The organism is Alicyclobacillus tolerans (assembly GCF_900142255.1).
In the GTDB taxonomy this organism is placed as follows: Bacteria; Bacillota; Bacilli; order Alicyclobacillales; family Alicyclobacillaceae; genus Alicyclobacillus_I; species Alicyclobacillus_I tolerans.
On sequence record NZ_FRAF01000009.1, the window covers coordinates 57,672 to 115,342 of the forward strand.

Genomic DNA, 57,671 nt, shown 5'->3' on the forward strand with positions numbered 1-57,671 from the left:
ACGAAGAACTGACTCTGGATAAAGCGTGGAGGAACCAAAGCCAAATTTAAGAATATCTAAATGAGCGGAGGCGACTTCCATCAAGTCGGTAAATTCCCGCGTGCCCATTCCTTTGTCGATGACCATGGTCAGGCCTTCCGTGCGAGGTTTTTCTTTTCGGTTGGGGATGGGGGATTGAATGATTTGAGCAAATGCTCGCTTCTCTGATAAAATCACGTGGACTGACCTCCTGCGACATGATAATTCAAACTATGCAAAAATCATAAAAAAGGGTCTTGACATTCGCCAAAGGAGGCGTCTATCTTGCTGATGCCGTACATGCGCGGCAGAGAGGATGATGCAGATGCTGTACGGAATTGCCTTGTTAGTTTTTGCCCTCGATCAGCTCATTAAATGGATGGTTCGCTCCCATATGACTCCTGGTCAATTGGTACCCGTTCTACCTCCCTGGGTCGATCTCGATTATATACAAAACCCAGGCGGAGCTTTTAGCATTCTCCCTCATCACACTTGGCTTTTTATTCTTGTTGCGTTTGTCGTCATTGCAGCCGTAATTTATGTTGATATTAGGTACAAGCCTTCCCCTTCCATAAGAATTGCGCTGGGCCTCGTACTTGGCGGGGCGCTTGGCAATATGTCGGATAGGATTTTTATTGGTAAGGTAACCGACTATGTTTATTTGCAGTTCATCCATTTTCCTATTTTTAATTTGGCTGATGTCTGCATTGACGCAGGTGTGATTCTTCTCATTATACGGACTTTTTGGCAAGGGAAAAAGGAGAATCTGTCTAACCACGAGGATGATAAGTAATGGAAGATCGTGTTTTGTATTTTCAGGTTGAGTCAGAGAGTGAAGGTTTGCGTCTCGACAAGTGGCTGGTACAGGTTTTGCAAGATGAAGAAATGGATATTTCTCGTTCACAAATTCAGGAGTGGATCAAACATGACTGCATCAGCGAAACTACTCGCAAAAGTCGTGTAAAAGCGAGCGATCCTGTAGAAACAGGCCATATCTATCAGATCAAATTGCCAGAGCCGGAACCAGTCGAATTGCAACCAGACCCTGTATCCATTCAAATAGTTTATGAAGATGAACATCTGGTTGTTGTGGATAAGCAACGTGGATTGGTGGTCCACCCAGCAGCCGGGCATCCGCGCGGTACCTTGGTCAATGGCTTGCTTTATCTCGGGGTTCGTCTCTCTGCCCTGGGTGGTACAGCACGGCCAGGTGTTGTTCATCGGATCGACAAAGACACCTCAGGTCTTTTGGTTTTAGCTAAATCGGATTTGGCTTATCATAAACTTTCCTTGCAGCTACAGGCACACTCCATGTTGCGCAGTTACGCTGCAATTGCGCACGGTGTCTTGCCACACCAGGAGGGAACGATTGATGCTCCGATTGGTCGTGACCCAAAACAGCGTCAGAGACTGGCAGTAGTGGCTGGGGGTAAACCAGCCATTACGCATTTCTTTGTGAAAGAACGGTTCGAACAGTATACGTTCTTGGATTGTCGTCTGGAAACCGGGCGTACGCATCAAATTCGTGTGCACATGGCTTATATTGGGCATCCCTTAGCGGGAGATCCACTTTATGGTCCGCGTCATACGCTGCCTATTGATGGACAGGCGCTGCATGCCAAGGAGTTAGGCTTTGTACATCCTGCTAGCGGTGAACATATGCGTTTTGAATCCCCATTGCCGTCGGATATGGAACGTTTATTGATGGAATTACGTCTTGGTTTGCAGACATAACAGACAGAAATAAAACTTGCAAACGGTTTGTCTCATCATTTCTGGTCAGAAATTGCAAAAAATTATATTCTAACTTGTTTTTTGTTACTATAAATATTATAGTATATATGCAGATAGGCAAATCCATTCAATTAAAGTTCCGATCAGGAGGTAGAGAAGATTGGCAAAAACAGTTTGGGAATTAGATAAAGCACATAGTTATGTGGGATTCAGTGTCCGTCATATGATGGTATCCAATGTACGTGGTGTATTTAACGATTTTGACGCAACAGTCCATACTGAGGGGGAAGATTTGTCAACCGCAGATATAGTTGTCACCATTAACCCTAACAGCATTGATACGAGAAATTCGCAAAGAGACGAACATTTGCGTTCTGCCGACTTTTTTAAAGTAAACGAATATCCAGAAATAGTATTTCGCGCTCATAACCTGCAACATAAGGGTGGCGAGAAACATGAACTGCAAGGTGAAATTACGATTGTTGGTGTTACAAAGCCGCTGACATTGGATGTTGAAATTTCCGGCCCAGCTAAAAATCCATGGGGAAATGAAGTTATTGGTGTGGTCGGTAGCGGTTCTCTGAATCGTTCAGATTTTGGTCTTACTTACAACGCTGCTTTGGAGACTGGCGGCGTATTAATTGGCGACACAATTAAATTAAACATCGAAGTTGAGTTTGTTAAAAAATCTGAATAAAAACTAAGATCTTTTATTTTCAGTTTTTTCAGTCAGACGGACTTGTAAAGTGAAGCAGAGTTTGGTAAAACCCAATACTTGACGAATCACGTATAGATTGATACGATGGCAGAAATGTTTATAGCCTTTAAGCCAATCCTGTGAGGTTGGGAAGGGTTCGTCAAGAGAGCTTATGGACTGCACAGTTTTGAATGTCGGCTGTGTGGAAAATTTCCGGGCTACCCTCCTCAGGGAGGGTAGCCTTTTATTATGGAAAGGAGAGACAATTTTGGCCCAACAAATTCAACTAATGGACGGTCTACAGGTCAATCGTTCTTTAACTCGTATTGCTCATGAAATCCTTGAACGCAATCGTACGTTGAGTCAACTGGTCTTGGCGGGCATTTTGACGCGCGGCTGGGTGCTGGCCGATCGTTTGGCCGATAAGTTAGCTGAAATTGAAAAAGAACAGCGACCGCATGCCTTTGCTCTGGATGTCCGCCCTTTCCGTGACGATTTAGAGCATTTATCATTTCAGCAAGCAACGCTTCACAGTACGCCAGAGACTGTAATTCAAGATAAAAAAGTTGTACTGGTGGATGATGTGTTGTTTACAGGCCGCACTGTGCGCGCAGCACTTGATGCTTTAATGACAAAAGGGCGGGCGCAACAAGTACAACTTGCTGTTCTGGTCGATCGCGGTCATCGCGAGTTGCCGATTCGGCCTGATTTTGTTGGGAAGAATTTACCAACCTCGTTAGATGAACGAATATCTGTAAAACTTCAAGAAGTCGACGGCGAAGACGGTATATGGTTGGCTAAACCGTAAAAGTTTACCTGGATTTTGGAGAAACGACAGTTCGTTAGGATGGTTTTGGGAAAGAGGGAGAGAGTATGTATCATGCGGTGAGCACGGACGATTTGAATCGCCCGCTGATAGAACGTCTGATTCAGATGGCAGAGACTTTTCGGACAACCCCTCGCCATATCTTACGTGCTAGGCTACAGGGTACGCTCGTTGCAACACTTTTTTATGAACCGAGTACACGTACGCGACTTTCATTTGAGGCAGCGGTTACTCGTCTGGGTGGAAATATTGTGGGAGCAGAAAATGCCCGAGAAAATTCTTCTGCCAAAAAAGGCGAGAGTTTGGCTGATGTTTTTCGAGTTGTCGGGGCGTATGCAGACGCCATTGTCATCCGTCACCAAGATGAAAAAGAAATGGCCTTGGCCCTTCCATACAGTCCAGTGCCGATTATCAATGCGGGCGCGGGAAGCGGCGAACATCCTACGCAAAGTTTGCTCGATATATACACACTTTGGAAAGAATTTGGTGAGGTCGATGGACTCTCCGTATGTATGGTAGGTGATTTGCGTTTTGGCCGAACGGTTCACTCCTTGTTACGAGTGCTCAGCTTTTTTCAGGGAATTCAGGTTACGCTTGTTTCTCCTCCGGAATTGGCGCTCGATGATCCACTTTTAGAGGAAATCAAGGGACGTGGACTATCCGTAGAAACGAAAGAACGGTTGGATGATGTCATTGGCGAAGTCGACGTCATTTATCAAACGCGCATCCAACGGGAAAGGTTGCCGGCGGAAATACATTTATCCTATGCAACGGAAGACTATAGAATCTCTGCTCAAACACTGGAACGCTTGCCTTCTCGTTCCAGAATACTTCACCCTTTGCCACGTGTAAATGAAATAGATCCAGACGTGGACACAGACGAGAGAGCTGCCTATTTTCGTCAGGTGCAAAACGGACTTTTCATTCGCATGGCGCTTCTCGATGAAATACTTGGAGGTGTATTGCGCTGAAAATTAAATTGCAAGGTGGCTGCCTGCTTGATTTATTAGATAATTCACAGGAACAAGCAGACATTTTAATAGAAAGCGAACATGGACGAATTCTTTCGATTGGAAAAGATTTACCTGAAGCGGAACAGACGATAGACGTGGCTGGTTTGACGCTTTTGCCTGCGTTTGTCGATCCCCATGTCCACTTTCGTGAACCAGGATTTGAACATAAAGAGACGATTGCTAGTGGAGCTAAAGCTGCTGTGGCTGGAGGATTTGGTAGCGTTCTTTGCATGCCGAATACCAATCCACCAATAGATACACCTGAGCGTGTGGAATATGTGCTGCAAAAATCAGCAGAAGCAGGAGCATGTCGAGTTTGGCCCATGGGTTGTATTACTCGTGAGCAAAAGGGAGAGCAATTGACCGATTTTGCAGCCCTTCAATCAGCAGGGGTTGCTGGACTTTCGGATGATGGTAAAGGTGTTCAGCATGGAGGGTTGATGCGCCAGGCACTGTTTGCCGCTGCGGCCTCAGGACTGACGGTGGCGATTCATGCAGAGGATGAAACCATTGCCGGTAAGGGCGTTTTGCATCCGGCGGCCGCCAAAAAATTCTCCGTACCAGAACAACCTGGCTCATCAGAAAGCGCCATGATTGCCCGTGACTTGTTGTTGGCTGAAGAAACTGGAGCGCGTTTACATCTGTGCCATGTCTCTTTAGAGTCTGCGGTCAGTTTGCTTGCTTGGGCCAAGTCACGTGGACTTCGAGTGACTGCAGAAGTTACGCCGCATCACCTGCTCCTCTCTGAGGAATCCATTGACGAAGAGAACACGTTTTACAAAGTGAATCCACCTTTACGTTCGGAAGATGACCGTAAAGCTTGTTTACGGGCTTTTCTTGACGGCACAATTGACATGATAGCCACCGATCATGCGCCGCATACTGAAGAGGAAAAAGCAGTTGGATGGCTTTCAGCTCCCTTTGGCATGGTGGGGATTGAGATTGTTTTCCCTCTGCTTTATACGCATCTGGTTAGTCGTGGCTTGATGTCACTGTCTGAACTGGTCAAGCGTATGTCACTCGTTCCCGCTCAAGCGTTCAACTTGCCCGCATCTGGTTTGCGTCCCGGCGCACTTGCTGATTTGACAGCAGTGGATTTACAGACAGAGCGTCGAATTGAGCCCAATCGTTTCTACTCTAAAGGACGAAATACGCCGTTTACAGGCTGGATGGTACGCGGATGGCCAGTAATGACTATGGTTGACGGCAAGATGGTCTTTGATGCAAGGCAAAAGGAGGTACAGTGCTGATGTCCAATCGTTCTGCCCGTCTCGTACTTGAAAACGGTTTGGAATTCACAGGTCAACACTTTGGTGCGACTGGTGAAAGGGTCGGCGAAGTGGTATTTAACACTGGCATGACCGGTTATCAGGAAGTGCTTACGGATCCTTCCTATTGCGGTCAGATTGTGACCATGACTTATCCACTCATTGGTAATTACGGTGTTAATGTAGACAATATCGAGTCTCGTCAGCCGTACGTTCATGGTTTCGTCGTACGTAGATTGGCTGCAGAGCCAAGCCATTTCAAAAGTCTGGGCAATCTGGATGACTATCTGCGTCAACACGGTATCTTAGGCATTAGCGAGATCGACACGCGCCAGTTAACTAAAGCCATTCGCAGCGACGGTACGATGAAAGCAGTACTGACGACTGAGAATACACCCGTCAGTGTTCTGCTTGACAAACTGGCTCAACCCTTGATGACCGACCAAATCTTGCGAGTCACAACACCACAGACGTATCGCTGCCCAGGTGAAGGCAGGCGAGTGGTCGCAATCGACTATGGTATGAAATCAGGAGTAGTTCGCAGTCTGTTGGCGCGACGCTGTGATGTGATTGTTGTTCCAGCGACAGCGAGCACAAAGGAAATTCTTGCCTGGAAGCCAGAAGGTGTCATGCTTTCCAATGGCCCGGGCGATCCGTTAGACGCTCCTTACGCCATTGCAACTGTCAAAGAATTGATTCAATATGGAGTTCCTGTCTTTGGTATTTGTTTAGGGCATCAGTTAATTGGCTTAGCTTCTGGAGCACGTACTGAAAAAATGCGTTTTGGTCATCGGGGCGCGAATCATCCAGTAAAAGATTTGCGCACAGGAAAGGTTTATATCACTTCCCAAAACCATGGTTATATGGTTTCTGAAGATTCTCTGCGTGGAACGGATTTAATTTTGACACATTTGAACGTAAATGATCGCACGGTAGAAGGAATGATGCATCGTCATCGTCCTGTCTTCTGTGTGCAATACCATCCTGAAGCGCGCCCGGGTCCGGATGATTCGGATGAACTGTTTGATGAATTTATGCGCATGATGGACGAGGTTGGAGAAGGAAGGTGGACAGCGCATGCCTAAACGCGCAGACTTGAAAAAAATTCTTGTCATTGGCAGTGGTCCTATTGTAATTGGCCAGGCAGCTGAATTTGACTATGCTGGTACTCAAGCTTGCCAGGCTTTGCGTGAAGAAGGTTACGAAGTAGTCCTTGTCAACTCCAATCCAGCTACCATTATGACGGATCCGGATATGGCTGATAAAGTGTATGTGGAACCGATTACCCTTGAATTTGTCTCGCAAATCATTCGTAAGGAAAAGCCAGATGGATTGCTACCAACGCTTGGAGGCCAAACAGGTCTCAATATGGCAGTACGTCTAGCAGAATCCGGCATTCTTGAAGAAGAAGGGGTCATGCTTCTGGGGACCCAACTTACGGCTATCCAGGAAGCGGAAGATCGTGAGAAATTTCGCTCCCTCATGCGCAGACTCGAGCAACCAGTTCCCGAGAGTGCAATCGTGCACTCTTATGAAGAAGCGGCAGTTTTTGCTGAACAGATAGGTTTTCCCATCATTATTCGTCCAGCTTATACACTTGGCGGCACAGGGGGCGGCATTGCTTCCAACTGGCAGGAATATAGGGAAATTGTCGAACTCGGCCTGACCATGTCGCCCATCTCGCAAGTTCTTGTCGAGCAAAGTATTGCAGGTATGAAAGAAATTGAATATGAAGTAATGCGGGATGCAAATGATACGGCGATTGTCGTTTGTAATATGGAAAACTTTGATCCGGTCGGAGTGCATACGGGCGATTCTATAGTAGCTGCCCCAAGCCAAACACTGTCAGATGAAGATTATCAGATGTTGCGCAGTGCCAGTTTGAAAATTATTCGTGCTCTCGGTATTGAAGGTGGATGCAATGTACAATTTGCCCTCGATCCGCTCAGTTCACAATATTACGTAATTGAAGTTAATCCACGCGTATCGCGATCGAGCGCATTGGCTTCTAAAGCAACTGGCTATCCCATTGCCAAGGTAGCTGCTAAAATTGCAGTCGGTTATCATTTGGACGAAATTCTCAATCCTGTGACGGGTGAGACATACGCTTCTTTTGAACCAGCGCTTGATTATGTAGTCACAAAAATTCCTCGTTGGCCGTTTGACAAATTTCACAGTGCAAATCGCAAACTGGGTACGCAAATGAAAGCGACTGGCGAAGTGATGGCAATTGGCCGAACTTTTGAAGAGTCTTTGATGAAGGCAGTTCGCTCTTTAGAAGTGGGTCTTGATTCTCTTCAACATCCGCAGGCCAGTATGTGGACAGAGAGCGAACTAGAAACGCGGCTCAGAGTACCTGATGATGAACGTTTGTTTGTGATTGCCGAGGCGTATCGGCGCGGCATGTCGCTAGAGAACATTCATCAACGGTCTAATATCGACCGTTGGTTTTTGGAACGCGTAGAGCATTTGGTCAAGATGGAAAGGCGTCTTCAAGAACATGGGCCGCTTGATTTAGCGCAATTAGACGCTACGTCGGCAGAATTGCTTGCGGATGCCAAACGAATGGGATTTCCAGACTCAGCTATTTCCAGGTGCACTGGTGTGGCTCAGGAAGAACTCTTTGCTTATCGTAAATCCATAGGATTGTTGCCTGTCTATAAGATGGTGGATACATGCGCTGGTGAATTTGCTGCTAGTACGCCTTATTATTACAGCAGTTATGATCAAGAAGATGAAGTTGTCGAGAGCAGCAAGAAAAAACTCTTGGTGCTCGGCTCAGGACCTATTCGAATTGGCCAGGGAATTGAGTTTGACTACTGTTCGGTTCATGCTGTTTGGGCGATTCGAAAAGCAGGTTACGAGGCGGTCATTGTCAACAACAATCCTGAAACGGTTTCCACAGATTTTAATACATCCGATCGTCTTTATTTCGAACCGCTTCATTTGGAAGATGTTTTGCATGTGATTGAACGAGAGCAGCCTGAGGGAGTTATCGTTCAATTTGGTGGACAGACGGCCATCAATTTGGCGGATGGGTTGGCGCGAGCGGGTGTGCGGATTGTAGGAACAGCCCTGGCAGATATCGACACCGCTGAAGATCGCGAGCGTTTTGACGCGCTCTTGAATGAATTAGGAATTGATCGTCCGGAGGGACGAACCGTCACTTCGTTGGAAGAGGCTGTGGAGACGGCCAAGACGCTTGGATATCCTGTAGTCGTGCGTCCGTCCTATGTTTTAGGTGGACGGGCTATGCAAATCATTGACAGTGATGCGGATTTACATCTATACATGCGTGAAGCGGTCGATGTATCGCCGCGCCATCCTGTTCTCATTGATCGCTATCTACAAGGTGTGGAAGTGGAAGTCGATGCTATATCGGATGGCGATACGGTAGTAATTCCCGGCATTATGGAACACATTGAGCGAGCTGGCGTGCATTCAGGAGATTCCACGGCTGTTTTTCCGCCTCAGCATTTAACGACTGAAGTTAAGGCGCTGTTGGTAGACTATACAACACGCTTAGCCCGCGGATTGCATGTTAAGGGATTGGTTAATATCCAGTTTGTCATTCAAAATGGACAGGTGTATGTCATTGAAGTCAATCCACGCAGTTCTCGTACAGTGCCGTTTTTGTCCAAAGTTACGGGTGTTCCTATGGTCGAGCTTGCTATGCACGCAGTACTGGGTGCACCCTTGACCCAACTTGGATATGAATCGGGTTTACTTCCTGAGCCCCATCAGGTATCGGTAAAAGTTCCTGTCTTCTCGTTTGCCAAACTGCGTGGTGTAGATATCAGTCTTGGTCCAGAAATGAAATCGACGGGTGAAGTCATGGGACGCGAGGCAACGTATGCTAAGGCGCTTTATAAAGGAATGCTGGCCACAGGTATGCAAATACCTGACCATGGAACGATTTTGGCTACGATCGCTGATAAAGACAAAGAAGAAGCCTATCCTTTGCTGAAACGATTTTCTCTGCTTGGCTTTCATTTGGCAGCTACCGAAGGAACGGCTCGGTATCTGAAAGAAAACGGCTTGTCTGTACGCGTAGTCAACAAGCTCGCTCAAGGAACCCCCAACTTGGCCAATGATATTCAAGAGGGCAAAATACAATTGGTTTTCAACACTTTGACTCGAGGCCTAAAACCAGAGAGAGACGGTTTTCGCATCCGGAGAACGGCTGTTGAACACGGTGTCCCCTGTTTAACCTCATTAGATACGGTACGCGCTTTGCTAGAAGTTTTGGAGACATTGCGCTTTCAATCCAATCCAATAGAGGCATACAAGTTACATCGTTAAATAGGGGAGGTTTCTGTATTTGTATCAGGAAGCTGAAATTCTGCAGGATACAAAGTATGAAAGAGTGCGCGATAAAGTATACGTAGCGCTTGATTTTCCCAACGGATCGGCAGCGGCATCTTTTGTGGAAAGCATGGGACCGGGTGTCACTCATTATAAGGTTGGTCTTGAACTATTGATGGCAGAAGGACCCCAATGGATAGAGCAAATGGGGAAGCTTGGCAAGCAAATCTTTCTCGATGTGAAACTTCATGATATTCCCAATACGGTTGCAGGTGCAATTCGTGCTCTGGCTCATTTGCCAGTTTCCATCATCAATATACACGCATCAGGCGGGCGCCGCATGATGGAAGCAGCCCGTGAGGCTTTGCCCGCTCAAACAAAAATCAAACTCATTGGAGTTACTGCTCTAACCAGTCTTGCAACAGAAGATGTGGAATGGCTTGGGGTCAAGCAAACTGTGTCCGATTGGACCTTGCATTTAGCCAAAACTTGCTATGATTGTGGATTGGATGGGGTTGTAGCTTCTGCGCATGAACTGACGAAAATCTATGAACATTTACCGAAAGATTTTCTGACAGTAATTCCAGGAATCCGGTTGAATCACAATCAGATGGAAGATCAAGTACGTGTGATGACGCCTGTCGCTGCTTACCAAGCAGGTGCCTCATATTTGGTAATAGGCCGCGCGATTCGGAGTGCTCCGCATCCGGCGCGCGCCTTACAGGAAGTTTGGGAATCTTTGCTGACCGTTTCAACATTTCATTGAAAATCGAAAGAGAAAGAAACAAAGGAGAGTTTGCGGTGAGAGAATCTCAGATGATGTTATCGACTGAAGAAGCAAATGAATTGGCGCGAGGTCTCCTGCAGATTGAAGCTGTACAGTTACGTCCCGATCAACCGTTTACTTGGTCATCCGGGTGGAAATCTCCTATCTATTGTGACAACCGAAAAATTCTAGCGTATCCCCTTTTTTGGGATAGCGTTATTTTGGCTATGGAAAAAATGATTCGCACGTTTTTTCCTGCGGTTGATGTAATTGCAGGTACAGCGACTGCGGGAATTCCTCACGCAGCTCGTTTATCAGCCAATTTGCGCCTGCCCATGGCTTATGTTCGCTCGAGTGCGAAAGAGCATGGGATGGGGCGGCAAGTCGAGGGACGTGTACAACCAGGCTTAAAAGCGGTGGTGATTGAAGACACGTTATCTACTGGCCGCTCCGCTTTTTCGGCTGCTAAAGCTTTGCAGGTTGAACAAATGGAGACGATAGGTATTGTCAGTATCTTTTCTTATGATTTTGAGCAAATCACGGAAAAGTCACAGGAAACCCGCATTCCTTATGTGGCGTTGGTTCATTATTCTCAATTGATTTCTGCAGCGGTAGAATTAGGGATTTTATCCAGCCAAGATAAAGACAGATTAGAACATTGGCGTAAAGCTCCTGAACACTATGTTTAAATCTATGTAGAGGAGCATGACAAAAGCCTGCTGTCCGAACGTCGTTTCGGCAGCAGACTTTTATATTAACAAATAGCAGTCAATTTGAGTTTCAAAAAACCAGCCGGATTAAGCCGGATTACATCCAACCACGCCAGCGCATGGCTTCTGCATAGGGACGCATACCAACCATATACGCTGCTAGACGAGTGGATACACGGTATCGTTCAGCTGTCTGGAGGATATTGTGTACAGATTTGACCATCAAATCTTCCATTCGCTGATTAACCTCTTCTTCTGTCCAATACCATCCTTGGTTATTCTGTACCCATTCAAAATAGGAAACTGTCACACCACCCGCATTGGCAAGTACGTCTGGAATCAGTAAAACACCTTTGTGCATGAGAATTTCGTCAGCTTTCGGAGTAGTCGGTCCGTTGGCCGCTTCGACAATAATCGAAGTTTTGATTTGGTCTGCATTACCTGAGTGAATTTGGTTTTCAAGTGCAGCAGGAATTAAAACATCACAAGGTTGAAGTAAAAAATCTTCGTTGCTAAGTACGTTTTGGTAAGCGGGCGTGACCATGCCAAACGAATCTTTTTGGTCAATCAATTCCGCTATGTTCAATCCTTTTTCGTTATAGAGTCCACCGCCTGCGTCACTAATTCCAGTGACTCGGACACCCATTTCATGCAAAATGAGTGCTACATTACTTCCTACATTTCCAAAACCTTGGATATTAACAGAAAGGTCTTGCATATTTTTACCCAACTTGGCGGCAGCTTCACGCATGGCTATGACAACACCAAGGGCGGTGGCTTTTTCTCTTCCTTGTGAACCGCCTAGTACGAGCGGTTTACCGGTAATGAAATTAGGTGAGTCCAACTCGCGAATACGGCTATATTCGTCATACATCCAAGCCATAATTTGTGGATTCGTATATACGTCTGGAGCAGGTATATCTTTAGCAGGGCCAACAATTTGGCTGACTGCACGGACATAGCCCCTTGCCAAACGTTCTTGTTCCACGATGGACATTTCTCTCGGATCGCAAATAATTCCGCCTTTTGCACCACCGTAGGGCAGATTAAAAATGCCACACTTGATACTCATCCATATGGAAAGCGCCTTCACCTCGTCAAGTGTGACGTTTGGGTGGAAGCGAATGCCACCCTTGGTTGGCCCAATCGAATCATTGTGTTGGGCGCGATAACCGGTGAAAACTTGCGTCTCTCCATTGTCCATACGCACTGGAATGCGAACGGTCAAGACGCGAACGGGTTCCTTCAACAGTTCATATACCGTATCGTCATAACCGAGGCGCTGTAGCGCTTCATGAACGGCGTTTTGCGTATTGGTAAGAACGTTGTCTGAAGGTGCAGGCATACTGGCACCTGCTGCAAGTCGTTTACTGACTGGCTCTGTCGACATGCACTGTCGTCTCCTCTCAAGATTCGGACATGACCTGTTTTATCATAAATCAGTTAGGGCAGGATGAAAAGGCATTATTTCTGTGACTTTTGTGTTTTATCTTGAAAAAATAAGGGAAGAATTGACTATGACAACTTGGAAAGCGAGGACGAAGATGCCTATTTTGCGCAATCATTCGATTGAGCGGCCGCATCGGCAGCGTTTATCTGCGATTTCGTCTTCGTTTTTGTTTCATGTTTTCGTTTCTATCATCATCATTTCCTTGGTTTTTCTTCATCCGCCCACGCTGTTTCAAGGGGACACGGATACTGCGCGCAATTATTTAAATACGATAGTCTCGTCGTTGTCTACCATTTTGGCTTTATGCATTTCCATCATCCTGGTGGCTATTCAATTGACGGCATCCAACTACACTCACCGAGTTCTCGATTTTTACGTGCGTATGCCTTATAATGGCTCGCTATTTCTGATTTATTTAGTTACCATCATGCACAGTTTTTTTCTAATGGCGCAAATCCATGAACCTTTGCGCGATCCGCTCTCGCCTCAGTTGCAGAAAGAAATGAGTGCGGATTTAGTGCTGGTGTTGATTTGCTTTCTTTCTATGCTTTTATATATGTATGCGGTTGTCCAACTGTTAAAGCCTGAAAGAATTGTTGCTCTCATTTTACGCGATTATCGCCGGGCAGTGCAGCGTCAACGTTGGCGTTCGGCTCTTGATAACATTGAACAAATTTGTGACATTGCCAAACGGGCCGCTTCCGTCAGCGATTCCGTCACAGGAACGTATTGTCTGCAGCGCATGCTCGAGGCTGCTCAGCAATTACCGCTTGCCACCGAAGAGGAGGCCATTATCAATGTGCATCAAAGTTATCTGGATCAGTGGAGTGAAATCATTGGTGTTGCCGTCAAAGAGCGAGAAACAGGACTCTTGCTAGCTTCTCTAGAAGCCATGTATCAACACGGTTGCGACTCGGTTAACGCGGAGTCTTGGACCATTGCAGAGCGTGTTGTGCGAACTTACAAACAATTGGCGCTGGGTCACCTCTTACCGGAAAGTCAAGCGTTTTATGTAGAACCTGTAGTTCATTATCTTTATGAGTTATCCCGTCAAGCAGCGGGCAGCGGAAAACGTGGCCGTCTCTTTGCGCTGCGCACATGGCGGGTCATCCAGAGTATCTCGCATGTGGTGTTTAGCGAACGGGGAATTGATGCTCCACATTATCTAACGCACAAAGCTATTCAAGAAATATTTTTTTCTCTAGGAAATCATCGCGATCTCGCTGATTTCTTAACCGTTTACTTCAATTTGGTCAAATCGTTTTTTTTGACAGCTACCCTTTCCGATGTTCGATTATGGGCAGACTGGTGGGAAGAAAACATGCTTGAGCATGGAACTGGTGAGCTCGGTGTTGAGCTAGCTAAAAAACTCGCTGAACATATTCAGCGAGGAGATGTGCTTTGCACATTGTCAGCGATTTGGCCGTGTTCGCCCACAATCTTGAAAGAAGAAAAAATGGCAACGGCTCAATGGATGGATTTTCGTCTCCTATTTGACGGTTGGCCGCAACCGACTCTGGATGAATCTTCTGATGTTATGTCTCAACACGGGACAAACCACTCCCTCTATACTTGATTTTTTCTCTTTAATAACGCTTCCATGTCGACTTGCCTCGGCGTGACAAACAAAGTTTGTTGATGATCATAAAGGACATGACCGGGTCTTGCCCCGTTGGGTTTCCATACATGTCGAGCCTCTGTATAGACAACTGCCACGTTCGATGAATCTCTGCTTTTGGAAAAATACGCAGCCAACAGAGCGGCTTCTTCAAGCGTCTTTTGCGGGATTTCTTGGTTGCCTTCGCGGCGAATCAACACATGGCTGCCGGCGCCGTCTTGGACGTGCAGCCAAAGATCGTGCGGTCGAGCACTCTTGATACTTAAACGATCGTTTTGTTGATTGTTGCGGCCAACCCAGATGCTCCATCCGTCATTGGACAAATAGTGATCGGGCTGTGAGGGGCGTTGGCTCTGCTTGGCAGGTTTTTTGCCGCGTATTTCAATTTTTTTGAGGAATCCTTCGTTTTCTAATTCTTTACGAATCTCTGGTAATTCCTGCAAAGAAGCGTCTCGCAGTTGGGCCAAAACACTGTCCAGATAAAGCAAATCTGCTTCTGCCGATCTCTTTTCTTGTTCTAGAATTTCAATACTGCGCTTACGTTTACTGCTTTGGCGAAAATAAGTCTGAGCGTTTTCCATGGCTGTTTTAGCCGGATCGAGAGGAATATGAATCATTTTCTCTTCATCTTCAAAACTTGGCAGTACGGCTTCTTTGGCTCCGCGAGGAAGCGAATAACCGTAGGCGAGCAACAATTCGCCAAACATTCGCAATCGATCATGTTCGTGGCTATCTTCTTGCAAAGCGGAAATTTTAGCAAGCTTTCCACGCAAGCGATCTTGCGCTTTGCGAATGGCATCACTTAATGCTTTGTATTCACCGGTTTCTTGATGAATTGCCACTAGACGATGGAATACTTGTGCTACAGCCTCGCTCATATTCGACACAGCGATGGATTTTGGATAACTGTGTAACGGGAAAGGAGCGTAGGCTGTTGCTTTTTCTTCTTCATCGAGTCCTATGTGTGGTTCTGGGTGTCGCAAGGAGAAGGTGGCTAATCGTCGGATTTCCAACGCCAGTTGGGCTTCCTCTGCCACATCGCTGCAACGATAAAGAGATTCACGGGCGCTCGTTGGACCTAAACCAGCGATCTGTTTGATCAATGACAATTGATTGGCTTTGCCCAGCCAATCTTGCTTGTCGAGAAAGGGTAAATCTTTTGCTGTCATCTCTAACGGATGTATTTTCTTTTGTGTAGGAGGAAATTCGTATGGAATACCTGGAAATATTTGGCGAACTCTGCTTTTGGAACTATCCACAAAGTAAATGGCGTCTATAATTTCATCGGGCTGTCCGTCGGGATGGGCGGTCGTTAGGATAAGATTACTGTGTTTTCCCATAATCTCAAGTGTCAATACAAAATAGTTCAAGTCCCCTAATTCGCTGCGAGCAGAAAAAAAGAACTGTACAACGCGATCGAGCTCCAACTGTCTGACATCAAGCAGGCGACCACCCTCTATATGACGGCGCAACTGCATGCAAAAGCGAGGTGGCTCAGGGGGAGCTACCGGCTTCTGTCCAGTTAAAAAGTGTACACGCGCGTAGGCTTTATGCGCAGAGAGAAGCAGCCAGCGACTGCCTTGCCGATGACGAAGCGACAATAGAATCTCGCTTGCCGTAGGCTGCTGGATTTTATCCACGCGACAACCAACCCACTCTTCTTTCCATCCTCTGACAAGTGTTGCCAGAGTTAATCCATCCATGACGGTTCCTCGCTTTCTCGGTATAAGCCAAACAGTACAAGCATAGACATGCAGGGACATGCAAGTAAAGGGGTGGATCCGGTGGAAAAGGAGTGGCATTCACTCAGCGTTGTTGACTGTATGGCAGAATTACAGTCCTCTCAAGATGGACTTTCGGAAACAGAAGCTGCCATGCGCCGTCAACAATTTGGTGCCAACCAGTTGGCAGAAGGCAATAAAGTCTCCCTGTTAACCGTATTTTTGAATCAGTTTCGCGATTTCATGATTTTAGTGCTATTAGCTGCCACGCTCATCTCAGGATTGCTTGGCGAGTATACCGATGCCATCACCATCATTGCCATTATCATTCTCAACGGAGTACTAGGTTTTGTACAGGAAGTGAGAGCGGAAAAATCCCTTGCAGCGCTCAAGGAACTTACTGCACCTGTTGCTCGGGTACGCCGTGCAGGTCAAGTTCTCTCGCTGCCAGCGCGTGATTTGGTTCCTGGCGATATGGTGCTACTTGCCGATGGCGATCGCGTTCCTGCTGACGCACGCATTGTAACAGCCACTCATTTCGCGGTAGAAGAATCCGCATTGACAGGAGAGTCGTTGCCTGTCAACAAGCAACCCGACCTGACCGTACAAGGAGATGCTCCTCTCGGTGACAGACGCAACATGGTGTATATGGGAACCATGGTGACACGTGGTAAAGCGGAAATTCTTGTGACGGCCACAGGCATGCAAACAGAAATGGGAAAAATAGCTCATCTCATGCAACAATCCGAGGATACTTTGACTCCATTGCAGAAACGTCTTGAAGAGCTGGGAAAGGTGCTCGTTTGGTTGGCTCTTGGTTTGACGGTGGTTGTGGTTTTGACTGGCGTATTGCACGGGCATCCTTGGGTACAGATGTTTCTGGCTGGTGTTTCTCTGGCGGTGGCTGCTATTCCAGAAGGATTGCCAGCCATTGTCACGATTGCTTTGGCACTTGGCGTACAGAGAATGATTAAACGGAATGCGATTGTTCGCAAATTACCATCTGTGGAGACGCTTGGATGTGCTACAGTAATTTGTTCAGATAAAACGGGTACATTGACGCAAAACAGAATGACTGCTTTGCACGTTTATGCTGATGGTGTGACCTACGATATCAGTGGAACGGGTTACGAACCAGCCGGTGAATTTTTACTTGCTGGGCAAAAAGTTCATCCGGATAAACGGGCTGCTCTGAAAAGTCTGATTGAAATTGGTGCAGTATGCAATAATGCGTTGATGGTGCAAAAGAACTCAGAGAATGGCAGTCAATGGCAAGTTCAAGGAGATCCAACAGAAGGCGCATTGCTAGTTATGGCAGCTAAAGCTGGTTTTACTGAACCAGACAGTGTCTATACAAGGCTTGGCGAACGGCCATTTGATTCAGAACGCAAAATGATGTCCGTACTTGTTCAGCATGGCAATGAATACATGGCTTTTGTCAAAGGTGCACCTGACGTGTTGTTGAAAAAATCCACACGCATGTTTTCAGGTGGGCGAGAGGTCGGTCTTTCAGCTGGTTTGCAAAAATCTATTGTCGAGATGAATGATCGTTTTGCCAGCGAAGCGTTGCGCAATCTCGCTTTTGCTTACAAAATGTTCCCTTCCCAAGAAGCTGCAATGGCTGGCGATTGGGAAAGTGATTTGGTCTTTGTAGGATTGTGCGGGATGATGGATCCACCACGTGAAGAAGCCTACGAAGCCATTTTAAAATGCCGAGAGGCAGGTATTCGCACTGTCATGATCACAGGCGATCATCAACAAACGGCTACAGCGATTGCCAAAAAACTGACGATTTTACCGGAAGGCGGTAAAGTTTTAACGGGTGCAGAGTTAGACAAGTTGAGCGATGAAGACTTATTGCGACTTGCTAAACAGACGTTTGTCTATGCCCGAGTTTCCCCAGAACATAAGTTACGTATAGTTCGTGCTTTGCAGGCGAACGGAGAAATAGTTGCCATGACGGGTGATGGTGTGAACGACGCCCCTGCCATCAAACAGGCGGATATTGGGATTTCCATGGGGCAAAGTGGAACCGATGTGGCTAAAGAAGCTTCTTCGCTCGTCCTGGCAGACGACAACTTTGCCACCATTGTAGCAGCCGTAGAGGAAGGACGCGGCATATACGACAATATCAAAAAATTTATTCGCTATTTGCTAGCATCTAACGTTGGAGAAATCGTGACTATGTTTTTAGCCATGTTGATTGGATTGCCGTTGCCGTTGCAACCTATTCAAATTCTTTGGGTCAATCTTGTGACTGACGGGTTACCTGCGATTGCCTTAGGGGTCGATCCAGCGGAAAAAGACATTATGAAACGCCGCCCGCGCAATGTCCATGAAGGCATTTTCGCACGTGGTATGGGTACCAAGATTCTCAGCCGTGGCATTTTAATAGGAATTGTCACGCTGGCTGTGTTCATGTATACGCTGCAGCGCGAACACAATTTGCATTTGGCTCAAACCATGGCCTACGCAACTCTCACCATGGCCCAGCTCATACTCGTCTTTGATTGTCGTTCACTGGAAGGCGGTATCTTGAAACGAAACTTTTTTGGAAATATATGGCTTATTCTGGCGGTTGTTTCTTCGGTGCTCTTGTTTCTCATTACGCTTTATGTTCCTTCCATTGCCAGAGCTTTTGATACCGTTGCGCTTTCACCGACACAGTGGGCCATTGTTTTGGTTCTTGCGGCCATTCCCACGTTTGCTTTATCGATTCGCAGGGCAGGCAGAAATGCGTTGCGCCCCAAAGACAAGAATGATTCTCATCGTTTTGCTGCATGATGCGAGGCAGGTTCAGTACCGGTTATCTGGCAACGCTGATATAGCGTTAGCCAGATTTTTTTGTTGAGATTCTCTGAGCTTCTTGTCCAATGATTCTCCCTAGGGTAGAATGGAAGCACTTTTGATTTGTCGGTATGAGACTGAGCGTTGCGTCAGATTCCATGATTTTCGTTTGGTGGCAGGCTTGGAATTTGGCGTAAGTACGCAAGGGGGAGCCGTGATGAGTATTAAACTCATCAATATCGGATTTGGCAATATCGTTTCAGCCAACCGAATCATCGCCATTGTTGCTCCCGAATCCGCGCCTATTAAACGCATTATTCAGGAAGCGCGCGATCGCGGTATGCTGATTGACGCAACGTACGGCCGAAGAACGCGCGCTGTTATTATTGTCGATAGCGGACACGTAATTCTGTCGGCTGTGCAACCGGAAACAGTTGCCCATCGCATGGCGAGCAAAGAACATATGATTGAGGATGAAGAATGAGCAGTCAGGTGCAAAGGCCCGGTTTGTTGTTTGTGTTAAGCGGCCCTTCTGGAGCAGGCAAAGGGACGGTCTGCAAGGCGTTATTGCAAAGAGAACGAGAGATGAAACTGTCTGTCTCCGTGACCACTCGCGCTCCGCGCGAGGGAGAACGGGAGGGTGTGAATTATTTTTTTCGTTCAGTCGAACAGTTCAAAGCCATGATTGAGGCTGACGAGTTGTTGGAATGGGCTAAGGTTTATGAGAATTATTACGGTACTCCAAAGACATTTGTTGCAGAACAGTTAGCTGCGGGGTATGATGTATTCTTGGAGATCGACATTCAGGGTGCGCTGCAGGTCAAACGACGCTTTCCGGATGGCGTGTTTTTATTTTTGATTCCGCCGTCTGCAGCCGAGCTGCAATCGCGTATTCTTGGACGGGGCACGGAAACAGATGATTCATTTCGTCTGCGCTTTGGTGCGGCCAGAGAAGAATTGCAGATGATGCGCGAGTATAATTACGTCATTGTGAATGATCAGGTGGATCGCGCTGTATCTCGCATTCTTTCCATTATGGAAGCGGAACATTGTCGTGTGAAACGCAATCTCTACCTGTTGAACGAATGGTAATTCGGAGGTGGAATGGTAAATGCTTTACCCTTCTATTGACAAATTGTTAACCAAAGTGGACAGCAAATACGCGCTGGTTGTAGCTACAGCCAAGCGTGCACGCAAGTTACAGGATGCCAATATGAATGTGCCGGGATCATCCACTACCATGAATGTAAGCCGCGCCCTTTGGGAAATTGCTGACGGTGTCATTCGCTATGAGCGGGCACAGACTTCCTGAGTTGCGACGAGCGCCAAAAAGGAGCTTTGACTCTGCCATGGGGGCAGCGCAACCCGCTAGTGGGTTGGCCTGCCCTCTTTCTCGTGCGTATAGTGCATTGGAGGTGAAATGAATTTTATGGAAGATAAGCATATTTTATTAGGCGTTTCAGGTGGCATAGCTGCTTTTAAAGCGGCTTCGCTGGCGAGTCTTTTGGTCAAGGAAAAGTATGCGGTTCAAGTTCTGATGACTGAACATGCGCTTGAATTTGTCACGCCCTTGACTTTTCAAGCTTTGACCAAACGTCCGGTGATTGTCAGTACGTTTGATGAGCCGAGTCCGGACAGCATCGCACATATTCATCTGGCCGATCACGCCAAATTGTACGTGATTGCTCCCGCTACGGCGAATGTCATAGCGAAATTAGCTCACGGACTGGCAGATGATATGGTGACTACGACAGCACTTGCCGTAACCTGTCCATTGATGGTGGTGCCGGCCATGAATGTACACATGATGAATCATCCAGCGGTTATTGATAATTTGGAAATTCTTCGGTCGCGTGGTGTGTTGGTGGTTGATCCTGCAGAAGGACCGCTAGCCTGTGGATATACGGGGCGTGGACGACTTCCCGAACCTGAAGATATTGTCAGCGTAATTCGCGCTGTACTTTCTCGAGAAAAAGATTTGCAGGGATGCCGTATCCTGGTTACTGCTGGTCCGACTGTTGAAGCTATCGATCCGGTGCGCGTCATAACCAATCCTTCGTCTGGCAAAATGGGTTATGCGCTGGCGCGAGCGGCTGTAGAACGTGGTGCAGAGGTGACATTGGTGTCTGGACCGGTATCACTACCACCGGTAGAAGGTATTGAACTGATACGGATAGAGAGTACAAACGATTTGCTGGAGGCGGTTTCCCACCGTTTTTCAGACACCGATGTGTTGATTGCGGCAGCCGCGCCAAGTGATTTTCGACCTGCTGAACGATTGTCGAACAAATGGAAGAAGCAAAACGGGATTCCAGAAATTAAATTTATTCCCAATCCGGATGTTCTTGCCACTATGGGTCAGCAAAAAACGAATCAAATTTTGATCGGATTTGCAGCAGAAACAGAAGGGAATCCTGAGGAAGCGCGGCGCAAATTGGAGCAAAAGCGATTGGACATGCTTGTTCACAATAATATTTTGCTGCCCGGTGTTGGATTTCAAAGCGATACAAATGAAGTCACCTTATATCACGCGCACGGACAGGTAGAAACTTTGCCTAAAGCGAGCAAAAACGAGATCGCCCAGATCATTCTCGACAGAGTAGCAGCGCTTTGGCATGCTCGCAAGGAGGGCTAAACTGTGCGCCGCTGGATAGCCAATGTGGTAGTCAATGTAGCGGCGCGCGTAGTGGACAAGACTTTTTCCTACGCGGTGCCAGATGACTGGGAAATCCATCGTCTGCTTGGCAGTCGAGTTTTAGTGCCTTTTGCCAATCGCAAACTGGTGGGATATGTTCAGTCTTTGACGCCTGTCGATGTCAGCCCCCCTGGCGTATCGACTGTCGAGTTGAAGCCATTGCTTGAGATGCTGGATAGTCTGCCGCTTTTGACACCAGACCTGCTGGCGCTGGCAGAATTTATTTCATACCGTTACGCAGCGACTCGTCTGCAGTCGATTGAGACGATGCTGCCCTCTTTGTTGCGAGGAATGCCCCGTCAGAAAGGTAAGGATAGTGGTGCCAAAGCATACCCTGTCCTGGTGCGCAGCGCTAGTCTGTCTGAACTGCAACAAGCACTCTCCAGTGCACGGGCAAATGCGCACTGGCTGAAGAAAATTCTTGCGGATTTAATGGTGGATGAAGAAATTGCGCTTGCCAAATGGGCCATCACCCCTAGTCATTCGAGTGTTCAGCAACTGCTTGAGCGAGGTTTGGCACAAATGCAATGGCGTGAGAAACCTCGTTTGCAAGCTTTCTATGAAGAATTGGCACTGAGTTCAAAAACGTCCACCAAGTCTTTGCCAGAACTGACATCCGCTCAGCAACGGACGCTCGCTCAACTGAGTCAAGCGCTTGCTGTCAAGGAATCAAAAACTTTTGTATTGCACGGAGTCACTGGGAGTGGCAAAACGGAAGTTTATTTGCGATTCATCGAACAGATTGTGAAAGCTGGCGGTGGTGCGATTGTGCTCGTTCCAGAAATTGCCTTGACACCGCAGATGGTAGAAAAATTTGTAAGCCGATTTGGTTCTAAAGTAGCACTTTTGCATTCTGGTTTATCCGATGGCGAACGCCGAGACGAGTGGATGAGGTTGCGCCGCGGCGAGGCATGCATTGCTGTTGGAGCGAGATCGGCCATCTTTGCTCCGGTCGCCAACTTGCGTTTGGTTGTTATTGACGAGGAGCATGAACCTACTTATAAGCAAGAAGAATCTCCACGCTATGATACACGCCAAGTTGCACTGGAGCGCGCTCGTTTGTGTCAGGCTATCGTCCTGTTAGGAAGTGCCACACCTTCTCTGTATGCTATGAATTTGGCGGAAACCGGCAAAGCACGAATGCTCAGTCTTCCCCAACGAGCGAATGGAAGGCCATTACCAACTGCTCAAATCATCGATATGCGGGAAGAATTGCGCAATGGACATACGAGTATTCTCAGCCGGGCCTTACAGGAAGCTCTAACGGAGACGCTCGCACGGCGTGAACAGACGATTCTTTTTCTGAATCGACGTGGTTATGCGTCTTTCTTGCTTTGTCGGCATTGTGGCGAAGGTGTAGAGTGTCCGCGTTGTAGTATTCATCTAACCTTACATCGGCAGGGACAAACAGGTGGATTTCGTTTGACGTGTCACTATTGCGGATATTCGACGCCCGCACCAGAGCGTTGTCCGGCTTGCGCTGAAGTTGCTATGCGTCCGTATGGGCTGGGAACGCAACAAGTCGAGGATACGTTAAAAGAGCTGTTTCCCACTGCCCGCATATTGCGCATGGATGTCGATAGCACACGGCGCAAAGGAGCGCATAAAGATCTGTTGGATAAGTTTATGCATCAAGAAGCGGACCTTCTGATTGGCACGCAAATGATTGCCAAGGGACTTGATTTCCCCAATGTTACGCTGGTGGGTGTTTTAAATGCTGACTCACTTCTGATGGTACCGGACTATCGATCAGAGGAGAGAACTTTTCAGCTGCTGACTCAGGTAGCAGGGCGCGCTGGACGCGCAGAAAAACCGGGCAGCGTGCTGATTCAAACCTATCGTCCAGAGCACCATACGATAGTAGCTGCGGCGCGCCATGACTACAACGCGTTTTATCAATATGAGCGTTATCAACGATTACAGTATCGATACCCGCCTTTTTGCGAGATAGCAGCTTTTCTCGCTAGTCATCAAGAGGAACGTTATGCCAAAGGTGCTGCCGAGCGCTTTTTTCGCGAATTGATGCGTCATCCTGCTCCTGATGGGGTTGTTGTTTTACCAGCTTCGCCTGCCGGACTTTTGCGTGTAGAAGATAGGTATCGCTATCAGGTTGTGGTAAAGTATCCTGAGTGGAACAATGTGCGAGATTGGATCATCCAGGCGTTTGACACTGTCTATGAACGAATGCGGAAAATACAAGGCGTCTGTATATTAGATGTCTCCGCAGGTCGTATAGGTTAAGGAGTTCGGGAAGAGGAGAGGATGTTTATGGCGTTGCGTGTCATCCGTACGGGCAACGACCCTGTTTTGAGACAAGTCGCTAAACCGGTGCCAGTCGTCAATGAGGCTATTCGCAAGTTGTTAAGTGATATGGCAGAAACTATGTATCATGCCGAAGGAATAGGTTTGGCTGCTAATCAGATTGGAATTGCAAAGCGAATTGTGGTTATGGATATCGGTAAGGAATCAGGCTTGATTGAAATGGTTAATCCGGAAATTATAGAGAAATCCGGGACTCAGCGTTCTGTAGAAGGGTGTCTCTCATTGCCTGGCATCAGCGGTGAGGTAACACGCGCGGCGTATGTGCGCGTACGTGCTTTGAATAGACAGGGAGAGACTTTTGAAATAGAAGCCAAAGATTTGCTCGCTCGTTGCATTCAACATGAGATAGACCATCTCGATGGTATTCTCTTTACTGATTATTTAACTTCTGAACAGATTCGTAGAGATGAATCCTATGCTTCGGAGGCGCAGCAATGAGTGATTACCGCGTATTGTATCTCGGTACACCAGATTTTGCTGTGCCTGCTTTGAGGGCGTTAGCTGAAAGAGGATACCAACTTCGGGTTATCACACAACCGGATCGTCCAACTGGCCGCAAACGTTTGTTGACGCCTCCTTCTGTCAAACAGGAGGCTCTTCGTCTCGGCTTGCCTGTGTTGCAGCCAGAACGTCTCAAGACCCCCGAGGTGAGAGAGTATGTTGCCTCATTTTCTCCAGATGTTATGGTGACAGCTGCTTATGGGAAGATTTTGCCAGAATGGTTTCTCGAAATGGCTAAACAGGGTGGGTTAAACATCCACGCTTCTTTGCTTCCTAGATGGCGCGGCGCAGCGCCTATTCAAAGGGCCATCATGGCAGGGGATACGGTCACGGGCGTAACGCTTATTCAAATGGTACGCGAGTTGGATGCCGGCCCTATTCTGGCTGCGGCTCAAACTGAAATTGCCGCGAATGACAATGTGGAAACTTTGCATCAACGCCTTGCTGAAATGGGTGCTCAATTACTTATACAGTATTTGCCGAATTATTTGGCAGGCTGTTGTAAACTACAACCGCAACCTGCAGAAGGTGTGACGTATGCAGAACGTATCTTGCGTGAGGACGAATGGATTGATTTTTGTCAGCCTGCATGTCAGGTGGATTGCCAAATTCGCGCTTTGACACCTTGGCCTGGTGCGTCAGTGATGGTGGAAAGTGAGCCTATGAAACTATGGAATGCGCGTTTGCTGGAAACTGTGATACCTGCGAAGGCGGTTCCTGGCGAAGTGGTGATGAATGGGAATTTGGTTTCTGTAGCTTGCGGTGATGGTAGATGGATTGAACTTATCGAAGTGCAACCTTCAGGGCGCAGGCGAATGCCTGCGGATGCCTGGATGCGTGGGTTAAACGGACGGCAGGTGATTTTTTCGTGCAAAGACGGCCATCCATAACAGCTCGTTCAGTTGCGCTGGCGGTGCTCACGCGCGTGGAGAGTGGAAACGCCTATGCCAATATTCTGCTGGCCGAGCAATTGGCGAATTCCCCCCTCGACGCGCGCGATCGAGGTTTGTGCACAGAATTGGTTTACGGTACCTTGCAACAAATGCGTCTTCTTGACGCTTGGCTGCAAACCTGTTTGCAACGCTCGCTGCAAAGTCTGGATAGCAACGTGCGATGGATTCTGCGCATGACAGCATACCAATTGCTTCACCTGGATCGTATACCTGATTATGCTGCCATCCACGCGGCGGTTGAAATGTGCAAAATTTCGGCTCCACGCGCTAGTGGTTTTGTCAATGGTGTTTTACGTAATCTGATGAGACGCGGCTCACCTCGTCAGCAGTTGGACAGGCTTTTACAGAATGTGACCGATCCGATAGAACGCCAAGCTCTATCCTTGTCATTGCCCACATGGATATACGCAGGTCTCAGTCAGCGATATGGTGCTGAAGCTGCTACCCGAATGCTGGAGGCGCAAAATCATCCTGTTCCGCTCAGTGTGCGCGTCAATTTGTTGCGAACCAACCGTGAAGAATTGTTGCAGCGTCTCCATCATCAACTGGGTGAGGGTGCGGCAGAGTCTTCGCCACTTTGTGAAGAAGCTGTGCATTTACGTTTATCGCAAGATGTCCGCTCACTCGATGTTTATGGTGACGGTTGGATGACTCTTCAAGATGAAGGAGCCATGCTTGTGGTGGAGGCTGTGGATCCACAGGCAGGTGAGCGTGTTTTGGATATGTGTGCCGCTCCTGGTGGCAAAACTACACATATGGCAGAACGCATGGGCAATCAAGGATGGATTGATGCTCTGGATGTGCATTTGCACAAAGTTCGATCGATCAAAGAAGCGGCTTCAAGATTAGGAATTGATATCATCCATCCGCGCTTGTTGGATGCACGCAAGGCCAGTAATCAACCGCCTTTGCAGGAAGTCTATGATGCTGTGTTGTTGGACGCGCCTTGCAGCGGTTTTGGCGTATTGCGTCATCGTCCCGATATTCGCTGGCGCAGAAGTCCTGCAGATATTGAAAGTTTGAAGGTTTTACAACAGGAATTGCTATGGAATGCGGCGCGTTTCGTTCGTCCTGGAGGTAGGATTGTCTATTCTACTTGTACGCTCTGGGCGGAGGAAAACGAACTGCTAGTTGAACGGTTTTTATTGGAACACAAGGAATTTCAGGTTGTGGCGGTTCCTCGGTTGGAGCGTCTTTTAGCAGGGCGGCATTTGACTCAACTAGGATACTTACTGTCGCCTGAATGGTATGCGACGGATGGATTTTATATGGTTCGACTGGAGAAACAAGTTTAGATGGTCTTGCCAATCGATATGTCAAGTAAGTATAGGAAGCTATGGAAGTCAAATTTAATGATGAAATCAGAAGAGAGGAATTTCTGAAATGGCAGTTCATCTATACAACATGCGCGAACAAGAGCTCTCAAGCTGGTTTGCAGAAACTTTTCAGGAACCTGCTTATCGCGGTCGTCAAGTATTTGAATGGTTATATCAAAAACGCGTCACTGATATCCAACAGATGACCAATCTATCTAAGATATTGCGCGCAAAATTAGCCGAGTTTGCGTTTGTGCAAAATTCTACCGAGATTACCCGGCAAGTTTCGCGTTTTGATGGCACCACCAAGTTTCTGCTCGGTTGGCCTGATGGAGTGAGCGTTGAAACTGTACTGATGCGTCATGAATATGGCAACAGTGTCTGCGTTTCAACGCAAGTAGGGTGCAAGATGGGATGTACGTTCTGTGCCTCAACACTGGGTGGAATGATACGGCAAATGTCGGCAGGCGAAATGGTTGAGCAATTGATGTACAGTCAACGATTGCTCGATGAGCGGGGGCAACGTGTCTCTTCCGTCGTTTTGATGGGTTCTGGTGAACCGATGGATAACTTTGATGAGGCTATGAAATTTATTGATATTATTCACAGCCCTCGTGGTCTGAATATTGGATTGCGGCACATCACCATCTCGACCGTAGGTCTTGTGCCAGGTATTGTACGTCTTGCAGATGATGGACGTCCCATTACATTGGCCGTATCCCTGCATGCTCCAAATGATCAATTGCGTTCTGCCATGATGCCGGTCAATAAGGCCTATCCTATTGCAAAACTTATGGAAGCTTGTCACTATTACTACAGCAAGACTGGACGCAGAATCACGTTTGAGTATGCGCTGGTTGGCGGACAGAATGATAGCTTGGAGCATGCGCGGGAATTGGCGAAACTCTTACAAGATTTGCCCTGTCATGTCAATCTGATTCCTGTCAACTATGTGCCAGAGCGAAATTTGGAGCGTACTTCTGTGCAGGGTGTACAAGCGTTTCTACGACAACTGGAGTCGCTTGGCGTCCATGCAACGGTGCGACGTGAAATGGGCCATGACATTTCTGCTGCTTGCGGTCAACTGCGAGCAGAGCATCTTCGTAAGGCTTGACTTGCATACATTCTTTCTGGATAGACTGTGAGAGAATTGAAAGGTTTTATTCTATTGAATCTTCTGCTGGAGGTGGCAAATTGCTCTTTGCGGCCAAATCCCATATTGGTCTTGTCAGGCCAATGAATCAGGACAATTATGTGGTTCTGCCTCAGCTTTTTCCCAGGCAAGCGTGTGTGGTAGCAGATGGTATGGGTGGGCCGTCTGCGGGAGAAATAGCCTCGCAAATTGCCATTGAAAAAGTGAGTGAGTATTTGCTGGAACATCAGACAGAGGATATGGATGCTGAAGAATTGTTGCGTGAAGCGGTTCATGTGGCCAATCAACACATTTATTTGACTGGGAAAAATAATCCAGCTTATTTTGGCATGGGAACCACGATTGTTTGCGCTCTTCTTCATCCTCAATCCCTTCATATTGCCCATGTTGGGGATAGTCGAGCTTATCTTTACCACGCAGGTATTTTAGAGCAAATCACAGCTGATCATTCTCTGGTTGCAGAATTGGTAAGGCGAGGCCAATTAACTGAAGATGAGGCAAAGCACCATCCACAGCGGCATTTAGTCACACGTTCGCTGGGTGCTGAAGAACACCATTATCCAGATGTAAGAACGCTTTCCTGGGCAACAGGAGATACTCTTTTGCTCTGTACAGATGGACTTTTTAATCTTGTGGAGGAGAATGAACTTCTTCAAGCTATGGAAGAAGCTTCAAAATTGCTTGACAGTAAAGATCTTGACGATATAGCCACACAATTAATTCAAACTGCGCTCTCGAGAGGCGGATCGGACAATATTACGTTAGTTTTGGCAGTGAATCGTAAAGGGGGTGAGAGACCGTGACGGAGCGCATTTTGGGCGGACGTTATCGTTTGCAGGAAACGATTGGCGGCGGCGGTATGGCAGTCGTCTATAAAGCAGTAGATGAACTGCTGGGAAGAACAGTCGCTGTAAAAATGCTCCGTCCCCAATTTGCTGGTGACGAAGAGTTCGTTCAGCGTTTTCGGCAAGAGGCGCAGGCGGCGGCCAAATTATCTCACCCTAATATTGTAAATCTATATGATGTTGGTATGTCAGACGAAGAGTATTTTATTGTCATGGAGTATGTGGATGGTCCTACGCTGAAGGATCTAATTAAGACAGAAGCACCATTGCCAGTAGAGAAAGTAGTCGACATTACTGCGCAAATTTGTGAAGCTCTGGCCCATGCTCATGAACATCGAATTATTCATCGCGACATTAAACCACATAACATTCTATTAACCAAATCTGGTCTGGTAAAGGTTACTGATTTTGGGATTGCTAGAGCTGTTACGGGAACCACCATTAACGATCGACAAGCCACTTCAGTACTCGGTTCCGTCCACTATTTTTCTCCAGAACAGGCTCGCGGCGGCAATGCTGATGTGAAAAGTGATATTTACAGTTTAGGTGTAGTGATGTATGAGATGTTGACCGGAGAGTTACCTTTTTCTGGTGATTCACCGGTCAGTGTGGCGCTTAAGCATCTGCGTTCTGACTTTGTTGAACCTCGACAATTAAACCGAAACATTCCGCAAAGTGTCGAAAATATTGTTCTACGTTGTTTAGCGAAATCACCTGAATGGCGCTATCCCGACATGACGGCCATGTTGGAAGACTTGGATGATGCGCTTGTTCATCCAAATGTGCAGAAACTCAGTCTGCCCAAGGAGGCTTCTGATGAAACGATTGCCGTGCCAGTTGTGCGTGAGGATAGTGCTATAACTGGTAACGATCAGGATAAAAACAAAAAGAAGAAAAAGAAAAATAAAAATAAGCCCAAAAGACCCTGGTGGCAAAAAATTCTCTATTCCATTTTAGTGCTTTTGGTCATCGGGCTTGGTATCTGGGCTGCATTAACCATTTTGACTCGCGTACTAGAAGTACCCAACTTAAATCTTCCCAATGTGGTGGGTGATCAAGAATCAGTCGCTCTTCAAAAATTGGAATCAGCCGGTTTTCAACCCAATCAGATAGTGGAAGACAGAGGAACGAGCGACAAACCCAAAGGGGTTGTTTACGATCAAAATCCTGAAGGTCCGACGGAAGTCAAACAAACAAGAATCATTACTATCTATGTGAGTAGTGGTGCACCAACAGTCAAGATGCCTGATTTAACTGGCGTAATTGCAGATATGGCGGAACAGACTTTGGTAGATGCGGGATTTACGCGCAGCCATATTGTCATTAAAAATGAGACAAATTCCAACACTCCTTCAGGCGAAGTGATTTCTACGAATCCACCCGCTGGGACAACTGTGGCTACAAACAGTACCGTTACACTTTATGTCTCACAAGGGCAATCCAGTGTTTCTGTGCCAAATGTGGTAGGAATGAGCTACGCTGATGCCGTTAAAGCATTGGAAGCAGTAGGATTACAGGTAGGTACAGTTACACCTGTCAATTCTACAAAGCCGAGTTCTACGGTCGTACAAACTTCACCTGCGGCGGGTGCTAATGTACAACCTAATTCAACGATTAATCTGTACATTTCTGACAATCCAAACACTTCAAGCAATGGTTCGTCGAGTAACAACAGTACAGGTGGGAATTCAACATCGAATACGCCGCCACCGAATACGACCCCGCATCAGGTGAAAATCACTGTTCCTGTTAATTCTGGGCAGGGGCCTGTACATGTGCAAATTGCTTTGACAGATGCTGAAGGCAGCGGGCAAATAGTCGTTAATCAAGAGATTTCGCAAACAACAAGTTGGACAGAAACGCTTTATTTGCAACCCGGAGAAAATGGGCTGGTACAGGTTTATTTGAATGGCAATCTGGTCAAGACCGTTCAGGTGCAGGGATAGAACAGAAAACGCTCCAATCAGGAGGGATGTGCTTGCAAGGGCGAGTCATTCGTGCGCGCGGTGGTTTCTTTGATGTTTATACAACAGAAGAAATAGAACGTCGTTGCCGTGCGCGCGGTATTTTTAAAAAAAGAGGACAGACTGTGTTGGTGGGCGATCTCGTTCAACTGGTGCCGATGGGAGAAACCGAAGGCGTCATTGAAGAAATCTTGCCGCGCAGTACAGAACTGTTACGCCCGCCAGTTGCCAATATTACGCAAGCTTTTGTCATCTTTTCCATTGTTGAGCCGCTCATTCAAACCTACTTGCTCGATGGTCTTCTTGTGGCTGTTCAACAGGCCGGGATTCGACCTGTCATTGTTTTTACAAAATGTGATATTGCAACGGATCAAGATAAAGAAGATTTGTTTAACCAATACCGATTGACTGGATTCCCCATTTTTTTCGTCAGTAGTCGCAAAGAAATCGGGCTAGAAGATGTGAAAGAGGCGTTGACAGGAGAAATCACTGTATTGGCAGGCCCATCCGGTGTCGGCAAGTCTTCTTTGCTCAATGCCTTAGCACCTCATTTTTCCCTTGAAACTGGAGGAATTAGCGAAAAAATGGGGCGTGGTCGACATACCACGCGCCATGTTTCTCTTCTCTCAGTCGGTGAAAACGCGTGGGTTGCTGATACTCCTGGCTTTAGTCAATTAAGTTTGTCGGTGGCCTCTCAGGATGTCCGACTCTATTATCCTGATTTTTTTCCCTTTGCCCAAAATTGTCCCTATCGAGGATGTTTACATTTGCAAGAAGAAAATTGTGCTGTACAAGCTGCGGTTGAACGGGGAGATTTGCCTGCAGAGCGTCTCACCAATTACCAAACATTGGTTAACAATAAGATAGAACAGGAGGGACGTCAATATTGAAAAAAATTCTTGCCCCCTCCATTCTGTCAGCCGACTTCAGCCGTCTGTCTGAGCAAGTGGACGAAGTAGTTGTGGCAGGTGCAGAATGGATTCACGTCGATGTCATGGATGGTCATTTTGTTCCCAATCTCAGTATGGGTCCTGTAGTCGTGGATGCCCTGCGCAAATCGTTCCCTTCTCTTTTCTTGGACGTGCATCTCATGGTTGAAGCCCCGGAAAAATGGATTACTTCTTTTGCCAAGTCAGGCGCCAATCGCCTGACCATTCATGCTGAATCCACTCCTCATGTGCATCGTGCTATTCAAATGATTCGCAGCGCTGGTTTGCAAGCGGGTATAGCATTCAATCCAGCTACTGGATTAGATACGCTAGCCTATATTGTTGAAGATGTCGATCTCGTTTTAGTCATGACTGTAAATCCAGGTTTTGGCGGTCAACATTTGATTCCTGCCACGTTGCCCAAAATTTCTGAAGTCAGACGCAAGCTGATTGAGTATGGGTGCAGTACGGCACATGTACAGGTAGATGGCGGAATATCTCTGGAGACGCTTGAACAGGTGATGTCTGCGGGCGCCAATGTCATAGTGGCTGGATCGGCCATTTTTGAAGCGGCTCACCCCAAAGAACGTGTCCAGGAATTTCTTTCTCGATTTTAAGCTTGGCTCACAGCACATTTTCTCCTTAATTGAATATACATCCTAAGAGATGGTGACCATGCGGCGCTGTTCGCAGCGATATGGGTCCAAAGGGGAGGGAAAGTGTGTTGAAATTTTACACGATTAAACTTCCAAAATTTCTAGGTGGTATTGTCAAAGCAGTGTTGGGAACGGTTTCCAAGGACTAATGAATGTCAAATGTATAGTATAGCTAGCATGAGATGGGAATTTGCTGACTCATTTCAACTTTGCAGAGCAGGTCAGTGGGAACAAAAAAAGCACCCGTGCAAACGAGTGCTTTTTTCGCTGAATGAAATAATCCTCTTCATCAGTAATGGTTAAACCCAAATTCAAACCGCTCTGGTCACCCTGCCGGATTTTAGGCATGTTGTGCAAACCCGCATCCGCTTCACGGTTCCGTTCACGTTGACGCGAACGGGCTGAAGGTTAGGGAGCCAACGGCGCTTGGTGAGAATATGGGAGTGGCTGACTTTGTGGCCAACCTGCGGACCCTTGCCGCACACTTCACAGCGTCTCGCCATGATGGAGCACCTCCTTGGCTACGAATGCTGCCCAAAGGCAGAATTTGCAGTCGATCGTTAACCCCAGACATCTTAGCATATGGGTCACTGGACTGCAATCATTTTGCGCGTCGCTTTTCCTCAATATCCTGATATAGTACAATGGGCAGTAAATAGCTGGTTGGAGATAGGGAGGTTGCCCATGCCGAAGACTTTTGAAACGGAATTGGGTCAAGTGACCGTGATGGAAGAGGTAATTGCTACTGTTGCAGGTTATGCCGCAATGGATTGTTATGGCTTGGTAGGCATGGCTTCTCGACGACAGGTCAAGGATAGCCTGACAGAACTGTTAGGCAGGGACAATCCAGGACGTGGTGTGGAAGTTCGCATTGATGAAAATGGCGATGTGGAAGTAGATTTGTACATCATTGTTTCCTATGGTACAAACATCTATGAAGTTGCTCAAAATCTGCGCGAGAAGGTTCGATATATGCTGCAGGAAAGTGTTGGTTCGGAAGTCAGTCGGGTAAATATTTACGTTCAGGGTGTTCGCGTTTCCAGCAACTCATAGGAGGACTGCATGGCCAATCCATCTTTTCTTCTCTCATCTCATCAATGGCAAATCCTGCTCGGCGCTGCGCACGCTGAGCTTTCTCTGCATGAAGAGGAAATTAACGCTTTGAATGTATTTCCTGTCCCAGATGGTGACACAGGAACCAACATGAATCTCACTTTTACGGCAGGCATTAAAGCGTTGCGCGGAAAATCGTTTCAGACCTGTGCAGAAGTCAGTAAAATATTTGCGGAAGGCCTTTTAATGGGAGCTAGAGGTAACTCGGGGGTTATTCTCTCACAACTTTTCCGTGGTTTCAGTCAAGTGGATGTAACCGCTTTTAGTGTAAACCAGTTTGCCAAAGCTTTCTTTGAAGGAGTGCAAATTGCCTATCGAGCTGTTTCGAAGCCAGTTGAGGGGACGATTCTCTCTGTGGCAAGAGATGTTGCACAAGCCGCTCAGAAAGAAGCGCGCCAAGAGAATGCTGATTGGACATCCTTGTTTGCCGTCATCGTAGAGAGTGCAAAACAGAGTTTGGCTGCTACACCGCAACAGTTGCCTGTCTTAAAACAAGCGGGAGTGGTAGACTCTGGTGCGCAGGGCCTCGTCTATATTCTCGCAGGCATGGCGGATGCAGTGTCGAGATGGAATAAGGATCAGGCATCTCCCCAGTACACGGAAACGGATACTTTTAATCCATCAAAATTAGAGCAGAAGAGCTTTTATCCTGTCGAGAATGTTGAAAATATCAGCAGCGATACTATTCATGAGCTGGTTGAATCTCACGGACATTACGGTTACTGTACAGAAGCTCTAATTCGGATAGAAGCTGGAGATGTGGATAGAGCTGGCGAATCTTTGCGTCATCAGTTACTGGCTGAAGGTGGCGACTCTTTGGTATTGGTAACGTCACCTCCATATTTGCGTATGCATGTTCACACGCTGCATCCTGGTCAAGCGTTGGAAGTGGCATTGCAGTTCGGTCCCCTTGTGCAGATTAAGATAGAGAACATGACAGAGCAAAATGCCCATTTGCATCAAGTTGAACAAGACTCAAGGCCGTATCCAGCGGCTCAAGATTCTACGGAGGAAGTGCAAAACATTGACCAGATGGCGATTGTTGCTGCTATCAATGGAGAAGGTTTTCGTAGAGTCTATGAATCGCTTGGTGTGACAGTCTTGGTAGGGCAAGAACCATTGGCCAATCCAAGCATTGAAGACTGGTCCAAAGCGATTGAGGCGAGTGGCGCAGAGCAAGTGATTCTTTTACCCAACCATAAAAATGTCCTTCTTTCTGCTGAGCAGGCTGCTCAACTGATGACAAAAGCAAACAAACGGGTTTCTGTGGTTCCAACGCGCACTCCGGTACATGGTATCGCTGCATTGCTTGCATTCTCTCCTCATCTTGGATTTGATGAAAATAATCTGGCCATGCAACGAGCGGTTTCTCAATGTCGAGTGGGAATGGTTGCCAAAGCAAGCCGTGATTCTGTCTATCAAAATCGTGAAGTCCGTGCAGGACAGTTTCTAGCACTTCTTGAAGATGAACTGTTGAACGTTCTGCCAGATGCAAATGATGCCCTTGTCTATTTGCTAAAAGAGCTTCTTCAGCCAGATTCAGAACTCATTACCGTTTATACAGGATCGGCGGCTTCCACTTCGGATTTGTCCTTGCTTCGACAGCAAATTGTGGCGCTTACGGAAATAGAAGTGGAGTTTCAAGAGGGCGGTCAATCGGTGTTTGATTATTTTATCACGGTGGAGTGAACGGTTTTGCTTGAAAAGGTGCCTGTCACACATGTGGCTGGTATAGGACCGGCCAAAACCAAGGCATTGGCCGAACTTGGCATTCATGATGTTGCTGCATTGCTCACGCATTTTCCTTACCGTTATGACGATTTGCGTATTCGTCCACTGCTGTCTTATGCGGATGGTGACAGGGTGCGCGTTCAGGTGACCATTAATGGGTCGCCTAAACTGCGTTGGCAAAATGGAAAATCTATTCTCCAGGCACCCGTTCTGGTTGATTTTCAAACCCCTGCGTACGCTATGTGGTTTAACCAACATTATTTACAAAAACGTCTGCGCGAAGGCGAAGTTGTCATTCTGCAAGGAAAATGGAGTGAACGTTACCGTCGTATCGCCGTTTCTCATACAGAGTTTGGCAACCAGCGACTACGTTCAGAAGAAGCGGCCATGTACCCTGTCTACCGTTCAAGCAAACAAATCTCTTCGCCGCAAATAGCTGCTTTTATACAACAAGCACTGGCGCAATTTCAAGATCAAATTGTTGATTTATTGCCGCTTGAATTGCGGCAGCGTTATAAACTGGTAAATCGTTATGAAGCGTTACTGGCCATGCATCGGCCCCGAACCCGGGAGGAGTTGCGACAAGCCCACCGGCGACTTGCTTTTGAAGAATTTTTTTTATTCCAGTTGCAACTGCAGCGATATCGTGTTCAAGCCAAATTGCAGTCAGACGGAGTCGTCCGTCATGTACCTTCTGATGTATTCGAAAAGTTTGCTGATGCGCTGGAAGGATTTACGCTAACGGATGGTCAATACGATGCTATGCAAGAGATTTATCATGATCTCCATAGTCCACGTGCCATGACGAGACTGCTTCAGGGGGATGTCGGATCGGGCAAAACATGGGTTGCCTTCTTTGCCGCCTATGCTATGGTACGTGCTGGCTGGCAAGTGGCTATGATGGCTCCTACAGAAATTCTCGCCGAGCAGCATCTTCTTGAAGCTCGCAAGCGGCTTGAGCCACTGGGTGTACGTGTAGCTTTGCTCACAGGTTCCACAGGTATTCGCGAACGCAGAGAGATTCTGGCTCTTCTGGCGGCCCATCAGGTCGATCTCCTTTTAGGCACACACGCCTTGCTGACAGAAGATGTGGAGTTTGCTCGTTTAGGGCTGGTCATTACCGATGAGCAGCATCGCTTTGGCGTTGCACAGCGTGGTACGTTGCAAGAAAAAGGGGAGCGCACCGACATTCTCTATCTGTCTGCCACGCCCATACCGCGTACATTGGCGCTTGCCATCTATGGAGATTTAGATGTTTCCGTGATTCGCGAACGTCCAAAAGGCAGGCAGCCTGTACGTACATATTGGTTGCGAAGCAGTGAAGAAGACAAAGCAGTTCGCATGGTTCGTCGTGAACTGGCTAAAGGTCGGCAGGCTTATATAGTCGCTCCACTTGTGGAGGATTCGGAAAAACTGGAGGCGACATCGGCTGTGTCGCTGTACGAGCAGATGCAGTCGCATTTGGCCGGCTATCGAGTCAGTATGTTGCATGGGCGTCAGTCGGCGAAAGAAAAGGACGCCATCATGCGTTCCTTTATAGCAGGTGAAATTCAAGCGCTTGTTTCTACAACCGTCATCGAAGTCGGTATTGACGTTCCCAATGCCACCATCATGTTGATTTACCATGCCCAGCGTTTTGGCCTTGCCCAGTTGCACCAACTGCGCGGACGCGTTGGTCGTGGTGCGAATGCAAGTTTTTGTATTCTTCTTGGTGATCCGCCTGGAGATGTGGCCAAGCAACGTCTTGAAACCATGGTTGGTACAGATGACGGTTTTTTGATTGCGGAAAAGGACTTGGAGTTGCGCGGTCCAGGAGAGTTTCTTGGCGTAAGGCAAAGCGGATTGCCGGAATTTACTGTAGGGGATTTGGCTCGCGATTTAAATATCATGCAAGTCGCTCGCGATGAGGCAGAGAAACTATTGCAGGAAAACGAATTTTGGCTGCTCCCGGTTTACGAAGGTTTGCGTAAACATCTGTTTGAAGCAGATTCGGCAGGGCTAAAATATTAAAAATTGTACAGTTTTGGGACGGGTTTTAGCGGGGGCCGTACAACTTTTGTATTGGCTTAATGTGGCAAACATATTTCTAGTGTTCTCTTCTCATAATAGGTGTACCAAGAGCAGGGGAGGTGAAAGGAAATGGCAAACGGAAGTAGCAATAACCTAGTTGTCTCCGGTGCTTCTCGCGCCCTCGATCAAATGAAATACGAAATCGCTTCTGAGTTTGGCGTTCAGCTCGGCGCTGAAACGACTTCTCGTCAGAACGGTTCAGTTGGTGGAGAAATCACCAAACGTCTGGTGGCCTACGCTGAACAGCAATTGTCGGGTCGTCAGAACTTCTAATCAGGATACCAGACAAAAAGGGTCCTGTTGAAGAACAGAGGAGCTACCACGAAGGTCATGTCAAAGTGACTGGAGGGTGGCTCCTCTTTGTTTATCTTGTGAAGAACATCTCCAGACCGTATGCTTGATCATACAACCATATGGAATTCATCCTTGGCTGGATGAGTATCCAAACTAGAGGTGACCCATGCAGCGTCTGCAAAGAATTGCTATGCAGCTTATTCCAAGAAGTACAACAACGTATTTTTTGGGTAAATTTTCAAGGATGCGCCTGAGTCGAAAAGTGATTCCCTGGTATGTTCGCAAGTACCAAATCAATGTTTGGGAGCTCGACCGAAAAGTAGAAGATTACCCTACTTTGCACAGTTTTTTTTGTCGATCGCTGCACAGCTTTGCCCGACCACTGGCAAAAGAGGGACTGGTTTCACCTGTAGACGGATTGGTTACCAGTACAGGTCTAATTGACGATCAACAACAGTTTGAAGCTAAAGGTCAAATTTATTCTCTTTTTAATTTGCTCCATGATGAAGATTTGGCTCATCGATTGACCGGAGGTCAGTTTTGGGTGATTTATCTAAGTCCTCGCGACTATCATCGAATTCATATTCCTTATTCAGGGCTTTGGGTATCCCATCGTCATATTCCAGGCCATCTTTATCCAGTCAATTCGCTGGGCGAAAAGATGACATCGTTACTTTTTGCGAAAAATGAACGAGTTGTAACAGAATTTCGTGTCAATGACCAACATTTTTATGTGCTTGTTTCGATTGGTGCGTTTGGTGTCGGTTCCGTACGTTTGCGTCATATGCCGCGCATGCATCCATTCCGTCATCGTTTTCTTCACCATAGCGAATCTTTGTTTCAAGGAGCTGTTGAAGAATTGAAAGGAGAAGAGTTTGGTCGATTTGAACTTGGTTCTACGGTTATTTTGCTGACTTCTCCTGGTTTTGTGGTGAACAATCTCCAAACTGTCGGACAGCGAGTAAAAATGGGAAGCGTTTTGGCCAATGTAGGAATAGGAAATCGATAAGTTGGCGACCATGTGAATATAGAATTTCCGAAAGGTTTTCCAATTCACGGAGCTCAATTGGAAGAGACTGCGCTTGCCGAGAACGGACAAACATTGTAGAGTGTAGATGAACTGAGGGCTTGTCCAAATGGGACAGTCAGCGGATGTCGGTGTATGTTGCCGAACTTCATCTACGGGGTGAATGTATTCAGTGAAAATTTTGATTGCTGGTGGAGACGGGTTTTGTGGCTGGCCCACAGCGCTTTATTTTTCAGAGCGAGGTCATGAAGTAGCCATTCTAGACAATATGGTACGCAGAGAATGGGATGTAGAACTTGGCACACAGTCACTGACGCCGATTGCATCTATTGAAGAGCGTATTTCTGCTTGGAAAGAGATCACAGGAAAAACGATTACGCTTTTCCGCGGAGATTTGCAAGATTACGAATTTGTCCACGAATCCTTTAAAGCGTTTGAACCTGAGGCAATCGTTCATTATGGTGAGCAGCGCTCTGCACCCTATTCCATGATCGATCGGGAACATGCTGTTTTCACCCAGGTGAACAATGTAGTTGGCAATTTAAACGTGCTTTTTGCTATGAAAGAACTCGTTCCTGACTGCCATCTCATCAAATTGGGTACAATGGGTGAATATGGCACGCCGAATATTGATATTGAAGAAGGCTATATCCGTATTGAACATAAGGGGCGAGTGGATGTTCTCCCTTATCCCAAACAGCCATTTTCTTTCTATCATCTCTCTAAAGTTCATGACAGTCACAATATTATGTTCGCCTGCAAATCGTGGGGGATTCGAGCCACTGATTTAAATCAGGGAGTCGTATATGGACTGTGGACCGAGGAGACAAAACGGGATGAACGTCTTTACAACCGAATCGACTATGATGGAGTATTTGGTACGGCGCTTAATCGCTTCTGTATCCAGGCTGCCATTGGCTATAACTTGACGGTTTATGGAAAAGGCGGACAGACACGGGCTTTTCTCGATATTCGCGATACCTTGCAGTGTGTTGAATTAGCAGCGCTTCATCCGGCCGATCGCGGTGAGTTCCGTGTTTTCAATCAATTTACCGAACAATTTTCAGTCCTTCAATTGGCAGAGCGTGTACAACGTGTGGCTGCTGAGATGGGATTGACAGTGAGTATTGATCATTTGGAGAATCCTCGTGTAGAAAAAGAAGAACATTATTACAACGCCATTCATACAAAACTGCTTGATTTGGGGCTGCAACCTCATCTGCTCTCGGACGAGTTGATTCGCGACTTGATTGAGACAGCAGAGCGCTATCGCGATCGAATTCAAACAAATGTGATTGCGCCAACTGCGACCTGGAGGTAGGAACGAATGCGCATTGCGATGTTTACGGAAACTTTTTTGCCGGGGACGGACGGCATTGTCACGCGTCTTTGTGCAACGTTGGAAAAGTTGCATGCAGAAGGCCACGAGGTTTTGCTGTTTGCGCCTGAAGGTGCGCCAAAAGAATATGCCGGAGCAAAAATTGTTTCCTTGCCGTCAATGCGCTTTTTTCTCTATCCTGAAAAAAAGTTTCCCATGCCGTCCAGGAAAATCGGTGCACCTCTCCAAGAGTTTCAAGCTGATTTAATTCATACCGTCAATCCCGCATTCGTCGGTTTGTCGGCTATCTATTACGCATGGAAATTGCGCTTGCCGTTAGTCGCTTCTTACCATACGAATGTACCAGCTTACGCTCGTCATTATCATTTGGATTTTCTCGAACCGGCTTTATGGTGGTATTTTCGTACTTTGCATAATCGGGCTGTTCTTAATTTGTGCACATCTAAAGCTACACAGGAAATATTGTTGGCTCAACGCTTTAAAAATGTAGGTCTGTGGGAACGCGGAGTTGATTTGAAGCTCTATCAAGAAACCTCTCCTTCTCCTGAAATGAGGCATCGTTTAGCGCCAAACGCGAAAGATACGGATAAATTGCTTTTGTATGTGGGCAGATTGGCTTCTGAAAAACGGATCGAACAGTTACTGGAGTGCGTGCAAGAGGACAAGCCGTATCATTTGGCCATCGTCGGTGATGGACCGCATCGTGCTGAACTGGAACGTTATTTTGCAGGTACACGAACCACGTTTGTCGGCTATTTGCATGGTCGTGAACTGGCGCAAGCTTATAAATCGTCTGATGCTTTTGTCTTCCCGTCCACGACGGAGACGCTAGGATTGGTACTTTTTGAAGCCATGGCAAGCGGTTTGCCGATTATTGCAGCAGACAGTCCACCTACGCGGGAAGTATTGGAATATGGAAAAGCTGGCGTTATATACAACAGCCAGCAGGCAGGGGATCTTTTGCAGAAAGTCAATCAACTGTTTGCAGATCGTGAGTGGAGAGACCATATCTGCTCCCACGCTGCACAGATTGCATCCGAGTTGGACTGGCAACGCCCAACTCGTCAGTTGATAGAACATTACCAGTCTGTACTTGGTATTCGGACGGCTCCGGTGCGTGCCATGCCGCTCAGTCGATCTTAGTTGCACTATACTGATTTGATTCGTCACATCATTCTATTTTCTCTCTTCAAGCGCGGTGCATAGGGGCCAGAGGGTTCCATTGCACCGCTTCTTCTATAAACTTTCCAATGGAAAGCAACTTTCTCTCTGAACCAAGCGGTCCTACCAACTGCAAGCCCACTGGCAGGCCATCCAAAAGCCCGACAGGAATACTGAGTGCTGGCAAACCGGTGAAGTTGAACGGTTGCGTATTGCGGTTGAGCAGGCTTCGCACGGGCATTTCATGGGAACCCACAAAAACTTTTGATTGACCAATATCCGTAGCAGGAATAGGAACCGTTGGCATAACAAGGACATCCACTATTGCGAATTTCTCCGTCATTTCGGCTGTAAATTCTTTTTGAAAATGCAGTGCATCTAAAAATTCAATCGCACTTAGCGATTTAGCGCTGTTCAAGCGATCACGCACATCATCTCCAAACAGGCTGTCGTTTTCTTGAAGTCGTTGTCGATGAAGAGCATAGGCTTCTGTAGTAATCAATACCCGCTGATATTCTTGTACTCTTTCTAGACCGGACAAAGATAAATCAATGCGTTTTAGCCATCGGGTTTCCAACACACGCAACAAGGATGTGATTTTGTCTACCACCCCAGGATGACAGCGATCAAAAAAATAAGGACGTATCACACCGGCGCGAATCGGTTCAGGAAGTGAGTAAGGGAGATAGGGGTGATCGTCTGGCGACATGCGCATAGCCTGTTCATGGGACGAAGCAGTGAGTAAACTCAGCATCCAGGCAGCATCGTCTACAGAAAGTGTCATTGGTCCAACGTGATCGAGCGATGGAGCAAGTGGGAAGACGCCTTCTTTTGAAATGAGGCCAAAGCTGGGTTTCAGACCGACGGTGCCTGTTAAAGCGGCGGGGATACGCACGGAACCACCCGTGTCTGTGCCAAGGGCGGCTAAACTCATACCACTTGCCAACGCCACGGCCGATCCGCCACTGGAACCACCAGCAATTTTAGAACGATTCCATGGATTGCGGACATGTCCATAGTGGATATTCTCGCTTGTCGTGCCGAATGCAAATTCGTGCAAATGTGTTTTGCCTATCAATAAGGCGCCAAGTTCTCGTAAACGGGCTACGCTTGGAGCGTCGGCGAGTGGCTGATGATGGGCAAAGTAACGACTGCCATAAGTGGTGGGCATATCCTTTGTGTGAAACAGATCTTTAATCGCGATAGGGAGTCCGGCCAAGGGAGGCAGAAAACTTCCTTGCGCTCGTTTTTTGTCCTGCTCTTGCGCTAATTGTAAAATATCTTCATTGATATACAAAAAAGCACGTAGTTGACTGTTGTGCGCATGAATCTGTTGAAGATGCGCTTCAGCCAATTCGCGCGCCGACAACTGTCGCCGCGCGAGTGCTTGATGTGCCTTGGTAAGCGTCCAATATTCGCCTGTCAATGAAAAAACCTCATTTCAAATCAATTCTTCAGGTCAGTTCATTTCCTTGTTTTCCCAGATTGCTCTCTGGGGGCCTGGATATAGTATTCATAGAAAAACAAGATTTTAATTGACTTTGATAATCAAGTAACCAGCCTTCTCTAATTGTTGAACTAGCAAAGGCAATTTGGGTGTTTTTTCTACTTTGAGTATCACTCTACGGTTGAGTGCCGACTCTTCAGCATCGAGAGCCACGCAGGTTACCACATTCAAGGATAAGCGATGCGTAATATTAAACAAACGTTCTAATGCACCTTCTGTTTCAGCAACACCTAACAGCAGGCGATCGGCAGGGATGTGAGTGGCGAAAGCCACGGATAGCGCTTTTTGTATGGAAGAACGTTTGACAATTCCGAGGAACAAATCATTTTCCACAATGGGAACAAAAGGCTGTTCGGTAATAATCTCAATGGTGCTTTCAAATGGATCTTCCAAGGTCAATGTTTTGACATTTCTAAGAATACAATGCGTTGCCGGTTGCTCGCAAAACTCTGAAAAACTGATATGATTTTCATGGGCAGCCAAAAATCCGTCAAAAATAGAACGCTTGCTAATCAGTCCGTGAAACTGCATGTTTTCATCTGCACAGGGTAAGGAAAGATGGGTCTGCAAGTGATGCAGTGCAGATTGAATCGTACTGTTGGGATGAACGATGGTCAATTCGGAAGCGTTGGTTAAACAATTGCGGATAAACAGAGGCTTCTCCTCCTTATGTGCTTTTCAGAATTATACTATGGGCGTTCCATTTCTAGCATCCATTTTTCAGAAGAATTAAATGAAAGCTTCTCAGACTTCTTGACTCGTTATGCTGACAGAGACAACAAAAAACCCGCGCCCGGGTAAGCGCGGATTTTTTGCGTACCCAAAGCGATCGGCCTTGGGCACGTTTCTCTGGGAGAGGAGAAACCACAAGTTCGTGAGGATGGGGAAACCTCGCGCAACTCAGGTTTTCAACAGCCATCATCGGCTGATACTCTCATCCTAGACAGATGAATGATAAATTAAACGGCAAATAGGAGATTTTTTACACTTGGCTGCTTGTGGTAGAGTGGAGAAGTATGTAAGGATGGGTTTGTGAGAAAAACGTGATTTGCTGGAGGGGGGAGGAGGCGCTATGCGTGTCATTGCCGGGTTGTGGCGCGGACATCCTTTGCAATCGCCTCCCGGTGATTTTGCGCGTCCTACGACCGATCGCGTCAAAGAATCAATGTTCCATTTGTTGGGTCCGAGTTCTCCTCGGGATACAGTACTGGATTTGTTTGCCGGATCGGGAGCACTTGGCATTGAGGCTTTGAGTCGAGGGGCTCCTGAAGCTATTTTTGCGGATGTGCATCCGGTGAGTCTGTCTATCGTTCGAACGAACTTGGCAAGACTGCGTGCAGAACAGAGCGTGCAGGTATGGAAATCGGATTGGCAGAAGACACTCTGTCGTGTGCTTCAAGAAGAACGGAAATTGTCTTGGATTTTTGTCGATCCGCCTTACGCAAAAGGCTTATGGCTGCCCATATTGGAATGGGTCGCCAGCCATCCTTTGCACTTTGCCAAAATGATTTTGGAAAGTCCCAAGCAGGTGCAACTCCCTGAACAAATCGGTCGAATTGAAATGAAAAAAAACCGCGTCTATGGCGATATCGCTGTAACCGTATATGAACCTGTAGCTATTGAAGAGATGGGTTGAGCAAGAGACAAGATGAAATGAAATAGGATAAACATGGAGTGAATTCAGGTGAAACGTGCAATTTATCCAGGCAGTTTTGATCCGCCCACCAATGGACACCTTAGTGTTTTGATGCGTGCTTTACCTGTCTTTGACGAAATTGTAGTGGCTATTATGGAAAACCCTGATAAACAACCGATGTTCACTGCAGAAGACAGGAAGTGGCTACTAGAGCAGTCGGTGCCCGCAGAAGTGAAGGGGAAAATTCGGGTGCGTTCGTATTGTGGATTGGTTGCTGACTTGGCAGGCGAAGAGCAGGCAGTGGCAATCATACGCGGTTTGCGTGACAGTTTGGATACTGACGCAGAACGCCGGATGGCACACATGAATGAGGCATTGTCCGGCATCCCTACACTTTTTCTCTATGCGACTCCGGAAACAGGGCATGTAGCCTCCTCTTTGATAAAGGATATCGTGAAACATGGTGGTAGGGTAGATGCGTTTGTTCCTGCTGCCGTTGCCGCCAGATTGCATCGTTCTCAATCATAAATGTCTGTGGGGTGACGATAGGGTGGGCATTGGGCTAGCCTTAGGCTCTGGTGGTGCAAAAGGATTTGCTCATGTAGGTGTTATCAAAGCGCTTGAAGAAGCAGGAATCACCATTGATTACATCAGCGGATCGAGCATGGGAGCCCTGATTGCAGCATTTTATGCGACAGGCATGCGCACTGTGTTTATGGAGCAGCTTGCCACCACGCTTCGTTGGCGTCACTGGGTAGATTTTACTGTTCCTAAAATGGGAATGGTAAATGGTGAAAAGGTGAAGCAGATGGTCCATATGCTCACCAAAGGTCAAAATATTGAACAGGCGAAAATTCCTTTAGCGATTGTTGCAACCGACTTATTAAGCCGACAGCGTGTTGTCTTTACCCATGGCAACATTGCCGAGGCGGTGCGTGCCAGCATTGCCATTCCTGGCGTTTTTGTTCCCGTGTTTACGGAAAACGCTGTGCTTGTAGACGGAGGGGTGCTCGATCGCGTTCCGATTGAAGCGGTTCGCAATCTGGGCGCTTCGAAAGTCATCGCTGTGGATGTTTCTGTAAATTCCCAGACCACTTTACCTCAATCCATGATTGATGTTTTTTTTCAATCTCTTGATATCATGCAGGAACAGGTCTATCAATCGGTACGCAGTGCAGCGGATATAGCGATTACGCCGCAACTGACCAGTATAGGGATTTCGCAGTTTTCGAAAGCAGCACTTGCGATTGATATTGGTTATCAGTCAGCAAAAGCGCAAATGGAAGAAGTTTTACGAGAACTGGAAAAGGATAATCATTGTGAAACGTATGATGGTGCGTCATAATTTCTAATGCTTGTACTTCGGCTCAAATGGATTGGAGTCAGTGCTGGGGTGATGGTCATGACTTTGGAGTTTTCTAGAAAAACATTGATAGACCAAAAAAGTCTTCTGATGGATGAGAGCTTTTCTACAAACCAGATGGTGGCGGCTTCTGAAGATGTATTGGAAGCCAAAGTGGCTGATGTCCATCTCTCTGTTTCGATGGTGGATAACTTTGCGAATGTGGCTGGTGCTGCCGATACTGAAGTTGAGTACCGCTGTGCGCGATGTCTTGAGCCTTTTACGGCTAGTTTGCATGCTCCAGTGGAAGAACGCTATAGCTGGAATGAGCAGGAAGCCAAACGAATCGATGCTGTTTATGCGCCTGATGATAAAGTTATATTGGATGACTTGGTGGAAGAATCATTATTGCTCGCCCTCCCATCGGTGCCTCTTTGTCGGGCTGATTGTCGCGGATTGTGCCAGGAGTGTGGGCAAAATTTGAATATGGCCGACTGTTCTTGTGAAAAGCGAAAAGTGGACCCGAGATTAGAAATTTTAAAAGACTTGCTTTCTTCCCCTGAATCAGAGTAAGATGTTGAACGGTAGTGGCAAGGGAGGTGTTGTACGTGGCTGTACCGCAACATAGAACGTCCAAGACGCGCAAACGTCTGCGTCGCACTCACTTTAAACTGACGGCTCCGGAAATTCAGCCGTGTCCGCAATGTGGCGAATATCGACTGACTCATCATGTTTGTAAAAATTGCGGCACTTATAAGGGCAGAACAGTGTTGTCCGTTAAGTAAAGTGTAAAAACACAGCTAGCCGACAGGCTGGCTTTTTTCATTTATCGGAAGATGATAAGGTCAAAATATTTCGGTTTTGCAATGATGACCTATCAACTCTCTTTCACTTGCGACGTCATTTTGTCAACAAACGTCTGTTTTTGGTGAAACTTTATACTTGTCAGTAGGTCTACAGGCAGTTAGCATTAGTACCAGTTATTAAAAAAATCAATATCAGTTAAGATTGTTGTCATTATCAACATAGAGTGTGTCCGGTACAGATGAACTTGAGTTCTACAATATCGACTGAGTTCTGCAACTCTTTGCCGACCACGTGTTAAAGGATGGATGGTAAACTGAAAAGGGTTGAGCGCCACGGACTCTTGAGGATGTATATTCAAAAACATCCCTTTGCCACGGATGAGCAATTGGCTGAACATTTTGGCGTAAGTGTGGCCACCATTCGATTGGATCGGCAAAAATTAGCGATTCCTGAAGCGCGCGAGCGTATTCGCCGTCTGGCAGAGACATCCCATGATGCGTTGCGCTCGCTTGATCAACAAGAAATCACTGGGGAATTAAAAGAGCTTCGTCTCAATGAATACGCGGTGTCAGAATTGACGATTGAAGCGCAGCACGTCTTTCATCGCTATCAGATTGCTCGCGGCCATGTTTTGTTTGCTCAGGTCAATTCTCTTGCGACAGCCATGGTGGATGCGGATATTGCAGTGACCGCCAAAAGCGAGTTGAGATTTGCCAATCCAGCTTATCTAGGGGAAACTGTGCATGCGCGGGTAGAAGTTGTGGCGAGACGAAAGCATGTATTGCGATGTTTTGCCGTTGCGCATGTAGAAAAGAAAATTATTTTGAAAGGTCAAATTTGGATGATTGCTGGTCCGGTATGGAATGCCTGAAAGTCCATTTCTAAATTATCAATGACTGTTGAAAGTATGGCTTGGCTTGTGAAAGTGAGGGAGATGTTTGGCAAAGCTTGTTGTCGATGTGATGGGGGGAGACTTGGCACCGCAGGCGCCTGTACAAGCTGTTTTAGATGCTGCCGCAAAGGAACTGCATACGGAGTATATCCTGGTTGGAGATGAAAAGAAAATTCGTGCAGTTTCTCATTCTTTTCCAGTCAATGTAACAATCGTTCACACCACGGAGCAAATAGACGGTACTGATGAGCCAGTGCGTGCTGTAAGGCGAAAAAAAAATGCCTCATTAGTTATAGCTGCTGAAATGGTGGCCGAAGGCAAAGCAGACGCATTACTGTCGGCAGGCAATACAGGAGCTATTGTTGCTGCTGGGTTACTGATTATTGGACGCGTACCGGGAATTTTACGCCCTGCTTTAGCTCCTGTCATGCCGACCTTTGATGGTCGAGGGGTATTGCTTTTAGATGCAGGCGCCACAATGGATGCCAATGAAGAAAATTTGCGCCAGTTTGCTTTTATGGGCAGCTATTATTCAGAAATGATTCTTGGCACAAGTCGACCGCGAGTTGGACTATTGAACGTAGGAACAGAGGCAGGGAAGGGAAATGCTTTGACGAAGGCAACCTTTCCGTTGCTGGAAAAATCGAATTTGCATTTTGTCGGCAATGTAGAAGCTCGCGATGTGCTCTCTGGTATTTGTGATGTACTGGTATGCGACGGGTTTGCCGGCAATGTGGTATTAAAATTGGCTGAAGGTCTAGGGCTTGGATTAGCTTCCGGGATTCGCTCTACGTTAGTTTCTTCTTTTCAGACCAAATTGGGCGCTTTGCTTGTAAAACCTCAATTAAAACATTTTTTTCATCGATTTGAGTATTCAGAATATGGTGGCGCCCCGTTTCTTGGTGTTAATGGAGGATGTTTCAAAGCCCACGGCAGCAGCAATGTACGCGCTTGGTACGTGGCACTTGGGCAGGCACAGGCATTTGTGGAAAAGAACTTGCTAGGGAAATTATCGGAGGCATTTCTGAATTTAGAGGAAGTTTGAACGAGATGAAGTCATTTTAGGAGGATGGTATAACGTGGGAGTGCGTGCAAAAATTTTAGGCACTGGTTCAGCGGTGCCTCAGCGAGTGCTTTCTAATGCGGATTTGGAAAAGATGGTTGATACATCCGATGAGTGGATTGTAACAAGAACAGGTATTCGAGAACGTCGCATTGCAGAAGCAAACGAAGCCACTTCCGATTATGTGGCCAAAGCATGCGAAAGGGCGCTTACTGCAGCTGGGGTTGATGCGTCGGAAGTGGATTTGATTGTGTGCGGCACGGTCACTCCTGACATGATGTTTCCTGCTACAGCTAATCTCGTTCAAAATGCTATTGGAGCTAAAAAAGCAGCTTCGTTTGATTTGTCTGCTGCTTGTAGCGGTTTTCTTTATGGATTGTCGCTTGGTGCTTCTTTTATCGAAAGTGGCCACTTTTCTTATGTGCTTGTAGCTGCGGGGGATTTGTTGTCAAGAATTACTGATTACGAAGATCGTTCTACTTGTGTGCTCTTCGGTGATGGAGCGGGTGCTGTGCTGCTTGGACGCGCCGAAGAGAGTGAAGAGGCTGGTATACTTGGTTTTTCGCTTGGCTCAGATGGGTCGGGCGGGCATCTTTTAAACATGCCTGCAGGTGGTTCGCGAATTCCTGCTTCAGCAGAATCTGTGGCAGCGCGCTTGCATTATCTGAAAATGCAAGGACAGGAGACATTTAAGTTTGCTGTCAATGCGATGGTCAGTTCTACAGAAGAAGTGCTAGAAAAAGTTGGATATCAGAAAGAAGATATTTCACTACTTGTCCCTCATCAAGCCAATATTCGGATTATTGACGCGGCGCGGCGCAGATTCGGATTGCCGGAAGACAAGGTGATGGTCACTATTGACAAATACGGCAACACTTCCGCTTCTTCCATAGCCATAGCTTTAGATGAGGCTGTTCGCGAAGGTCGTGCAAAGACTGGGGATTTGGTTGTTTGTGTTGGATTTGGTGGCGGATTGACTTGGGGATCAGTAGCCATTCGTCTCTAAAACAGTTGTATGACCTAGATAAACAGGTTGTGTAGTTTTTATTTTAAGAAAGGTAAGGAGTGCAGAAGGATGACGGTTGGATTTGTCTTCCCAGGACAGGGTGCCCAGACAGTGGGCATGGGTAAATCACTGATAGAAAACTATCCTTTAGCTCGCCAGACGTTTATTGAGGCGGATGAAGCGCTCGGATTTTCGCTGACCAAGCTTTGTCTGGAAGGACCTGAAGAAGAATTGCGCCTGACCTATCATGCTCAACCGGCATTGCTTACAGCAGGTGTAGCTGCTTGGAGAGTTTTTCAGTCTCAATCCTCTATTCGGCCAGTTGCAGTTGCAGGACATAGTCTTGGTGAATATACCGCTTTGGTAGCGGCAAACATGCTGCCGTTTGCTGATGCTGTGAAACTGGTTTATCATCGTGGACAATTGATGAACGAAGCTGTACCCGCTGGACAGGGGGCTATGTCAGCGGTGATGGGCCTGGAAGAAGAGGAACTGGCGGCCATTTGTGCAGAAGCGTCTAACGGATCGGACGTAGTGGAGTTAGCTAATTTAAATTGCCCTGGCCAGATTGTTATTTCCGGAACCCAAAAAGCAGTCAGCAATGCATCTGAACTGGCAAAACAGCATAAAGCGCGCCGAGTTATTCCGTTGGTTGTTAGTGGACCTTTTCACAGTTCGTTGATGCGCCCTGCTGCTGCAGCGTTTGATAGCTTGCTACAAGAAGCCCCCTTTAGAGATGGTGACGTCCCCGTCATTGCCAATGTAGATGCTGAGCCATATCAAACTCCTGATGCTGCGAGGAAAGCGCTGTCGCGTCAATTATACTCTCCTGTGCGTTTTGTGGATGATATTCATACCATGGTGAATTTAGGTGTACAGACGTTTGTGGAGTTTGGTGTGGGAAGCGTGCTGAGCGGACTTATTAAAAAGATTGACAAAAATGTTCGCACGCTGCGCGTAGAGGATGAGCCTTCTTTGCATGAGACATTGCAGGCATTAACAGAGTGATGCTGTCTCGTAGGAAATAACATCTAGTTTAACTTGAGCCGTTTTTGGCTATGTAGGAGCAGGTGAGCTATGTCTAAAGTTGCTTTAATCACAGGAGCCTCGCGTGGAATTGGAAGAGCGATTGCTTTGGAATTTGCCAAGCAAGGTGCGCAAGTTGTCATAAATTACGCGGGTCACCTTGAAAAAGCTGAGGAAACTGCACATCTCGTACAAGCGGCAGGTGGGGAATCTTATCTTGTGCAGGCTGATGTCAGCCGTCCGGAAGAATGTACAAAACTAGTGCAAACAGCAATAGAAAAGTTTGGGAAATTAGATATCTTTGTTCATAATGCTGGTATTACACGCGACAATCTTCTCTTGCGCATGAAGGACAAGGATTGGCAGGAGGTTCTGGACACGAATTTAAGCAGTGCGTTCTATCTGGCGAAAGAAGTTGCCCGTCCTATGATGAAAGCACGCAGTGGAAGAATCATTTCTATTGTTTCCGTAGCAGGAATTTCGGGTAATGCTGGACAAATAAATTATGCGGCCTCTAAAGCAGGGCTCATTGGTTTTACCAAATCGCTGGCGCGAGAGTTGGCTCCTCGCAATATTACTGTCAATGCGGTTGCGCCAGGTCTGATTGAAACTGATATGACCCATGTGTTAGGCCAAGCAACACTGGAGAAATTGAGTGCGTCCATTCCACTCGGGCGCGCGGGAAAACCGGAGGATGTGGCTGGAGTGGTAGCCTTTCTTGCCTCTGAGGCCGCCGCTTATATGACAGGGCAGGTTCTGCATGTCGACGGCGGAATGGTCATGTAGTATACTCTTTCGCGGGAGGTGATAGCATGTCTGACGTTTTCGAACGAGTAAAGACCATCATTGTTGACCGTCTGAGTGTTGACGGGGCCAAAGTGACTCCGGAAGCTACTTTTAAAGAAGATCTTGGCGCGGATTCTTTGGATGTTGTAGAACTTATTATGGAATTGGAAGATGAATTTGATATGGAAATCTCAGATGAAGATGCTGAGAAAATTACAACAGTTGGCGACGTTGTAAACTACATCTCCTCCCACCAATAATTATGGAGTGAAGTGGTGTGATACGGAGTCCCGCGCAATTGCCGGGGCTTTCTGTTATATACAGAGGAGGTGAAGCTGTGCAAAAACGTGTAGTTGTAACAGGTCTTGGTGCAGTTACCCCAGTCGGTTCAACCGTGGAATCTTTTTGGCAGAATTTGCTTGCGGGCAAATCGGGAATCGGTTTGATCGATCGTTTTGACGTGAGTGAGTATCCAGTAAGAATTGCTGGACAGGTCAAAGGCTTTCAGGCGGAAGATTACATTGAGAAAAAAGAAATTCGTCGCTTTGATATGTATGCACAGTTTGCGGTCGGTGCTGCTGTACAGGCTCTCCGCCAGTCTGGTTTGCAGATTACGGAAGAGAACGCGGCCCGCGTAGGTGTTTACATTGGTTCCGGTATTGGCGGTTTGCAGACCATGCTTGAAAATTACAACGTTCTGCGCGATCGCGGTCCTAAACGAGTATCTCCATTTCTTGTACCTATGATGATGATTAACTCTGCAAGTGGCCAAATATCAATTATGTTTGGGGCTAAAGGTCCCAATTTGGCCCCTGTTTCCGCCTGTGCGACAGGTACACATGCTGTGGGCGACGCCTACAAGATTATTGCTCGCGGTGCTGCCGATGCAATGATATGCGGCGGTGCAGAAGCTACAATCTGTGATTTAGCGCTGGCCGGTTTTGCCAATATGAAGGCACTATCTACACGAAATGACAGTCCTGAGCAAGCGAGTCGACCTTTTGATGCTCATCGTGATGGATTTGTGATGGGGGAGGGTGCTGGTGTTTTGGTTCTGGAATCCTTAGAATCAGCTAAGGCCCGCGGTGCAAAAATTCTGGCAGAAGTCGTTGGCTATGGTATGTCTGCAGATGCCCATCATATTACTGCCCCCGATCCGGTTGGATTTGGAGCGTCTTTGGCGATGCAAGCAGCCCTCGATGATGCTGGGTTGCGTCCAGAAGATGTAGACTATATTAATGCTCATGGTACATCTACCGATCTGAACGACAAATTAGAAACCATAGCTGTAAAAGCAACATTCGGAGAATACGCTTACAAATTAAGTATGAGCTCCATTAAATCTATGACAGGACACTTGCTTGGCGCCGCTGGCGGCGTTGAAGCTGTGGCCAGTGTCATGACCATCTTAACCGGAATGATTCCACCTACTATGAACTATGAAACCCCTGATCCAGAATGCGATTTAGATTATGTGCCCAACAAGGCACGTGAGCAGGCGGTGGATACGGTCATGTCCAATTCGTTTGGATTTGGTGGCCATAATGCCTCGATTATTATCCGCCGTTTTATGGAAAACTAAGTTTATAATGCCTGGAGAGGTTCATTTACCTTTCCAGGCCACTCAATAACCGAACAAGAAAAAGGACGGGATGTTGAGGGACAGTCACTTGCTCTATTTGTGAGCGCCTGTCCCTCAACATCCAGTAGGGGAAGGTCACCAAGATGAAAAAACATACAGGCGATACTTTACAACGAGATCGTTCCACTCGTGATCAATCTTTAGGAGAACTGCAAAAAAAATGTGGTGTAGAGTTTCGAGACACGCAATTATTGCTTCAGGCTTTTACGCACGCTTCTTATCGCAATGAACATCGAAAATCTCGTTTAGGTGACAATGAACGGTTAGAGTTTCTGGGTGATGCAGTTTTGGAATTGCTGATCAGTGACTACTTATATCGACAGTACCCTGATTTGCTTGAAGGACAACTGACGCGTATGCGAGCTAGTTTAGTTTGCGAGCCTTCCTTAGTTCGTTTTGCGAAAATACTTGAATTTGAAAGACATGTGCGGCTTGGCCGTGGAGAGGAACGTTCAGGCGGACGCATGCGTCCTGCTTTACTTGCCGATGTTTTTGAAGCTTTTATCGGCGCACTCTATCTCGATCAAGGAATAGAAGCTTGTTGGAACTTTGTTCAGCAACATATGTTAGCTCATTTGGATCAAGCCACATTGGGTACAGATTACAAAACATTGCTTCAAGAGTGGGTACAGCAGCATATGCAAGGCGAGATGGTGCGCTACGTAACAATTGAAGAACGCGGACCAGCGCATGCGCGCGAATTTGTGGTGGAAATTTTGATTCGAGGCGAACAGTTTGGTATGGGGACTGGGCGTTCCAAAAAAGAAGCGGAGCAGCAAGCGGCTCATGTAGCTTACGATCATCTGGTCCGTTCATCAGGCGGTGTGCGAGAAAATGTTTCTCAAACGGATTGATTTGATAGGATTTAAATCGTTTGCCGATAAGACGACGTTGGAGTTTTCCCCTGGACTGACGGCGGTTGTAGGGCCCAATGGCAGTGGCAAAAGCAATGTGGCAGACGCTATTCGATGGGTGCTTGGTGAACAAAGTGCCAAATCTTTACGCGGCAATCGTATGGAAGATGTTATTTTTGCTGGCAGTGAAACGCGACGTGCCGTGAATTTTTGTGAAGTTTCACTTACGCTGGATAACGAAGATGGGCACTTGCCTGTTTCATACAAAGAAGTTAATATCACACGCCGTGTCTATCGTTCAGGGGAAAGTGAATATTTATTAAATCGACAGCCTTGCCGTTTAAAAGATATTTTAGAACTTTTTATGGATTCTGGGCTTGGCAGAGAGTCTTATTCCATCATTGGTCAGGGACGTATTGAAGAAATGCTCTCGACGCACCCCGAAGATCGGCGTGGCCCTTTTGAAGATGCGGCAGGGATTGTTAAATTTAAACATCGCCGCAAGGAAGCGGAGCGAAAACTGGGGGAGACAGATGCCAATCTTACCCGTATTGACGATATCATTGCTGAGTTGGAACGGGAGGAGCGGCCGCTTGCTGTCGAAGCTAAACGTGCGCGCGAATATCTGGATATTGAGGCTGAATTGAAGACAACTGAAGCTCAAATTCTCATGCACGACATCGATAGTCTTTCTGAGCAACGAAAGCAGTTGGCTGCCGAATCGAGTTCTTTGGTGTCCCAACGTTCTGCCGCCAAAGATCGGCTTCGTGAATCAGAAGAGCAACTGAAGCATGAAAATCTTCAACTGGAACAAAAGCAAGAAGAAATGGAAATGGTTCAAGAGCAGCTTGCAAGACTCACAGCGCAACGTGAGGAATGGACTCGCGAGGCAGCGGTCTATCAAGAACGACGCGTTCATCTGCTCGCAGCTCAAGCGGATCGGCAAAATCAAGTAGAAGAGGCGCGTCGTGAATTAAATCAACTGGCGGAGCGTCAAAAGCATATAGACTTGCGCCAGAGTGAAATCGCGGCAGATTGGGCGCAAATGCGTCAAGAAGAGCGGACGCTTTCAGCCTTGGTATTGACGGAAAACAGGACAAAGCTAGAGCGAGAGCTGGAAGAACTGAATAACCTTTATATTACATGGCATCAAGAAGCTGCTACGGCGCGCAATATCTATCGTTCTTTACAAGAACGGGATGCCGCCGATAGCAAACAGCGAGCTTGGCTGGTGGCCGAGGCAGAGCGTTTGGACAAGCTTCGCCAAGAGGCAAAAGAGATATTAGAAGCTAACAAGGTTATGGCGGCAAAAGAGCGTGAAGGGCTCGCTTCCATGGATCAGCGTTTATCGGAAGTTTCGCAACAATTTCGCGAGCTAGGTAAAGAAGATAGCCGATGGAAAGAAGAACGCCAGCGTTTGCGTCAGGAACTGGCGGCCTTACAATCACGTGTTGAATTATTGAGTGATTTGGAATCTGGCTATGATGGTTACGCGCTCGGGGTAAAAACGGTGCTTCAGGCGAAAGATGCCGGGCGTTTAGAACATATTTATGGTAGTATAGCCAACCTCATCAGGGTTCCCAAAGAGTTGGAGTTAGCCATTGAAACCGCACTGGGTGGAGCAGTTCAAAATTTGCTGGTGGCTTCAGAAGAAGATGCGCGACGGGCAATTGAGTATTTGAAGCAACGCCATGCGGGTCGAGCTACGTTTATGCCGCTTTCTGTGATTCGAGGTCGTTACCTTTCTGAGGAAGAAGCGGCCATTGTTAAGCAAGATGAGGGCGCGCTTGGTGTGGCCGGCCAGTTGCTTCAATATCACTCAAATTACGAACAGGCGATTGCTCATCTTCTTGGCAATGTTGTAGTGGCGAAAACTTTGGTAGACGCCAATCGTTTGGCGCGTAAGCTGCGCTATCGGGTACGGTTGGTGACGCTTGAAGGTGATGTGGTAGCTCCAGGTGGCTTGATGTCAGGTGGTAGCCATGCACGAAAAGGTCCTGGATTGCTGGGACGTACTCGTGAAAAACAGGAAACCGAAGAACGACTTGCAGAGTTGCAGGAAAAAGAACAACAGGCAGGAGCAGAACTAGCCCTTGTAGAGAATCGCATGCGTGAAATAGAACGATTGGGACAGACGCTGACCAAGGAACGTACGGAAATAGCCGAACGTTTGACGGTGGCCGAAGCATCCATTCGTGATGCAGAACTGCGTTTGGTCAATGCGGAAGAAAAATGGCAAGCTGTGCAATTTGAAATAAAAGAAAGTAAGGAATCAGACGAATTGCGCCGTACTCGTCTGCAACAGGCAGCTGAGAAAGTCGAAGAGACGGAAGCACGTATTGAACAAGGTGAACAGCAATTAACAGAAATTCGCAAAAAAATTCAAGATTGGGATCAAAATGCTCAACAAACGCAGGAGCAATTGACTGCTTTGCGAGTCCAAATGGCTACTCTTGAACAGGAGAAGAGCGCCAATCAGCAGCGTCTTCAGGAATTGTCAGGAGAAAAGGCAAAATTAGAACAGCGCTTGCAGACGGCAGACAAGGATTTAAGCGAGTTTGCTGCCTTACTTGCCCAACTTGCCGAGCGGGAACAAGAATTGCAGGAGCGTCTGAAAAATTCATTTCAAGAAAAAGAAGAGATAGAGCATCGCATGCTCTGGTTGCGCCAGGAACGTCAAGTTTTAGAGTCTTCTTTGCGCGTCAAGGACAAAGCAGTCCATGAAGCGAGAGCTGCTTTAGCAGCTGTGGAAGAGCGGACTCATCGCTTGGCAGTGCTTGAAGAGCGCACAGATGCAGAATTGCGCCATGCCCTCGAAAAGTTGGGTCAACAGTATGAGATGACTTACGAGTGGGCTATCTCTAAACTTGAACGTCTGGAGAATGTGGAGAAAGCCAGGGAAACGGTACGCAACCTTCGTTTAAAACTGCAATCCATGGGTCATGTGCGAGTGAGTGCCTGGGAAGAGTGGAATCGGTTAACAGAGCGTCTGCAATTTTTGCAATCGGAAAGAGATGATGTTCTTGCAGCAAAAGCGCAATTATTAGATGTCATACAAAATCTTGATGAGCAGATGCAAGAACGGTTTCAAGCAACTTTTGATCAGATTCGCTCTGAATTTCAGATTGTATTTCGTCAATTGTTTCAAGGTGGACGAGCAGATTTGCAGTTGACAGATCCAGAGCATCTGTTGACAACAGGTATTGAGGTTATCGCTGAACCACCAGGGAAAAAATTGCAGAGTCTCAATTTGCTTTCTGGTGGTGAACGCGCTTTGACAGCCATGGCGTTACTTTTTGCCATTTTGCGTGTTCGACCTGTGCCATTTTGTGTTCTTGATGAGGTGGAGGCTGCTCTCGACGAAGGCAATGTAGGTCGTTTTGCTCAACAACTGCAAGCTTTCGCCGCAGCAACACAATTTATTGTTATCACGCATCGTCGCGGTACTATGGAAGCCGCTGATGTGCTATATGGTGTGACCATGCAAGAATTAGGCGTATCCTCCATGGTGAGTGTGCGCATAGCGGAAGACTGGGAAGATGAACCAGCCTAAACTTTCTTGAATAGTCAAGCTCATGGGCCAGAGAAATGAGGGATAATGTGGGTATTTTTGAACGATTTAAGCAGGGGTTAAAGAAAAGTCGAGGAGCGTTGTTTGGCAGATTAGGCCACTTGTTTTCTTCCAACAGATTGGACGATTCTGTCTATGAAGAGATGGAAGAAGCTTTTTTGGCTGCCGATATGGGTATGGAAACCTCGCTTCAAGTAGTCGAACGCGTTCGTCGATTAGCTCGAGAAAATAAAATTCAACAACCATCTGAACTTCCGCCTTTAATGGCGCAAGCGCTCACTGAAGCATTGGAGAAAGTTGATCCAACACCATCTGTAGCAGCGGACGGACCTACACTTGTTTTGGTTGTCGGTGTCAACGGTGCTGGTAAAACAACTTCGATTGGCAAGTTGGCTCACTATTATAAATCGCAAGGGAAAAAAGTATTATTGGCTGCAGGAGACACATTCCGAGCCGCCGCAACGGAACAGTTGGTCGCTTGGGGCGAGCGTGTTGGTTGCGATGTAGTGCGTCACGTGGCAGGAGCCGACCCGGCTGCAGTCGTTTATGATGCCATT

General features: G+C 47.0%; 55 protein-coding genes (2 of these 55 cut by a window edge). 49 read left to right on the forward strand and 6 right to left on the reverse strand.

All coding sequences use genetic code 11. From position 1 onward, the window contains the following. A protein-coding gene (gene comA / locus BUA75_RS06510) for a phosphosulfolactate synthase (protein WP_072873787.1) crosses the window boundary here: on the reverse strand, positions 1 to 216 show its beginning. The gene continues 606 nt to the left of window position 1, outside the view; only the first 216 of its 822 coding nucleotides appear in the window; the start codon lies at positions 214 to 216; its stop codon lies off the left edge, out of view. A gap of 127 nt (positions 217 to 343) precedes the next feature. On the opposite strand from comA, the gene lspA reads away from it, so the two are divergent. From lspA to pyrE, 10 genes are all read left to right on the forward strand, one after another. Next, a complete protein-coding gene (lspA, locus tag BUA75_RS06515; protein ID WP_072873788.1) occupies positions 344 to 811 on the forward strand; it encodes a signal peptidase II in 468 nt (155 codons plus the stop codon). Next, positions 811 to 1,752, forward strand: a complete 942-nt coding sequence (locus tag BUA75_RS06520; protein WP_072873789.1) for an RluA family pseudouridine synthase — start codon at positions 811 to 813, stop codon at positions 1,750 to 1,752. The genes lspA and BUA75_RS06520 overlap by 1 nt, the downstream gene beginning before the upstream one ends. A 160-nt stretch (positions 1,753 to 1,912) precedes the next feature. Then, on the forward strand, positions 1,913 to 2,449 hold the full coding sequence (locus BUA75_RS06525; protein ID WP_072873790.1) for a YceI family protein: 537 nt from the start codon (positions 1,913 to 1,915) through the stop codon (positions 2,447 to 2,449). 268 nt (positions 2,450 to 2,717) lie between these two features. Then, on the forward strand, positions 2,718 to 3,257 hold the full coding sequence (pyrR, locus tag BUA75_RS06530) for a bifunctional pyr operon transcriptional regulator/uracil phosphoribosyltransferase PyrR (RefSeq protein WP_072873791.1): 540 nt from the start codon (positions 2,718 to 2,720) through the stop codon (positions 3,255 to 3,257). 65 nt (positions 3,258 to 3,322) lie between these two features. Then, positions 3,323 to 4,246: an aspartate carbamoyltransferase gene (gene pyrB / locus BUA75_RS06535; RefSeq protein ID WP_072873792.1), complete on the forward strand. Its 924-nt coding sequence runs from the start codon at positions 3,323 to 3,325 to the stop codon at positions 4,244 to 4,246. Positions 4,247 to 4,254: 8 nt separating this feature from the next. Continuing rightward, the gene (locus BUA75_RS06540; RefSeq protein ID WP_129583541.1) at positions 4,255 to 5,538 is read left to right on the forward strand and encodes a dihydroorotase; all 1,284 of its coding nucleotides are present in this window, start codon (positions 4,255 to 4,257) and stop codon (positions 5,536 to 5,538) included. After that, entirely contained in the window at positions 5,538 to 6,641 is a 1,104-nt protein-coding gene (locus BUA75_RS06545) for a carbamoyl phosphate synthase small subunit (protein ID WP_072873794.1), read from the forward strand. The genes BUA75_RS06540 and BUA75_RS06545 overlap by 1 nt, the downstream gene beginning before the upstream one ends. Continuing rightward, positions 6,634 to 9,858 (forward strand): carbamoyl-phosphate synthase large subunit, encoded by a 3,225-nt coding sequence (gene carB, locus BUA75_RS06550; RefSeq protein ID WP_072873795.1) that lies wholly within the window; start codon positions 6,634 to 6,636, stop codon positions 9,856 to 9,858. Before BUA75_RS06545 ends, carB begins: the two co-directional genes overlap by 8 nt. A gap of 19 nt (positions 9,859 to 9,877) precedes the next feature. Then, positions 9,878 to 10,627, forward strand: coding sequence for an orotidine-5'-phosphate decarboxylase (gene pyrF / locus BUA75_RS06555; protein WP_207549720.1), 750 nt, complete (start codon positions 9,878 to 9,880; stop codon positions 10,625 to 10,627). Between the two features lie 35 nt (positions 10,628 to 10,662). Continuing rightward, complete coding sequence (pyrE, locus tag BUA75_RS06560) at positions 10,663 to 11,316, forward strand: orotate phosphoribosyltransferase (RefSeq protein WP_370541890.1); 654 nt, start codon at positions 10,663 to 10,665, stop codon at positions 11,314 to 11,316. Positions 11,317 to 11,434: 118 nt separating this feature from the next. Here pyrE and BUA75_RS06565 read toward each other — a convergent pair whose 3' ends face one another. Further along, entirely contained in the window at positions 11,435 to 12,682 is a 1,248-nt protein-coding gene (locus BUA75_RS06565; RefSeq protein ID WP_072873854.1) for a Glu/Leu/Phe/Val family dehydrogenase, read from the reverse strand. Between the two features lie 172 nt (positions 12,683 to 12,854). Here BUA75_RS06565 and BUA75_RS06570 point away from each other — a divergent pair, with 172 nt between their 5' ends. Further along, positions 12,855 to 14,363: a DUF2254 family protein gene (locus BUA75_RS06570; protein WP_072873796.1), complete on the forward strand. Its 1,509-nt coding sequence runs from the start codon at positions 12,855 to 12,857 to the stop codon at positions 14,361 to 14,363. Here BUA75_RS06570 and BUA75_RS15600 read toward each other — a convergent pair. Beyond that, positions 14,354 to 16,108 carry an Rqc2 family fibronectin-binding protein gene (locus BUA75_RS15600; protein ID WP_072873797.1) on the reverse strand — a complete coding sequence of 585 codons (1,755 nt, stop codon included), beginning with the start codon at positions 16,106 to 16,108 and terminating at the stop codon, positions 14,354 to 14,356. The two genes, BUA75_RS06570 and BUA75_RS15600, sit on opposite strands and share 10 nt — an antisense overlap. A gap of 48 nt (positions 16,109 to 16,156) precedes the next feature. Here BUA75_RS15600 and BUA75_RS06580 point away from each other — a divergent pair, with 48 nt between their 5' ends. The 15 genes from BUA75_RS06580 (at position 16,157) to spoVM (ending at position 32,396) form a co-directional block, all read left to right on the forward strand. Then, positions 16,157 to 18,910, forward strand: a complete 2,754-nt coding sequence (locus BUA75_RS06580) for a calcium-translocating P-type ATPase, SERCA-type (RefSeq protein WP_072873798.1) — start codon at positions 16,157 to 16,159, stop codon at positions 18,908 to 18,910. 220 nt (positions 18,911 to 19,130) lie between these two features. Then, the gene (gene remA, locus BUA75_RS06585) at positions 19,131 to 19,397 is read left to right on the forward strand and encodes an extracellular matrix/biofilm regulator RemA (protein WP_072873799.1); all 267 of its coding nucleotides are present in this window, start codon (positions 19,131 to 19,133) and stop codon (positions 19,395 to 19,397) included. Continuing rightward, complete coding sequence (gene gmk / locus BUA75_RS06590) at positions 19,394 to 20,005, forward strand: guanylate kinase (protein ID WP_072873800.1); 612 nt, start codon at positions 19,394 to 19,396, stop codon at positions 20,003 to 20,005. Before remA ends, gmk begins: the two co-directional genes overlap by 4 nt. A 19-nt stretch (positions 20,006 to 20,024) precedes the next feature. Beyond that, positions 20,025 to 20,225: a DNA-directed RNA polymerase subunit omega gene (rpoZ, locus tag BUA75_RS06595; RefSeq protein WP_072873801.1), complete on the forward strand. Its 201-nt coding sequence runs from the start codon at positions 20,025 to 20,027 to the stop codon at positions 20,223 to 20,225. Between the two features lie 117 nt (positions 20,226 to 20,342). Beyond that, a complete protein-coding gene (coaBC, locus tag BUA75_RS06600; protein WP_072873855.1) occupies positions 20,343 to 21,548 on the forward strand; it encodes a bifunctional phosphopantothenoylcysteine decarboxylase/phosphopantothenate--cysteine ligase CoaBC in 1,206 nt (401 codons plus the stop codon). A 3-nt stretch (positions 21,549 to 21,551) separates the two neighbouring features. Next, entirely contained in the window at positions 21,552 to 23,849 is a 2,298-nt protein-coding gene (gene priA, locus BUA75_RS06605; protein ID WP_072873802.1) for a replication restart helicase PriA, read from the forward strand. Between the two features lie 27 nt (positions 23,850 to 23,876). Beyond that, positions 23,877 to 24,368, forward strand: a complete 492-nt coding sequence (gene def / locus BUA75_RS06610) for a peptide deformylase (RefSeq protein WP_072873803.1) — start codon at positions 23,877 to 23,879, stop codon at positions 24,366 to 24,368. Further along, positions 24,365 to 25,321: a methionyl-tRNA formyltransferase gene (gene fmt, locus BUA75_RS06615; RefSeq protein WP_072873804.1), complete on the forward strand. Its 957-nt coding sequence runs from the start codon at positions 24,365 to 24,367 to the stop codon at positions 25,319 to 25,321. The genes def and fmt overlap by 4 nt, the downstream gene beginning before the upstream one ends. Next, positions 25,300 to 26,679, forward strand: a complete 1,380-nt coding sequence (gene rsmB / locus BUA75_RS06620) for a 16S rRNA (cytosine(967)-C(5))-methyltransferase RsmB (RefSeq protein ID WP_165611963.1) — start codon at positions 25,300 to 25,302, stop codon at positions 26,677 to 26,679. Before fmt ends, rsmB begins: the two co-directional genes overlap by 22 nt. An 88-nt stretch (positions 26,680 to 26,767) precedes the next feature. Next, a complete protein-coding gene (gene rlmN, locus BUA75_RS06625; protein WP_072873805.1) occupies positions 26,768 to 27,814 on the forward strand; it encodes a dual-specificity RNA methyltransferase RlmN in 1,047 nt (348 codons plus the stop codon). Positions 27,815 to 27,894: 80 nt separating this feature from the next. Continuing rightward, a complete protein-coding gene (locus tag BUA75_RS06630) occupies positions 27,895 to 28,656 on the forward strand; it encodes a Stp1/IreP family PP2C-type Ser/Thr phosphatase (RefSeq protein ID WP_072873806.1) in 762 nt (253 codons plus the stop codon). Then, positions 28,653 to 30,644, forward strand: coding sequence for a Stk1 family PASTA domain-containing Ser/Thr kinase (gene pknB / locus BUA75_RS06635; protein ID WP_072873807.1), 1,992 nt, complete (start codon positions 28,653 to 28,655; stop codon positions 30,642 to 30,644). The genes BUA75_RS06630 and pknB overlap by 4 nt, the downstream gene beginning before the upstream one ends. Before the next feature lie 32 nt (positions 30,645 to 30,676). Continuing rightward, on the forward strand, positions 30,677 to 31,552 hold the full coding sequence (gene rsgA / locus BUA75_RS06640) for a ribosome small subunit-dependent GTPase A (protein ID WP_242650259.1): 876 nt from the start codon (positions 30,677 to 30,679) through the stop codon (positions 31,550 to 31,552). Between the two features lie 5 nt (positions 31,553 to 31,557). Continuing rightward, positions 31,558 to 32,208 (forward strand): ribulose-phosphate 3-epimerase, encoded by a 651-nt coding sequence (rpe, locus tag BUA75_RS06645; protein ID WP_072873857.1) that lies wholly within the window; start codon positions 31,558 to 31,560, stop codon positions 32,206 to 32,208. Positions 32,209 to 32,315: 107 nt separating this feature from the next. After that, a complete protein-coding gene (gene spoVM / locus BUA75_RS06650; protein WP_129583545.1) occupies positions 32,316 to 32,396 on the forward strand; it encodes a stage V sporulation protein SpoVM in 81 nt (26 codons plus the stop codon). A gap of 162 nt (positions 32,397 to 32,558) precedes the next feature. On the opposite strand, the gene rpmB is transcribed toward spoVM, so the two are convergent. After that, a complete protein-coding gene (gene rpmB / locus BUA75_RS06655) occupies positions 32,559 to 32,732 on the reverse strand; it encodes a 50S ribosomal protein L28 (protein ID WP_242650262.1) in 174 nt (57 codons plus the stop codon). Between rpmB and BUA75_RS16270 the strand changes: the two genes are divergently transcribed. The 8 genes from BUA75_RS16270 (at position 32,674) to BUA75_RS06690 (ending at position 40,964) form a co-directional block, all read left to right on the forward strand. Further along, positions 32,674 to 32,811 carry a hypothetical protein gene (locus BUA75_RS16270; RefSeq protein ID WP_242650263.1) on the forward strand — a complete coding sequence of 46 codons (138 nt, stop codon included), beginning with the start codon at positions 32,674 to 32,676 and terminating at the stop codon, positions 32,809 to 32,811. The two genes, rpmB and BUA75_RS16270, sit on opposite strands and share 59 nt — an antisense overlap. Positions 32,812 to 32,931: 120 nt before the next feature. After that, positions 32,932 to 33,300, forward strand: a complete 369-nt coding sequence (locus BUA75_RS06660) for an Asp23/Gls24 family envelope stress response protein (RefSeq protein WP_072873811.1) — start codon at positions 32,932 to 32,934, stop codon at positions 33,298 to 33,300. Positions 33,301 to 33,309: 9 nt separating this feature from the next. Continuing rightward, positions 33,310 to 35,049: a DAK2 domain-containing protein gene (fakA, locus tag BUA75_RS06665; protein ID WP_072873812.1), complete on the forward strand. Its 1,740-nt coding sequence runs from the start codon at positions 33,310 to 33,312 to the stop codon at positions 35,047 to 35,049. Positions 35,050 to 35,055: 6 nt separating this feature from the next. Then, entirely contained in the window at positions 35,056 to 37,101 is a 2,046-nt protein-coding gene (gene recG, locus BUA75_RS06670; RefSeq protein ID WP_072873813.1) for an ATP-dependent DNA helicase RecG, read from the forward strand. 129 nt (positions 37,102 to 37,230) lie between these two features. Then, positions 37,231 to 37,434, forward strand: a complete 204-nt coding sequence (locus BUA75_RS06675; RefSeq protein WP_072873814.1) for an alpha/beta-type small acid-soluble spore protein — start codon at positions 37,231 to 37,233, stop codon at positions 37,432 to 37,434. A 187-nt stretch (positions 37,435 to 37,621) separates the two neighbouring features. Then, the gene (asd, locus tag BUA75_RS06680) at positions 37,622 to 38,464 is read left to right on the forward strand and encodes an archaetidylserine decarboxylase (protein ID WP_072873815.1); all 843 of its coding nucleotides are present in this window, start codon (positions 37,622 to 37,624) and stop codon (positions 38,462 to 38,464) included. Positions 38,465 to 38,654: 190 nt separating this feature from the next. Further along, positions 38,655 to 39,803 carry an NAD-dependent epimerase/dehydratase family protein gene (locus tag BUA75_RS06685; RefSeq protein ID WP_072873816.1) on the forward strand — a complete coding sequence of 383 codons (1,149 nt, stop codon included), beginning with the start codon at positions 38,655 to 38,657 and terminating at the stop codon, positions 39,801 to 39,803. 6 nt (positions 39,804 to 39,809) lie between these two features. After that, a complete protein-coding gene (locus BUA75_RS06690; protein WP_072873817.1) occupies positions 39,810 to 40,964 on the forward strand; it encodes a glycosyltransferase family 4 protein in 1,155 nt (384 codons plus the stop codon). Positions 40,965 to 41,010: 46 nt separating this feature from the next. Here BUA75_RS06690 and BUA75_RS06695 read toward each other — a convergent pair whose 3' ends face one another. Together BUA75_RS06695 and BUA75_RS06700 are read right to left on the reverse strand one after the other, a co-directional pair. Then, a complete protein-coding gene (locus tag BUA75_RS06695) occupies positions 41,011 to 42,408 on the reverse strand; it encodes an amidase (protein WP_072873818.1) in 1,398 nt (465 codons plus the stop codon). A gap of 105 nt (positions 42,409 to 42,513) precedes the next feature. Beyond that, positions 42,514 to 43,107, reverse strand: a complete 594-nt coding sequence (locus tag BUA75_RS06700; RefSeq protein ID WP_129583543.1) for a CBS domain-containing protein — start codon at positions 43,105 to 43,107, stop codon at positions 42,514 to 42,516. A gap of 454 nt (positions 43,108 to 43,561) precedes the next feature. Here BUA75_RS06700 and rsmD point away from each other — a divergent pair, with 454 nt between their 5' ends. The 15 genes from rsmD to ftsY all read left to right on the forward strand — a co-directional run. Further along, entirely contained in the window at positions 43,562 to 44,125 is a 564-nt protein-coding gene (gene rsmD, locus BUA75_RS06705; protein WP_072873820.1) for a 16S rRNA (guanine(966)-N(2))-methyltransferase RsmD, read from the forward strand. A 48-nt stretch (positions 44,126 to 44,173) separates the two neighbouring features. Next, positions 44,174 to 44,653: a pantetheine-phosphate adenylyltransferase gene (gene coaD, locus BUA75_RS06710; RefSeq protein WP_072873821.1), complete on the forward strand. Its 480-nt coding sequence runs from the start codon at positions 44,174 to 44,176 to the stop codon at positions 44,651 to 44,653. Beyond that, on the forward strand, positions 44,601 to 45,470 hold the full coding sequence (locus BUA75_RS06715) for a patatin-like phospholipase family protein (RefSeq protein WP_083574150.1): 870 nt from the start codon (positions 44,601 to 44,603) through the stop codon (positions 45,468 to 45,470). The genes coaD and BUA75_RS06715 overlap by 53 nt, the downstream gene beginning before the upstream one ends. Before the next feature lie 57 nt (positions 45,471 to 45,527). Beyond that, positions 45,528 to 46,040 (forward strand): YceD family protein, encoded by a 513-nt coding sequence (locus BUA75_RS06720; RefSeq protein WP_203114353.1) that lies wholly within the window; start codon positions 45,528 to 45,530, stop codon positions 46,038 to 46,040. A 35-nt stretch (positions 46,041 to 46,075) separates the two neighbouring features. After that, a complete protein-coding gene (gene rpmF / locus BUA75_RS06725) occupies positions 46,076 to 46,252 on the forward strand; it encodes a 50S ribosomal protein L32 (RefSeq protein WP_072873823.1) in 177 nt (58 codons plus the stop codon). Positions 46,253 to 46,575: 323 nt separating this feature from the next. Beyond that, positions 46,576 to 47,145, forward strand: a complete 570-nt coding sequence (fapR, locus tag BUA75_RS06730; RefSeq protein ID WP_072873824.1) for a transcription factor FapR — start codon at positions 46,576 to 46,578, stop codon at positions 47,143 to 47,145. A 67-nt stretch (positions 47,146 to 47,212) separates the two neighbouring features. Beyond that, positions 47,213 to 48,211, forward strand: a complete 999-nt coding sequence (gene plsX / locus BUA75_RS06735) for a phosphate acyltransferase PlsX (protein WP_129583544.1) — start codon at positions 47,213 to 47,215, stop codon at positions 48,209 to 48,211. Between the two features lie 34 nt (positions 48,212 to 48,245). Then, entirely contained in the window at positions 48,246 to 49,235 is a 990-nt protein-coding gene (locus BUA75_RS06740) for a beta-ketoacyl-ACP synthase III (protein WP_278247847.1), read from the forward strand. Positions 49,236 to 49,304: 69 nt separating this feature from the next. Continuing rightward, positions 49,305 to 50,243 carry an ACP S-malonyltransferase gene (fabD, locus tag BUA75_RS06745; protein WP_072873826.1) on the forward strand — a complete coding sequence of 313 codons (939 nt, stop codon included), beginning with the start codon at positions 49,305 to 49,307 and terminating at the stop codon, positions 50,241 to 50,243. Positions 50,244 to 50,312: 69 nt separating this feature from the next. Next, on the forward strand, positions 50,313 to 51,047 hold the full coding sequence (gene fabG, locus BUA75_RS06750; RefSeq protein WP_072873827.1) for a 3-oxoacyl-[acyl-carrier-protein] reductase: 735 nt from the start codon (positions 50,313 to 50,315) through the stop codon (positions 51,045 to 51,047). 26 nt (positions 51,048 to 51,073) lie between these two features. After that, a complete protein-coding gene (gene acpP, locus BUA75_RS06755; protein ID WP_072873828.1) occupies positions 51,074 to 51,307 on the forward strand; it encodes an acyl carrier protein in 234 nt (77 codons plus the stop codon). 77 nt (positions 51,308 to 51,384) lie between these two features. Continuing rightward, complete coding sequence (fabF, locus tag BUA75_RS06760; RefSeq protein ID WP_072873829.1) at positions 51,385 to 52,629, forward strand: beta-ketoacyl-ACP synthase II; 1,245 nt, start codon at positions 51,385 to 51,387, stop codon at positions 52,627 to 52,629. Between the two features lie 143 nt (positions 52,630 to 52,772). Beyond that, positions 52,773 to 53,543: a ribonuclease III gene (gene rnc / locus BUA75_RS06765; protein WP_072873830.1), complete on the forward strand. Its 771-nt coding sequence runs from the start codon at positions 52,773 to 52,775 to the stop codon at positions 53,541 to 53,543. Further along, a complete protein-coding gene (smc, locus tag BUA75_RS06770) occupies positions 53,524 to 57,096 on the forward strand; it encodes a chromosome segregation protein SMC (protein ID WP_072873831.1) in 3,573 nt (1,190 codons plus the stop codon). The genes rnc and smc overlap by 20 nt, the downstream gene beginning before the upstream one ends. Before the next feature lie 35 nt (positions 57,097 to 57,131). Beyond that, positions 57,132 to 57,671, forward strand: the 5' portion of a protein-coding gene (ftsY, locus tag BUA75_RS06775; protein ID WP_423219869.1) for a signal recognition particle-docking protein FtsY. It continues 387 nt past the right edge of the window; only the first 540 of its 927 coding nucleotides appear in the window; it begins with the start codon at positions 57,132 to 57,134; its stop codon lies beyond the right edge, outside the window.

Bases quoted from the DNA above. Each gene is read 5' to 3' on its own strand.
- lspA (WP_072873788.1), top strand. From the start codon at position 344: ATGCTGTACGGAATTGCCTTGTTAGTTTTTGCCCTCGATCAGCTCATT.
- BUA75_RS06520 (WP_072873789.1), top strand. From the start codon at position 811: ATGGAAGATCGTGTTTTGTATTTTCAGGTTGAGTCAGAGAGTGAAGGT.
- pyrB (WP_072873792.1), top strand. From the start codon at position 3,323: ATGTATCATGCGGTGAGCACGGACGATTTGAATCGCCCGCTGATAGAA.
- BUA75_RS06545 (WP_072873794.1), top strand. From the start codon at position 5,538: ATGTCCAATCGTTCTGCCCGTCTCGTACTTGAAAACGGTTTGGAATTC.
- carB (WP_072873795.1), top strand. From the start codon at position 6,634: ATGCCTAAACGCGCAGACTTGAAAAAAATTCTTGTCATTGGCAGTGGT.
- BUA75_RS06565 (WP_072873854.1), bottom strand. From the start codon at position 12,682: ATGCCTGCACCTTCAGACAACGTTCTTACCAATACGCAAAACGCCGTT.
- BUA75_RS06570 (WP_072873796.1), top strand. From the start codon at position 12,855: ATGACAACTTGGAAAGCGAGGACGAAGATGCCTATTTTGCGCAATCAT.
- BUA75_RS15600 (WP_072873797.1), bottom strand. From the start codon at position 16,108: ATGGATGGATTAACTCTGGCAACACTTGTCAGAGGATGGAAAGAAGAG.
- BUA75_RS06580 (WP_072873798.1), top strand. From the start codon at position 16,157: ATGCAGGGACATGCAAGTAAAGGGGTGGATCCGGTGGAAAAGGAGTGG.
- remA (WP_072873799.1), top strand. From the start codon at position 19,131: ATGAGTATTAAACTCATCAATATCGGATTTGGCAATATCGTTTCAGCC.
- gmk (WP_072873800.1), top strand. From the start codon at position 19,394: ATGAGCAGTCAGGTGCAAAGGCCCGGTTTGTTGTTTGTGTTAAGCGGC.
- rpoZ (WP_072873801.1), top strand. From the start codon at position 20,025: ATGCTTTACCCTTCTATTGACAAATTGTTAACCAAAGTGGACAGCAAA.
- coaBC (WP_072873855.1), top strand. From the start codon at position 20,343: ATGGAAGATAAGCATATTTTATTAGGCGTTTCAGGTGGCATAGCTGCT.
- def (WP_072873803.1), top strand. From the start codon at position 23,877: ATGGCGTTGCGTGTCATCCGTACGGGCAACGACCCTGTTTTGAGACAA.
- fmt (WP_072873804.1), top strand. From the start codon at position 24,365: ATGAGTGATTACCGCGTATTGTATCTCGGTACACCAGATTTTGCTGTG.
- rlmN (WP_072873805.1), top strand. From the start codon at position 26,768: ATGGCAGTTCATCTATACAACATGCGCGAACAAGAGCTCTCAAGCTGG.
- BUA75_RS06660 (WP_072873811.1), top strand. From the start codon at position 32,932: ATGCCGAAGACTTTTGAAACGGAATTGGGTCAAGTGACCGTGATGGAA.
- fakA (WP_072873812.1), top strand. From the start codon at position 33,310: ATGGCCAATCCATCTTTTCTTCTCTCATCTCATCAATGGCAAATCCTG.
- BUA75_RS06675 (WP_072873814.1), top strand. From the start codon at position 37,231: ATGGCAAACGGAAGTAGCAATAACCTAGTTGTCTCCGGTGCTTCTCGC.
- asd (WP_072873815.1), top strand. From the start codon at position 37,622: ATGCAGCGTCTGCAAAGAATTGCTATGCAGCTTATTCCAAGAAGTACA.
- BUA75_RS06690 (WP_072873817.1), top strand. From the start codon at position 39,810: ATGCGCATTGCGATGTTTACGGAAACTTTTTTGCCGGGGACGGACGGC.
- rsmD (WP_072873820.1), top strand. From the start codon at position 43,562: ATGCGTGTCATTGCCGGGTTGTGGCGCGGACATCCTTTGCAATCGCCT.
- BUA75_RS06715 (WP_083574150.1), top strand. From the start codon at position 44,601: ATGCGTTTGTTCCTGCTGCCGTTGCCGCCAGATTGCATCGTTCTCAAT.
- BUA75_RS06720 (WP_203114353.1), top strand. From the start codon at position 45,528: ATGACTTTGGAGTTTTCTAGAAAAACATTGATAGACCAAAAAAGTCTT.
- fapR (WP_072873824.1), top strand. From the start codon at position 46,576: ATGGATGGTAAACTGAAAAGGGTTGAGCGCCACGGACTCTTGAGGATG.
- fabD (WP_072873826.1), top strand. From the start codon at position 49,305: ATGACGGTTGGATTTGTCTTCCCAGGACAGGGTGCCCAGACAGTGGGC.
- fabG (WP_072873827.1), top strand. From the start codon at position 50,313: ATGTCTAAAGTTGCTTTAATCACAGGAGCCTCGCGTGGAATTGGAAGA.
- acpP (WP_072873828.1), top strand. From the start codon at position 51,074: ATGTCTGACGTTTTCGAACGAGTAAAGACCATCATTGTTGACCGTCTG.
- rnc (WP_072873830.1), top strand. From the start codon at position 52,773: ATGAAAAAACATACAGGCGATACTTTACAACGAGATCGTTCCACTCGT.
- smc (WP_072873831.1), top strand. From the start codon at position 53,524: ATGTTTCTCAAACGGATTGATTTGATAGGATTTAAATCGTTTGCCGAT.